The 57,124-nt window shown below is 65.3% G+C and carries 49 protein-coding genes (1 of these 49 cut by a window edge); 35 read left to right on the top strand and 14 right to left on the bottom strand.

What is annotated here, in order from left to right; translation table 11 throughout:
• Positions 1–216 precede the first annotated feature (216 nt).
• Positions 217–969, bottom strand: coding sequence for a methyltransferase domain-containing protein (locus AC3WL2_RS05160; protein WP_102682259.1), 753 nt, complete (start codon positions 967–969; stop codon positions 217–219).
• Positions 970–1,233: 264 nt separating this feature from the next.
• Here AC3WL2_RS05160 and AC3WL2_RS05165 point away from each other — a divergent pair, with 264 nt between their 5' ends.
• The 3 genes from AC3WL2_RS05165 (at position 1,234) to AC3WL2_RS05175 (ending at position 3,902) form a co-directional block, all read left to right on the top strand.
• On the top strand, positions 1,234–1,899 hold the full coding sequence (locus AC3WL2_RS05165; RefSeq protein WP_102682260.1) for a class I SAM-dependent methyltransferase: 666 nt from the start codon (positions 1,234–1,236) through the stop codon (positions 1,897–1,899).
• Positions 1,900–2,196: 297 nt separating this feature from the next.
• The gene (locus AC3WL2_RS05170; RefSeq protein WP_102682261.1) at positions 2,197–3,501 is read left to right on the top strand and encodes an MFS transporter; all 1,305 of its coding nucleotides are present in this window, start codon (positions 2,197–2,199) and stop codon (positions 3,499–3,501) included.
• A gap of 92 nt (positions 3,502–3,593) precedes the next feature.
• Positions 3,594–3,902 carry a hypothetical protein gene (locus AC3WL2_RS05175; protein WP_102682262.1) on the top strand — a complete coding sequence of 103 codons (309 nt, stop codon included), beginning with the start codon at positions 3,594–3,596 and terminating at the stop codon, positions 3,900–3,902.
• A 19-nt stretch (positions 3,903–3,921) separates the two neighbouring features.
• Here AC3WL2_RS05175 and AC3WL2_RS05180 read toward each other — a convergent pair whose 3' ends face one another.
• A complete protein-coding gene (locus AC3WL2_RS05180) occupies positions 3,922–4,854 on the bottom strand; it encodes a LysR family transcriptional regulator (RefSeq protein ID WP_102682263.1) in 933 nt (310 codons plus the stop codon).
• A 115-nt stretch (positions 4,855–4,969) separates the two neighbouring features.
• On the opposite strand from AC3WL2_RS05180, the gene AC3WL2_RS05185 reads away from it, so the two are divergent.
• Together AC3WL2_RS05185 and AC3WL2_RS05190 are read left to right on the top strand one after the other, a co-directional pair.
• On the top strand, positions 4,970–5,215 hold the full coding sequence (locus AC3WL2_RS05185) for a DUF2790 domain-containing protein (RefSeq protein ID WP_102682264.1): 246 nt from the start codon (positions 4,970–4,972) through the stop codon (positions 5,213–5,215).
• 100 nt (positions 5,216–5,315) lie between these two features.
• Complete coding sequence (locus tag AC3WL2_RS05190) at positions 5,316–6,611, top strand: MFS transporter (protein WP_102682265.1); 1,296 nt, start codon at positions 5,316–5,318, stop codon at positions 6,609–6,611.
• A 6-nt stretch (positions 6,612–6,617) separates the two neighbouring features.
• Here the strand turns inward: AC3WL2_RS05190 and AC3WL2_RS05195 are convergent, their stop codons facing one another.
• On the bottom strand, positions 6,618–7,313 hold the full coding sequence (locus AC3WL2_RS05195; RefSeq protein ID WP_305887719.1) for a tRNA (adenine(22)-N(1))-methyltransferase: 696 nt from the start codon (positions 7,311–7,313) through the stop codon (positions 6,618–6,620).
• A 168-nt stretch (positions 7,314–7,481) separates the two neighbouring features.
• Between AC3WL2_RS05195 and AC3WL2_RS05200 the strand changes: the two genes are divergently transcribed.
• Positions 7,482–7,862 (top strand): RidA family protein, encoded by a 381-nt coding sequence (locus AC3WL2_RS05200; protein ID WP_038706040.1) that lies wholly within the window; start codon positions 7,482–7,484, stop codon positions 7,860–7,862.
• A gap of 61 nt (positions 7,863–7,923) precedes the next feature.
• On the opposite strand, the gene AC3WL2_RS05205 is transcribed toward AC3WL2_RS05200, so the two are convergent.
• Positions 7,924–8,754, bottom strand: a complete 831-nt coding sequence (locus tag AC3WL2_RS05205) for an RHS repeat-associated core domain-containing protein (protein ID WP_102682267.1) — start codon at positions 8,752–8,754, stop codon at positions 7,924–7,926.
• Between the two features lie 182 nt (positions 8,755–8,936).
• Here AC3WL2_RS05205 and AC3WL2_RS05210 point away from each other — a divergent pair, with 182 nt between their 5' ends.
• Positions 8,937–10,937 carry a peptidase U32 family protein gene (locus AC3WL2_RS05210; protein ID WP_102682355.1) on the top strand — a complete coding sequence of 667 codons (2,001 nt, stop codon included), beginning with the start codon at positions 8,937–8,939 and terminating at the stop codon, positions 10,935–10,937.
• Positions 10,938–11,020: 83 nt separating this feature from the next.
• Positions 11,021–11,911, top strand: a complete 891-nt coding sequence (locus AC3WL2_RS05215) for a universal stress protein (protein ID WP_102682268.1) — start codon at positions 11,021–11,023, stop codon at positions 11,909–11,911.
• Positions 11,912–11,983: 72 nt separating this feature from the next.
• On the opposite strand, the gene AC3WL2_RS05220 is transcribed toward AC3WL2_RS05215, so the two are convergent.
• From AC3WL2_RS05220 to ptrR, 3 genes are all read right to left on the bottom strand, one after another.
• The gene (locus AC3WL2_RS05220) at positions 11,984–12,505 is read right to left on the bottom strand and encodes an acyloxyacyl hydrolase (protein ID WP_102682269.1); all 522 of its coding nucleotides are present in this window, start codon (positions 12,503–12,505) and stop codon (positions 11,984–11,986) included.
• 293 nt (positions 12,506–12,798) lie between these two features.
• Complete coding sequence (locus AC3WL2_RS05225) at positions 12,799–13,242, bottom strand: hypothetical protein (protein ID WP_102682270.1); 444 nt, start codon at positions 13,240–13,242, stop codon at positions 12,799–12,801.
• A 99-nt stretch (positions 13,243–13,341) separates the two neighbouring features.
• Entirely contained in the window at positions 13,342–14,217 is an 876-nt protein-coding gene (ptrR, locus tag AC3WL2_RS05230) for a putrescine utilization regulator PtrR (protein ID WP_102682356.1), read from the bottom strand.
• Positions 14,218–14,322: 105 nt separating this feature from the next.
• Between ptrR and AC3WL2_RS05235 the strand changes: the two genes are divergently transcribed.
• Complete coding sequence (locus AC3WL2_RS05235; RefSeq protein ID WP_102682271.1) at positions 14,323–15,708, top strand: aldehyde dehydrogenase family protein; 1,386 nt, start codon at positions 14,323–14,325, stop codon at positions 15,706–15,708.
• A gap of 87 nt (positions 15,709–15,795) precedes the next feature.
• Here the strand turns inward: AC3WL2_RS05235 and AC3WL2_RS05240 are convergent, their stop codons facing one another.
• Positions 15,796–16,692, bottom strand: a complete 897-nt coding sequence (locus AC3WL2_RS05240) for a helix-turn-helix domain-containing protein (protein WP_102682272.1) — start codon at positions 16,690–16,692, stop codon at positions 15,796–15,798.
• Between the two features lie 164 nt (positions 16,693–16,856).
• Between AC3WL2_RS05240 and AC3WL2_RS05245 the strand changes: the two genes are divergently transcribed.
• The 3 genes from AC3WL2_RS05245 to AC3WL2_RS05255 all read left to right on the top strand — a co-directional run bounded on the left by AC3WL2_RS05245 (position 16,857) and on the right by AC3WL2_RS05255 (position 20,741).
• Positions 16,857–18,215, top strand: coding sequence for a glutamine synthetase family protein (locus tag AC3WL2_RS05245; protein WP_028689491.1), 1,359 nt, complete (start codon positions 16,857–16,859; stop codon positions 18,213–18,215).
• A gap of 128 nt (positions 18,216–18,343) precedes the next feature.
• Positions 18,344–19,432 carry a polyamine ABC transporter substrate-binding protein gene (locus tag AC3WL2_RS05250; protein WP_102682273.1) on the top strand — a complete coding sequence of 363 codons (1,089 nt, stop codon included), beginning with the start codon at positions 18,344–18,346 and terminating at the stop codon, positions 19,430–19,432.
• A 13-nt stretch (positions 19,433–19,445) separates the two neighbouring features.
• Entirely contained in the window at positions 19,446–20,741 is a 1,296-nt protein-coding gene (locus AC3WL2_RS05255; RefSeq protein ID WP_102682274.1) for an NAD(P)/FAD-dependent oxidoreductase, read from the top strand.
• A 10-nt stretch (positions 20,742–20,751) separates the two neighbouring features.
• On the opposite strand, the gene AC3WL2_RS05260 is transcribed toward AC3WL2_RS05255, so the two are convergent.
• Complete coding sequence (locus tag AC3WL2_RS05260) at positions 20,752–21,057, bottom strand: helix-turn-helix domain-containing protein (protein ID WP_046855774.1); 306 nt, start codon at positions 21,055–21,057, stop codon at positions 20,752–20,754.
• A complete protein-coding gene (locus tag AC3WL2_RS05265; protein ID WP_173862420.1) occupies positions 21,038–21,421 on the bottom strand; it encodes a type II toxin-antitoxin system RelE/ParE family toxin in 384 nt (127 codons plus the stop codon). The genes AC3WL2_RS05260 and AC3WL2_RS05265 overlap by 20 nt, the downstream gene beginning before the upstream one ends.
• A 179-nt stretch (positions 21,422–21,600) precedes the next feature.
• Here AC3WL2_RS05265 and AC3WL2_RS05270 point away from each other — a divergent pair, with 179 nt between their 5' ends.
• From AC3WL2_RS05270 to AC3WL2_RS05280, 3 genes are all read left to right on the top strand, one after another.
• Positions 21,601–22,278, top strand: a complete 678-nt coding sequence (locus tag AC3WL2_RS05270) for a DUF3313 domain-containing protein (protein WP_046857799.1) — start codon at positions 21,601–21,603, stop codon at positions 22,276–22,278.
• A gap of 263 nt (positions 22,279–22,541) precedes the next feature.
• Positions 22,542–23,135: a DUF1842 domain-containing protein gene (locus AC3WL2_RS05275; RefSeq protein ID WP_102682275.1), complete on the top strand. Its 594-nt coding sequence runs from the start codon at positions 22,542–22,544 to the stop codon at positions 23,133–23,135.
• Positions 23,136–23,154: 19 nt separating this feature from the next.
• The gene (locus AC3WL2_RS05280) at positions 23,155–23,610 is read left to right on the top strand and encodes a DUF1842 domain-containing protein (protein ID WP_102682276.1); all 456 of its coding nucleotides are present in this window, start codon (positions 23,155–23,157) and stop codon (positions 23,608–23,610) included.
• A gap of 72 nt (positions 23,611–23,682) precedes the next feature.
• On the opposite strand, the gene AC3WL2_RS05285 is transcribed toward AC3WL2_RS05280, so the two are convergent.
• Both AC3WL2_RS05285 and AC3WL2_RS05290 read right to left on the bottom strand, forming a co-directional pair.
• Positions 23,683–24,990 carry a serine/threonine transporter gene (locus AC3WL2_RS05285; protein WP_102682277.1) on the bottom strand — a complete coding sequence of 436 codons (1,308 nt, stop codon included), beginning with the start codon at positions 24,988–24,990 and terminating at the stop codon, positions 23,683–23,685.
• Positions 24,991–25,080: 90 nt separating this feature from the next.
• Entirely contained in the window at positions 25,081–26,457 is a 1,377-nt protein-coding gene (locus tag AC3WL2_RS05290; RefSeq protein WP_102682278.1) for an L-serine ammonia-lyase, read from the bottom strand.
• A gap of 146 nt (positions 26,458–26,603) precedes the next feature.
• Between AC3WL2_RS05290 and AC3WL2_RS05295 the strand changes: the two genes are divergently transcribed.
• Both AC3WL2_RS05295 and AC3WL2_RS05300 read left to right on the top strand, forming a co-directional pair.
• Positions 26,604–27,551 carry a LysR substrate-binding domain-containing protein gene (locus tag AC3WL2_RS05295; protein WP_102682279.1) on the top strand — a complete coding sequence of 316 codons (948 nt, stop codon included), beginning with the start codon at positions 26,604–26,606 and terminating at the stop codon, positions 27,549–27,551.
• Between the two features lie 106 nt (positions 27,552–27,657).
• A complete protein-coding gene (locus tag AC3WL2_RS05300) occupies positions 27,658–29,904 on the top strand; it encodes a TonB-dependent receptor (protein WP_102682280.1) in 2,247 nt (748 codons plus the stop codon).
• Positions 29,905–29,906: 2 nt separating this feature from the next.
• Here AC3WL2_RS05300 and AC3WL2_RS05305 read toward each other — a convergent pair whose 3' ends face one another.
• Positions 29,907–31,616, bottom strand: a complete 1,710-nt coding sequence (locus AC3WL2_RS05305; RefSeq protein ID WP_102682281.1) for a sulfatase-like hydrolase/transferase — start codon at positions 31,614–31,616, stop codon at positions 29,907–29,909.
• A 384-nt stretch (positions 31,617–32,000) separates the two neighbouring features.
• On the opposite strand from AC3WL2_RS05305, the gene AC3WL2_RS05310 reads away from it, so the two are divergent.
• Genes AC3WL2_RS05310 through AC3WL2_RS05385 form a run of 16 tightly spaced genes read left to right on the top strand, consistent with a single transcriptional unit; the run spans position 32,001 to position 49,873 of the window.
• Complete coding sequence (locus tag AC3WL2_RS05310; protein WP_102682282.1) at positions 32,001–33,350, top strand: UDP-glucose dehydrogenase family protein; 1,350 nt, start codon at positions 32,001–32,003, stop codon at positions 33,348–33,350.
• A complete protein-coding gene (locus tag AC3WL2_RS05315) occupies positions 33,347–34,411 on the top strand; it encodes an NAD-dependent epimerase (protein WP_102682283.1) in 1,065 nt (354 codons plus the stop codon). Before AC3WL2_RS05310 ends, AC3WL2_RS05315 begins: the two co-directional genes overlap by 4 nt.
• Positions 34,408–35,154: a sugar transferase gene (locus AC3WL2_RS05320; protein WP_046855782.1), complete on the top strand. Its 747-nt coding sequence runs from the start codon at positions 34,408–34,410 to the stop codon at positions 35,152–35,154. The genes AC3WL2_RS05315 and AC3WL2_RS05320 overlap by 4 nt, the downstream gene beginning before the upstream one ends.
• Position 35,155: 1 nt before the next feature.
• Positions 35,156–35,803 carry a CpsD/CapB family tyrosine-protein kinase gene (locus tag AC3WL2_RS05325; protein WP_102682284.1) on the top strand — a complete coding sequence of 216 codons (648 nt, stop codon included), beginning with the start codon at positions 35,156–35,158 and terminating at the stop codon, positions 35,801–35,803.
• A 22-nt stretch (positions 35,804–35,825) separates the two neighbouring features.
• Positions 35,826–36,845, top strand: a complete 1,020-nt coding sequence (locus tag AC3WL2_RS05330; RefSeq protein WP_102682285.1) for a polysaccharide biosynthesis/export family protein — start codon at positions 35,826–35,828, stop codon at positions 36,843–36,845.
• A 14-nt stretch (positions 36,846–36,859) separates the two neighbouring features.
• Positions 36,860–38,434: a GumC family protein gene (locus AC3WL2_RS05335; protein ID WP_046855785.1), complete on the top strand. Its 1,575-nt coding sequence runs from the start codon at positions 36,860–36,862 to the stop codon at positions 38,432–38,434.
• The gene (locus AC3WL2_RS05340) at positions 38,431–39,537 is read left to right on the top strand and encodes a glycosyltransferase family 4 protein (RefSeq protein ID WP_232967994.1); all 1,107 of its coding nucleotides are present in this window, start codon (positions 38,431–38,433) and stop codon (positions 39,535–39,537) included. The genes AC3WL2_RS05335 and AC3WL2_RS05340 overlap by 4 nt, the downstream gene beginning before the upstream one ends.
• Positions 39,534–40,904, top strand: a complete 1,371-nt coding sequence (locus AC3WL2_RS05345) for an O-antigen ligase family protein (RefSeq protein ID WP_102682286.1) — start codon at positions 39,534–39,536, stop codon at positions 40,902–40,904. The genes AC3WL2_RS05340 and AC3WL2_RS05345 overlap by 4 nt, the downstream gene beginning before the upstream one ends.
• Positions 40,901–41,866, top strand: coding sequence for a glycosyltransferase family 2 protein (locus AC3WL2_RS05350; protein WP_102682287.1), 966 nt, complete (start codon positions 40,901–40,903; stop codon positions 41,864–41,866). The genes AC3WL2_RS05345 and AC3WL2_RS05350 overlap by 4 nt, the downstream gene beginning before the upstream one ends.
• The gene (locus AC3WL2_RS05355; RefSeq protein ID WP_102682288.1) at positions 41,859–42,995 is read left to right on the top strand and encodes a glycosyltransferase; all 1,137 of its coding nucleotides are present in this window, start codon (positions 41,859–41,861) and stop codon (positions 42,993–42,995) included. Before AC3WL2_RS05350 ends, AC3WL2_RS05355 begins: the two co-directional genes overlap by 8 nt.
• Before the next feature lie 9 nt (positions 42,996–43,004).
• On the top strand, positions 43,005–44,012 hold the full coding sequence (locus AC3WL2_RS05360; RefSeq protein WP_102682289.1) for a polysaccharide deacetylase family protein: 1,008 nt from the start codon (positions 43,005–43,007) through the stop codon (positions 44,010–44,012).
• The gene (locus AC3WL2_RS05365) at positions 44,012–45,316 is read left to right on the top strand and encodes an oligosaccharide flippase family protein (RefSeq protein WP_102682290.1); all 1,305 of its coding nucleotides are present in this window, start codon (positions 44,012–44,014) and stop codon (positions 45,314–45,316) included. Before AC3WL2_RS05360 ends, AC3WL2_RS05365 begins: the two co-directional genes overlap by 1 nt.
• Positions 45,313–47,223, top strand: coding sequence for a hypothetical protein (locus AC3WL2_RS05370; protein ID WP_102682291.1), 1,911 nt, complete (start codon positions 45,313–45,315; stop codon positions 47,221–47,223). The genes AC3WL2_RS05365 and AC3WL2_RS05370 overlap by 4 nt, the downstream gene beginning before the upstream one ends.
• 34 nt (positions 47,224–47,257) lie before the next feature.
• Positions 47,258–47,947, top strand: coding sequence for a GNAT family N-acetyltransferase (locus tag AC3WL2_RS05375; RefSeq protein ID WP_102682292.1), 690 nt, complete (start codon positions 47,258–47,260; stop codon positions 47,945–47,947).
• A 5-nt stretch (positions 47,948–47,952) separates the two neighbouring features.
• Positions 47,953–49,125, top strand: a complete 1,173-nt coding sequence (locus AC3WL2_RS05380) for a GNAT family N-acetyltransferase (RefSeq protein ID WP_102682293.1) — start codon at positions 47,953–47,955, stop codon at positions 49,123–49,125.
• Entirely contained in the window at positions 49,097–49,873 is a 777-nt protein-coding gene (locus AC3WL2_RS05385) for a ChbG/HpnK family deacetylase (RefSeq protein ID WP_102682359.1), read from the top strand. The genes AC3WL2_RS05380 and AC3WL2_RS05385 overlap by 29 nt, the downstream gene beginning before the upstream one ends.
• Before the next feature lie 11 nt (positions 49,874–49,884).
• Here AC3WL2_RS05385 and AC3WL2_RS05390 read toward each other — a convergent pair whose 3' ends face one another.
• Positions 49,885–52,128: a putative bifunctional diguanylate cyclase/phosphodiesterase gene (locus AC3WL2_RS05390; RefSeq protein ID WP_102682294.1), complete on the bottom strand. Its 2,244-nt coding sequence runs from the start codon at positions 52,126–52,128 to the stop codon at positions 49,885–49,887.
• Between the two features lie 148 nt (positions 52,129–52,276).
• Between AC3WL2_RS05390 and AC3WL2_RS05395 the strand changes: the two genes are divergently transcribed.
• Together AC3WL2_RS05395 and AC3WL2_RS05400 are read left to right on the top strand one after the other, a co-directional pair.
• A complete protein-coding gene (locus AC3WL2_RS05395) occupies positions 52,277–55,825 on the top strand; it encodes a dermonecrotic toxin domain-containing protein (RefSeq protein WP_102682295.1) in 3,549 nt (1,182 codons plus the stop codon).
• 97 nt (positions 55,826–55,922) lie between these two features.
• A protein-coding gene (locus tag AC3WL2_RS05400) for an NADP-dependent glyceraldehyde-3-phosphate dehydrogenase (protein WP_102682296.1) crosses the window boundary here: on the top strand, positions 55,923–57,124 show its 5' portion. Its footprint extends 418 nt past the window's final position; only the first 1,202 of its 1,620 coding nucleotides appear in the window; its start codon is at positions 55,923–55,925; its stop codon lies beyond the right edge, outside the window.

Raw genomic sequence — 57,124 nt, forward strand, 5'->3', positions numbered from 1 at the left:
CTCCCTGCGCAAGCCCTCCGTTCGGCCTCCTGAAGTCGCAATTTGTGTCGCCTGAACTATCGCGCGCTTAGAAGCAAAAGCAGAACAAGAGAAAGAGGAAGAGGAAGAGGAAGAGGAAGAAATACAAGTTTCTGCTTGGCGCTTTAATATTTAAAATGCTTCAGCCATCACACTAACTTAACACCACTGACACCTCACGCAACTTAACTACATGACTCACCGCTTGCGCGCACAAATACCGAAGGCGACATCACCGATATAGATATCCTGCGACCGTCGCCGCTCGGCATCCAACCGCGCCTGCAGGGTGTCGATCCCCACCTGCCGCGCCGTGGCCACGCCATGGGCAATGATCCGCGGCAGGCAAGCGCGGATGATCTCGCCCAGCGGGTAGGCGTTGCCGGGCGTCTGCACCAGGCATTCGGCACGCAAGTCCTCGACCATCAGGCCCGCTTCGCTGAACACACGGTGCAGGTTGAAGCCGATATGCAGGTCCGCCCCCTCATAGGCAAGCATGCGCCGCAACCATTGCTGGGCCTTGTGGTGCAAGGGGAATGATGCCTGGCTGGCCGGAGCCAGGCTGCCGTCGTGCTCCTGGAAGATCATCAACCCGCCAGGCAGCAGGGACCGGGTCATCGCCCGCAACGCCTTGGCCGGATCCGCCTGGTACATCAGTACCCGTCGCCCGACGATGGCGTCGAACAACCCAAGGGTTGCGGGTAACGCACACAGTTCGGCAGCCACGAACTCAGGTACCGCCGCCCCTTGGCGGCCTTCACGCTGGCGCGCAACCTCCAGGGCGCCAGCCGCCCGGTCGATACCCACCACCGCGCCGTCACCGCCTACCAGGCCGGCCAGCAGCCAGCTCACATCGCCACTGCCGCACCCGACATCGAGCACGCGCATGCCGGGACCGATGCCGGCATCGACCAGCAGGCGCGTGGTGAAATCCGCTTTCGCAAGTGCCATGCCATGCTCCTTCCCAGGGACGCCAGTGTGCAGAGCAAAGGGGCATGCGCACAAGACTGGCCTATCCTAGTGTGGTGTTTCACAAATAACGACCATACCTCGCGGTGCTTTTTGCGCTCATGCGGCGTTGTCACTCCTCGCCGTAGCTGGGCTACGACTCGTCGCGACGCCTTGCCTGAGCGCAAAAATCGCTCGCGATTTATTGGTCGTATTTGCAAAACACCACACTAGAGCCACCCGCCACCCTCGGACCCGAGCATCCCCATGGTTACCGACCCACTGCTGGACAGCTGGCAGCACAACGCCCAGGCCTGGATCGAAGCCGTACGCTCCAGCGCCATCGAGTCCCGCCAGCAGGTCACCGACCAGGCGATACTCCTGGCCGTGCTCGGCCAGCAGCCCGGTCGGGTGCTGGATCTGGGCTGCGGCGAGGGTTGGCTGCTCCGTGCCCTGGCCGCACGGGGGATCGATGCGGTCGGGGTGGATGGCGATGCGACTCTTGTCGCCGCCGCACGCGCAGCAGGTTCGCCGCAGGTCCACCTGGCCAGCTACGAACAAGTGATCACAGGCGTGCAGGGCATCGACCACGAGCATGACCTGATCTGCGCCAACTTCGCCCTGCTCCAGCAAGACATCATTCCCCTGCTCACGGCCATGCGGAATCTGCTGCGGCCCGACGGCACGCTGCTGATCCAGACCCTGCACCCCTGGACGGCAGCCGCCGGCAACTACCAGGATGGCTGGCGCGAGGAGTCATTCGTCGGGTTCGCCGGCGACTGGCGCCCGATGCCATGGTACTTCCGCACCCTCGGCAGCTGGCTGAAGGCACTGGAGCTGGCGGGCTTCAACCTGGTCGAACTGCAGGAGCCGCAACATCCGCAGAGCCAGGCGCCGCAATCGCTGCTGCTGATCGCGCGCAAGGCAGCCTGACCCCTGCGGCCTCTCGTCGCAGCCTTTTCCCTCTTGGCAAATCCTGTACAGGCCTTAAAATCCCGCCTCCTTTTCGCCCGTCGCCCCAACCGGTGGCAAGCCCCCGCAAAGACCGCGTCCGTGCCTCACACATCGCGCATGTGCCACAGGCTCAACCGCCCCGCCCGGCCTTCACCCAACAGGCCCCGCGGTTGACTCTTGCCAAGCTCGCATCCCGCCCAGGCCGCACTGTACGTCGCTGTTCGGCACGTGCAGCCGAAAAGGCGCATCTGAGCTCTTTCCAACCTTGAGGTAACTATGTCTGTGCGTTTGCTGGCGATGGCGCTGGCACCCCTGCTCGGCCTGTTCATCATTGCCCTGGGCAATGGCGTGCTGTCTTCCCTGACCACCCTGCGCCTTGGCGCCGCCGGCGAATCGGCGACCATGATCGGCGTGGTGTCCTCGGCCTACTTCATCGGCCTGACCCTCGGCGCAGTCTTCAACGACCGGTTGATCCTGCGCATCGGTCATATCCGCGCCTACAGCAGCTTCGCTGCCTTGATCGGCGCAACCATCCTGCTCCAGGGCTTGTTCTACGACACCACCTGGTGGTTCGTGCTGCGGCTGATCAACGGCTGGGCGGCGGTCGGCGTGTTCCTGGTGATCGAGAGCTGGTTGCTGCTGGCCGGTGACGCGAAGATCCGCGGGCGCCTGCTGGCGCTGTACATGATCGCCTTCTACGGCGCCGGGGTGATCGCCCAGGCCGCCCTGGGCGAGGTTACCGGGTGGGGCGAGACCGCGCCGTTCATGGTCGCCGGCATGCTCGCCACACTGTCGGTGCTGCCGATCGTGATCCTGCCACGGGTATCGCCGCTGCTGGATCAGGTCGAGCCGCTCAAGCCCCGGCAGCTGCTGGGCGTGGCGCCGACCGGGCTGGTCGGCTGTTTCGGCTCGGGGGTCGCCATCGCCGGGATCTACGCCTTGCTACCGCTGTACCTGCAACGCATCGGCCTGGATGTTGGCGAGATCGGCGACATGATGGCCTGGGTGATCCTCGGCGCCATGCTGTTGCAATACCCAGTCGGGCGTTGGTCCGACCGCAAGGACCGCCAGGACGTGCTGATCGCCCTGGCCGCCCTGTGCACCGTGCTGTCGCTGCTGTTCGTGCTGCTGCCAGCCGACACCGTGCTGCTGCCGGCGCTGCTGTTCCTGCTCGGCGGCGGCGTGTTCGCGCTGTACCCGGTGGCCGTCAGCAGCGCCGCCGACCGCGCCCCGGCCGACGCGCTGGTGCCGATGATCCAGGGGCTGCTGCTGATCAACTCGCTGGGCTCGGCCATGGCCCCACTGGCCATTTCGCCGATGATGACTGCCTACGGCGAAGTCGGCCTGTTCTGGGCCTTCGCCGTGATCAACCTGGCCATGGTCGGGTTCTTCCTGTGGCGTCGCGGCAAACGCCCGGCACCGGAGCACCCGGCGCCGTTCGCGCCGACCGCAACCTTCTCGCCAACCGGCGCGGAACTGCGGGTGACCGAAGACCTGATGCACGCGGCGCAGGAGCATCCGACGCTGGAGGCGATGGATGCCATGCCCGGCCAACAGACGCCTCGTCCTGACGCCCACTGACGGCTGACGCCAAGGACCGCCCGTCGCTTGACGGGCACCTTGGCGTCGCCGTGATAGCCCAACCATGACAGTCATCCGACAGGAGATTCATCATGGTCAATCCACGTCCCCTCGCCTTGCTGCTGGCCTTGATACTGGGCAGCAGCACCACCCTCGCCCTCGCCGCCACCGACACGAACGGGAGCGGCACGCACAAAGAGCACACTACCGAGCAAGGCAAGACCGCCGGTGAAGGCAGCAGCGTCAACAGCCCCGGTGGCAAGGATAACGACAGCAGTGACACTGGTACCGACTCTGACGCCGCCGACGGTGCCGCTGGCGGCTCCAACAGTACCGGAGAAGCCACCGGCAGCGGCGCTGGGGCTTCTGGTGGCAGCGCCGAGGATCAGGACAGCCGGTGACCCGCGAAGCGCACGGCCTTCAACGCCAGTATCGGGGCTCGTCCACCACGCGCTGGTGCTCGGCGAACAACAACGGCAGCTGCTCCTTGAGAAAGTCCAGCCAGGTACGCACCTTGGCATCCAGATAATGCCGTGACGGATAGATCGCATAGATCTCGCGCTGGCGCAGCCGATGCGGCGCCAGCAACCGGCACAGGCGCCCTTCCTGCATGGCCTGGCTCGCCGAGTAGTACGGCAGCAAGCCCACCCCCATGCCCAGTTCGGTGGCCTTGAGCATGGCGTCTGCGACGTTGGTGAGGAAGGTGTCCTGGGGCACGATCACGCAATTGTCGGGGTGGCCTTCGAACGACCAGTCCTCCTCGAACAGCGGGTCGACGGTGCGCAGGCAAATGTGCGCGTGCAGGTCCTCGGGGCGCTCGGGTACGCCGTGGCGGGCAAGGTAGTCCGGGGAGGCGCAAAGGATGCTGTGGATGCTGCCCAGCGGGATGGCAATCAGCTGCGAGTCCGGCAGCCCCTGGCCGATAGTGATCACCACGTCGTGCCCCTCGGCCAGCGGGTCGGGGTTGCGCTGCGACAGAGTCAGTTCCATCACCACTTCCGGGCAGGTCGCGTTGTAGCGCGCCACCAGCGGCATCATCAACAGCCCCAGGCCATGGGTGCAGTGAAAACGCAGGCGGCCACGGGGGGTGAGGTGAGCGCCGCGCGCCTCGTCCACCGCCTCCTCGGTGAGCAGCATGATCTGCCGGGTGCGCTCGAGAAAACGCTCGCCCGCCTCGCTCATGCGCAGGCGCCGGGTGGTGCGGTGCAGCAGGCGGGTCTGCAGCTGGTTCTCGAGCTCGGCGACGATCCGCGACACCTGCGCGGCGGAAATATCCAGGGCCTGGGCGGCCCCGGCGAAGCTGCCGCATTCCACTACCCGGGCGAAGGTTCGCATCGCATGCAGCATGTCCATGGGCAGGCACTCTCATTCATACATGAAAGGCAGGAATCTATCACGGGATAGCCCATTTATTGTGAAACACAAAAGAATGGATCATTAGTTATCCGTAAGAAATGAGGTACCTGTCATGAAACGTTCGATCGCCCTGCTCGCCCTCAGCGCCACCCTCGCCTCGTTCGGCGCCTTCGCCGACAACAGCTCCAGCACCTACGAATACGGCATGCCGCTGGACATCGCCAAGGTCATTTCGATCACTCCGGCCAGCAACGACGCCGATTGCCAGGTCGGTACCGCGCACATGGTCTACGTCGACCACCAGGGCCAGACCCGCGAAATCGACTACCGCCAGATGGGCAACTGCTCGCAGCTGTAACCCCATGGCAAAAATACCAGCCATCTTGCTGAAAGTGCATTTGCCCGCCTGACGCGGCGCCGCATGATCTGCCGGGACAACAACAAGAACGTCCCGGACCATGAATACGCTCGATACCCCCGCCGCCGCGCCGGCACATGCTACGTACGCCCGCATCACCTGGCGGCTGATGCCGCTGCTGCTGGTGTGCTACCTGTTCGCCCACCTGGACCGCATCAACATCGGCTTCGCCAAGATGCAGATGAGCGCCGACCTTGGCTTTTCCGATACCGTCTACGGCCTGGGCGCCGGCCTGTTCTTCATCGCCTACGCGCTGTTCGGCGTGCCCAGCAACCTGGCCCTGGAGCGGGTCGGCCCGCGACGCTGGATCGCCACCCTGATGGTGACCTGGGGGCTGTTGTCCAGCGCCATGATGTGGGTGCAGGACGCAGCCGGCTTCTATGCCTTGCGCTTTCTGCTGGGAGTGGCCGAGGCCGGTTTCTTCCCCGGCATCCTCGTAGTCCTCAATCGCTGGTATCCGGCCCGGCGCCGCGCCCAGGTCACGGCATTGTTCGCCATCGCCGTGCCCTTGGCCGGAGTGATCGGCGGGCCGTTGTCCGGCGGCATCCTGCAGGCGTTTCACGATCAGGGCGGCATGAGGGGCTGGCAGTGGATGTTCCTGATCGAGGGGCTGCCGGTGGTGCTGCTCGGGCTGGTGGTGCTCAAGGCCCTGCCGGACAACTTCGAGCAGGTGGCTTGGCTCACCGCCGATCAGAAGCGTGCAATGCGCGAGGAAATGGCCCGCGAGGAGCGGCGCAAGCCGATCGACTCGATGCGCGGGCTGCTGGGCGACGCCCATGTCTGGTTGCTGGTGGCGATCTATTTCGCGGTAATGCTGGCAGTCAATACCCTGGCCTTCTGGATGCCCAGCCTGATCCACGGCGCCGGCATCGGCAGCGATGGCCAGGTCGGCCTGCTCAGCGCCATCCCTTATCTGGCCGGTTGTCTGTTCATGCTCGGCTGCGGACGCTCGTCCGACCGTCACCGCGAACGCCGCTGGCACCTGGGCGGGCCGTTGCTGATGGCCGCCGCCGGCATCGCCCTGGCCGGATGGGCGCCGGACGACGCCTTGCTGGTGATGAGTGGGCTGGTGGTCGCGGGCATGGGCGCCAGCGCGGCGCTGCCGATGTTCTGGCAACTGCCGCCGGCCTTCCTGGCGGGCGGCGCCCAGGCCGCCGGTATCGCCATGATCAGCTCGTTCGGCAGTATCGCCTCGTTCGCCGCGCCTTACCTGATCGGCTGGATGCGCGACAGCACCGCCAGCCCTGGCCTGGCCTTGCAGGTACTGGCCGTGGCCATCGTGCTAGGTGCCGCGCTGGTGATGAAAGTGCCAGCCGGCGTGGTCAACCCAAAGTGAGGTGCTTCACCCCAGCAACTGGGTAATCCACTGCGCCTGACGGGTAATGTCGCGCACCTTGTCCTCGGGCACCGGCTGGCGCGCCCGGGCGAAGTTGGCCAGGGTCTGGTGTTTCTGGCGCAGCATGCGTTGCCACTTGAACAGGAACGCCGGGCTGCGTGCCTGCATCAGCAGCGGGCCGAAGTACAGCTGCTCGGCGCTGTAGCTGACCGACTCGGCACGTTCGGCGACGATGATTTCGTAGTCGAAACGGTTTTCCCGCAGCACTTCCTCGCAGACAATCCGATAGCCGTTGTCCATCAGCCACTGGCGCAGCGCCTGCTCACCGCCGTTGGGTTGCAGGACCAACCGCTCATGTCCGCCCAGGTGCTGCTTGCCAGCCTCGAGGATGTCGCGAATGGTCTCGCCACCCATGCCGCAGATACTGACTGCGGTGATGCCATCATTTGGCTCGATGGCTGCCAGGCCACTGGCATGGCGCACGGTGATGCGGTCTTCCAGGCCATTGTCGCGCACGGTGCGCTGCGCGGCCTGGTAAGGCGTCAGCGCCACTTCGCCGGCCACGGCCGCGACAATCGCGCCCCGACGCGCCAGCGCCACCGGCAGGTAGCCATGGTCCGAGCCGATATCGGCCAGTCGCGCACCCGCCGGCACATGGGCTGCCACGCGCTCCAGGCGCATGGACAATGTGTGTTCGTTCAACGCAAGCCTCTTTTCACGACCAGGGCCCGACGCCTGTGGCCGGGTGGGGCGCGATTCTGCCGGTCCCGGCCAGGTATTTCAAATGCCCTCGACCGACCGCCCTGCCTCGACCTGCCCTGTACGCTCGCGTAGGCTTGGCGGTTTCCTTCCGTTGCAAGGCGAAACCCCATGGCACACAGCGACATCATCTACACCCCCGACCCGGACGCCGACTCGATCTCCTCGGACGTTGCCGAATACAACGGCATCCTGGTCAGCACCCAGATCCCCGTGCAGGCCGACGGCAGCCTCGAGCTGGGCGATATCACCACCCAGTGCGAGTGCACCCTGCAGGCTTTGAAAGTTGCCCTGGAGCGTGCCGGCAGCTCGATGGACCGGGTGTTGCACCTGACCATCTACCTGACCGACATGGCCGATCGGGCGGCGTTCAACGAGGTGTACCAGCGGTTCTTCAGCAAGCCATGGCCGGTGCGTGCGGCGGTGGGCGTGGCTTCGCTGGCGTTCGAGGGGATGCGTGTGGAAGTGACGGCGATGGCGGCCAAGGGCTGAGATCTGCTCATGGGCCGCCTATGGGGCGGCCCTATGACGATTGTTGCTTCATCAAACGCTACTATACTTCCGACATGCGCAGCGTCGAACTAGCTTCCTGGACAACGTCAGCTGCCACTTGAGTCATAGCTGGCGATTGTGCTGGAACCCTATGCTCTTGGTACATATCGTTGATATCAACCTGCAACGCCTTTGCCTTGGCGCCAAAATTGACCTCTTGGCTGGATGAGAGCATGTCAGAAATCTTGGAAATCGAAGCGGCACCGACGACCGCGCCAAGCAGGCCCAACTCCGTAGCCCAATGACCACCGCCCTCCTCCGTGGCGCCTAGATATAGGCCTGCCCCCCATCCAACAACAGCCGAAGTTGTACTAGTCAGTGCTCCAACAACATGGGTAGCCCTCTGCATGGATGTCACAGGTTGCCCCGCCAGCCCCTCACGCTTGTTGTGTATCAGTATTTGCCGATTTTCCGAGTAGACGGACATATCCCATAACTGTTTGAAATGATGTGGTGCCTCGTTCGCACCAGCCGTACCTACTGCCGAGGCCGCAGTGGCCAGGAGTGATCTGACAAAAGACCTGTCAGTACCGTGGGAGTCATGGAAGTTGATCGGATCACCCTGGCAGTACGCAAAAGCATTGATCCCACCCGCCCCGAACGGACTCAACCGATCGGGCGAGTTGAACCGCATCAGCAATGGGTTGAAGGTCCGATGCCCGTTGCCCAAGTGATAATGGCCCGTCAGCGAATCGTGGGGATGGCCACAGTAGGCCAACCGAGCACCACGCTTATCGGAAACGGCCCCATACGGTGCGTAAGCCCTGGGCAGGCTGGAGCTCCCCAGCACTGATCGCTGCTGGTCGATCACGGACAAACGGCTGGAAGTCATCGCATAACCTTTTTGCAGAACGATTTTGGACCCGACGTTATCACTATCGCGCCGCACGCATAACTGACAAAAATGCCAGGCCCTCTACCACCGTTTGGGCAAGTTCATCGGTTATGGATGCCCCCGCCCCGATTCACCGCTACAATGCCCGCCTTACCGTGACAGCCCGAACCTATAACGACATGTCCCTTCCAAAGCACCACCTGGAACTGCTCAGCCCTGCCCGTGACGTGAGCATCGCCCGCGAGGCGATCCTGCACGGCGCCGACGCCATCTACATCGGCGGCCCGAGCTTCGGCGCACGCCACAACGCCTGCAACGAGGTCAGCGAAATCGCCGAGCTGGTCGAGTTCGCCCGGCGCTACCATGCCCGCGTGTTCACCACCATCAACACCATCCTCCACGACAACGAACTGGAGCCAGCACGCAAGCTGATCCACCAGCTGTACGATGCCGGTGTCGACGCGCTGATCGTGCAGGACCTGGGCGTGATGGAGCTGGATATCCCGCCGATCGAGCTGCATGCCAGCACCCAGACCGATATCCGCACCCTGGAGCGGGCCAAGTTCCTCGACCAGGCCGGCTTCTCCCAGCTGGTGCTGGCCCGCGAGCTCAACCTGCAACAGATTCGCAGCATCGCCGCCGAGACCGACGCGGCCATCGAGTTCTTCATCCATGGCGCGCTGTGCGTGGCCTTCTCCGGCCAGTGCAACATCTCCCACGCCCAGACCGGGCGCAGTGCGAATCGCGGCGACTGCTCCCAGGCCTGCCGCCTGCCGTACACCCTCAAGGACGACCAGGGCCGCGTTGTGGCCTTCGAGAAGCACCTGCTGTCAATGAAGGACAACAACCAGACCGCCAACCTGCGCGACCTGGTCGATGCCGGCGTGCGCTCGTTCAAGATCGAGGGCCGTTACAAGGACATGGGCTATGTGAAGAACATCACGGCCCACTACCGCAAAGAGCTCGACGCCATCCTCGAGGACCGCCCCGAACTGGCTCGCGCCTCCAGTGGCCGCACCGAGCACTTCTTCGTACCGGATCCGGACAAGACCTTCCACCGTGGCAGCACTGACTACTTCGTCAGCGACCGCAAGATCGACATCGGCGCCTTCGACTCACCAACCTTCACTGGCCTGCCGGTGGGCGTAGTCGAGAAAGTCGGCAAGCGCGACCTGCTGGTGACCACCGAGGTGCCGCTGACCAACGGCGACGGCCTCAATGTACTGGTCAAACGCGAGGTGGTGGGCTTCCGCGCCAACATCGCCGAGCTGAAAAGTGAATCCGATGAGGACGGCCAGAAGCGCTACCGCTACCGCGTCGAGCCCAACGAGATGCCCGAGGGCCTGTACAAGCTACGCCCCAACCATCCGCTTTCGCGCAACCTCGACCACAACTGGCAACAGGCGCTGCAACGCACGTCGTCCGAGCGCCGGGTGGGTGTCGAATGGCATGCCGTACTGCGTGAGCAGCGCCTGATGCTGACCCTCAGCAGCGAGGAAGGCGTCAGCGTGCAGGTCGCCCTGGACGGCCCGTTCGGCGCCGCCAACAAGCCGGAACAGGCGCTCGACCAGCTGCACGACCTGCTCGGCCAGTTGGGCACCACGATGTACCACGCCGATGCCATCGAGCTCGATGCGCCCCAGGCGTTCTTCATTCCCAACTCGCAGCTCAAGGCCCTGCGCCGTGAGGCCATCGAGGCGCTGACCGCAGCACGCGTCAAGGCCCACCCGCGTGGCGGGCGCAAGGCCGAGACCACGCCACCGCCGGTGTACCCCGAATCGCACCTGTCGTTCCTGGCCAACGTCTACAACCAGAAGGCCCGTGACTTCTACCACCGCCACGGGGTGCAATTGATCGACGCCGCTTACGAGGCCCATGAAGAGCACGGCGAGGTGCCGGTGATGATCACCAAGCACTGCCTGCGCTTCTCCTTCAACCTGTGCCCCAAGCAGGCCAAGGGCGTGACCGGCGTGCGCACCAAGGTCGCGCCGATGCAGCTGATCCAGGGCGATGAAGTGCTTACCCTGAAGTTCGACTGCAAGCCTTGCGAGATGCATGTGATCGGCAAGATGAAGAGCCATATCATCGACCTGCCGACACCAGGCAGCGCGGTGGCCCAGGTGGTCGGGCACATCAGCCCCGAAGACCTGCTCAAGACCATCCCGCGCGCGCCGCACTGAGGCATGACCCGTCGTCGCTCCAACAGACTTCACCGGCGGCGGGTCTAGACTGAACAGGGGGCTGCCACACGTGGAGGTGTGAGATGAGCCAGTTCAAGCGATTGTTGGTCATGCTCGGCCCGCAGATGCGCCATACGCCTGCCCTGCAGCGCGCAGCGGCATTGGCCGAGTCCAGCGGGGCACTGCTGGACCTCAACGTCTTCGTCGACGATGTCGACACCTTTGGCTTGATGAGCGACAGCCGCGAACGCGAGCGACTGCTCGACGACAATCGCCAGTGGTTGGCCGACGAGGCCGAGCAGCTGCGCAATGCCGGCCTGGATGTCTCTACCGAACTGCTGCTGACCCGTGATCCGCTGGGCAGCGTGCTGGCGCAGATCGAGCGGCTGGGCTGCGACCTGCTGGTCAAGGACGTGCAGCACGAACCCATCCTCAAGCGCCTGCTGGTCACCCCGCTGGACTGGCAACTGCTCAAGGACAGCCCGGTGGCGGTGCACCTGGTCAGCGACATCCGCCTGCCTTTGCCCCGACAGATCGCCGCAGCGGTCGACCTCAACTGCCATGGAGCCGGCGAGCACCTGGACGACGCGGTGATCCATAGCGCCCATGCCCTGGCTCTGCAATGCAACGCCGAACTGCACCTGTTGCATGTGTGCGATGCGGCCAGGACCCATATCGCCGACTTCGGTGCCGGCACCGTGACCATGCCTGGCTTCGACACCAGCGTGCGCACGGCCCAGCGCACGGCCTTCAACCGCCTGGGCGACCATTACCAGATCGACCTTGACCGCCGTCACTTCCTCGAAGGGCCGGCGGTCAAGGCGCTCACCCAGTACATTGCCGCCAACCGGGTCGATGTAATCGTCATGGGCAATCACCGTCACGATGCCCTGCAGGCATTTCTCGGCGGCACAACGGCGCATGTGATGGAGCATCCGCTGTGCAACGTGCTGGCGATCAAGGCGGTGCGCTGAAGCCATCGCGGGGCAAACCCGTTTCCAGCGCGTGGAAGCGGGGCTGCTCCGCGGTGGAGCGCAAGTACAGGATCAGAACGCTTTGCTGTAGAACAGCGAGTACGACTCGATCCCGTCGTTAGGCTGCTTCAGCCCGGCGTTGGAGTAGTGTATGGCGCGGATGCCGATCTTCTGCTCCGCCGGCAGCTTCAGGCCGAAACCGATCCGGTCCTCGAAGTTCACCGACGAGCCCAGGCGCTGGTCGCCCACGTCGGTCTTGGAGAACGCCGCCAGACCGATACCCGCCTCGATGAACGGGGTGTAGGTGAAGCCACTGAATTCATAGACAAATACCGGGCTGATCGACAGCGAGTGGGCCCCACTGGCCTCGCCGCCTTCCCAGTAGGTGTAGGCCGCATCCCAGTATCCGGTCAGATGACCGGTGCCGCTCTCAAGCCATTTCTTGTCCCAGTCGAAGGACAGGCCAATGCGGTAGGTCATGTCGCCTTGGCCAGTAGCACCCACGGCAGCGGACACCTGCGCGGCCTGGGCCAGGTTAACGCCGGCGAACGCCAGCACTGCAGCGGCCAACGTTGTGGCGAGACGGGTTTTCATTAATGACTTTCTCCTGATGGTCTTCACGGGCAGGGCCGCGAAATGCGCGTCCCTGCGTCAATGGAGGCTACAGCCCCTCGTTCATTCTGCATTGGCAACCCCAGACTATGTAAGGGTTACAAGCGGTAATACTTCTTTGATTATTGTCAGAGTGTACTGATTAGTGGGAAGTGATTTGCCACTATTGGCTAAAGGACATTGGGTGCTCGCCATTGGTTCAGTCGTATTCCGCTTCCTCGTGTTCACCCAGCAATCGGCGTTGCCTGGGCGTCGCTCGCCCCGCGACAGGAAACTTACCGCCAGTTGAGATCAACCCGCGCCGGCGCCTTGCCGTCCACCGTCACCTGGTGCTGCACCGTCTGGCCCTCGGCATTGCCGACCACGCGGTAGTGCCCAGGGGGCAACTGCACGAAGATCAACGGACCGACGTCCTGCAATGTCAGTACCGACTGGCCCTGAGCCGATTGGATATCCACCGCGGCACCACTCTGGAACTTGCCTTCGGCACCGGTCGAGAGGGTGATGTGCAGGTCGTAGCCGGGTGTGCGGCGCAGGGCATCGGCTTCATCCTGGCCGATACCGCCCTGCAGGTAACGGATGCCGTTCTGTTCCTGGGGCTGCAATTGCACGCCCTGCGGATCGATGGGGGTATTCAGGTCGGTGGCCGCTGCAAGGTTCCAAGGCATGGCCAATGCCAGCAACAGCGCGGCGCAAAGGCCGTAATGATGAGTGCGCATGGTGCATTCCTCCCTGGTGGGATGGTCTACACAATTTGGAGGGTTTTCCGGGGCTCGGGTTCGCCCGTTGACGCACCGTTAGTCCGCGAGGCGTTGCCCTCAAGACAAGGGCAGCTCACGACGCTCCTCCAGCAACTTGATGAACATGCTCAGGCTGCGCGACACCGTCCCCCGTCGCCACACCAGCCAGGTCTTCAAGTAGCGGAAATCCTCGGCCATCGGCCAGGCGCTGACCGTGCTGCACCCCGGCATGTTTTCGAGCATGCTGCGCGGCATCATCGCCAGGCCTGCGCCTGCGCTGACACAGGCGAGCATGCCATGGTACGACTCCATCTCGTGGATCTTGCCCGGCACCGCCTGGTCATGAATGAACCAGCTTTCGAAATGGTGGCGGTACGAGCAGTTGGCGCGAAAGGCGTAGATGCTCGAGCCGTTGACGTCCCGGGCACGGGTCACGGGCGGGTGGTTGAGCGGTGCGATGACCATCATCTCTTCCTCGAACACCGGCATGCCTTCCAGCGTCGGGTGCAGCACCGGCCCATCGACGAAAGCCGCCACCAGGCGCCCGGACAACACCCCTTCGAGCATGGTCCCCGACGGCCCGGTGGACAGGTCAAGGTCGACCTTCGGGTAGCGCTGGTTGTAGGCCGCCAGCAAGGCCGGGATGCGCACCGCGGCGGTGCTTTCCAGCGAACCCAGGGCAAAAGTGCCCTGGGGGTCCTCCCCCGCCACGGTCAGGCGTGCCTCGTGTACCAGATCGAGGATGCGCCGGGTGTACTCGAGGAAGTTCCAGCCGGCCGGCGACAGGCGCAGGCGGCTCTTCTCACGGATGAACAGCTCGACGCCCAGGTCCTCCTCCAGCTGCTTGATACGGGTGGTCAGGTTCGACGGCACCCGATGGATCTGCTGGGCGGCGGCGCTGATGCTGCCGTGCTCGGCCACGGCCTTGAACATCTCGAGTTGCACCAGGTCCACGGTCATTCTCCAAACGTGAATGTTTCGCTCATTATTATTCAGTTTTCATTAAAGCGCGCCACCACTAGTCTGCGCTCACCCCATCAGAACAATGAGAGTCCTGCCATGAGCGAGATCAGCAGCCTGACCCACGCCATCTCCGTCGACCCCTACAGCGGCGAACGGATCGGCCATTACGCCTTCGACACCGACGCCGCACTGGACGCGGCGCTGCAACGCGCCAAGGCCGGCTACAGCCAGTGGCGCAAAGTGTCGCTGGGTCAGCGCAGCGAGTACCTGGTCGCGCTCGGGCAGGCCCTGCAGGCCAACGCCGAGGCCTTCGCGCAGATGATCGCCCGCGAGATCGGCAAGCCGATCAGTCAGGCCCGCGGTGAAGTCAGCAAGTGTGTCGGCCTGTGCCAGTGGTACGCCGAACACGGCCCGGCCATGCTCGCGCCGGAGCCGACCCAGATCGAAAAGGCCCGTATCGAATACCGCCCGCTTGGCCCGATCCTCGCCGTGATGCCGTGGAACTTCCCGATCTGGCAGGTGCTGCGCGGCGCGGTGCCGGCGCTGCTGGCGGGCAACACCTACGTGCTCAAGCACGCGCCCAACGTGATGGGTAGCGCCTACCTGCTGGCCGACCTGTTCAAACGCGCCGGCCTGCCTGAGGGCGTGTTCGAAGTGCTCAATGTCACCCCAGAGGGCGTCACCCGCGCCATCAACGACCCGCGCATCGCCGCCATCACCCTGACCGGCAGCGTGCGCGCCGGCATGGCCATCGGCGCGCAAGCCGGTGCGGCGCTGAAGAAGTGCGTGCTGGAGCTGGGCGGCTCCGATCCGTTCATCGTACTGGCCGATGCCGACCTTGATGCCGCGGTGAAGGCCGCCGTGATCGGCCGCTACCAGAACACCGGCCAGGTCTGCGCCGCGGCCAAGCGCCTGATTGTCGAAGAAAGCATTGTCGAGGCGTTCACCCACAAGTTCGTCGAGGCCACCCGTGCGCTGACCGTCGGCAATCCGCTGGACGACGCCACCTACATCGGCCCGATGGCGCGCTACGACCTGCGCGATGAACTCGACGGCCAGGTCCAGGCGACCCTCGCCGAAGGCGCCACGCTGCTGCTGGGGGGCAAAAAGGTCGAGGGCGCGGCCAACTTCTACGAGCCGACTGTATTCGCCAACGTCACCCCGGACATGACCGCGTTCAAACAGGAGCTGTTCGGGCCGGTGGCGGCGATCATCAGCGCCCGCGACGCCGACCACGCCGTGGCGCTGGCCAACGACAGCGAATTCGGCTTGGCCGCAACCATCTACACCGCCGACTATGCCTTGGCCGAGCGCATGACCGCTGCGCTGGACACCGGCGGCGTGTTCATCAACGGCTACTGCGCATCCGACCCCCGCGTGGCGTTCGGTGGCGTGAAGAAAAGTGGCTTTGGCCGTGAGCTGTCACACTTCGGCGTGCGCGAGTTCACCAATGCCCAGACGGTGTGGCTGGATCGCAACTGATCTGCCAGCTTGCCCCTGCATCCCTGCAGGGGCAAGCAAGCTGAGGTAACGGGCGCAAATGCTTACCCGCAAAGGGCTTGGCTTCCATCAGCTCTTGCAGCGCCGAAGCGTCTCGCTCGGCAGTTCGCGAAACAGCTGCCGGTAACTTTCGGAAAACCGTCCCAGGTGCCAGAACGACCAGCGCATCGCCACTTCGGCCACGGTCGCGTCACCGGCCAGCAGATCGCGCCGCGCGCCGTTCAGGCGACGCAGGCGCAACCAATGCGCCGGTGGCAGGTTGGTGAAACCCTTGAAGGCTTGCTGCAATTGACGCACGGAAACCCCGGCGACCTTGGCCAGTTGCAGCAGGTTTAGGGTTTCGTCGGGGCAGTCGGCGGCCCACTCGCTGACCCGGCGCATGATCGCCCGCTCCTCGTCGCGCCGCCCCAGCGCCTCCCCCTGCAGGCGCTGGCCGGCGTTGTCGAGGATGAACAGGCAGTCCTCCAGCAACTGCTCGCCCAGCGCCCCGCCCTCCAGCGCGCAATCGGCCTGTCCCAGCTGCGTGAGCGTGGCGCTCAGCCAGTTGCCGAACAAAGCGTTCTGCTGGCAGGTCAGCGGCACCATGAACAGACCGCGCAGGCGTTCCAGGTCGAGGCCGTGGCTGGCCAAAAACGGCTGCTCGAACACCACCGCCACTTCCTGGTAGTTCTCCGGGGTGATCCAGATATTGCGGCTGTCTTCATTGAGCAAATAGAGGCTGTTTTCACTGCGGTCGAAGCAGAACGCCAGGGCGCCGCTGGGCGCGCGAAAGAACTGCTCGACCCGGGTGTTCAGGCGCTCCTCGTAGACCTCCACGCCATCGAGGCCCAGCCAGCGCAGCTGGCCGTTGAAATGCCCGGGCGACATCTGCCGGTATTGCTGCTGCCAGCCAGGGGTGACGCGGGTCTGTTCGGTCACATCGGTGGTGCGGTAATCCTGGACCTGCAAGGCGGTTGGCGTTGTCACGCGCTGTCCTAGTTGCACTCTTTTGGTGCATTAATTGCCGAAGAAAGTGGATAGATCACCCTGGGGGGCAGCGACCAAGATAGTCCTCAGCGTCACCTGTGGGAAGTGCCCCTCGGCGCTGAACGCCTTGCGTCCCACCACAACTACCCAACCAAGAGGTTTGTATGAACGCCCCCTTCGATCAGCTGTCCACCTGGCTGAAAGAACACCGGATCACCGAAGTCGAATGCGTGATCAGCGACCTGACCGGCATCGCCCGCGGCAAGATCGCCCCGACCGCCAAGTTCCTCCACGAGCGCGGCATGCGCCTGCCCGAGAGCGTGCTGCTGCAGACCGTCACCGGCGACTATGTCGACGACGACATCTACTACAGCCTGCTCGACGCCGCCGACATCGACATGGTCTGCCGCCCCGACCCCACGGCGGTGTACCAGATCCCCTGGGCCATCGAACCGACCGCGATCGTCATCCACGACACCTTCGACAAACAAGGCAACCCCATCGAACTGTCGCCGCGCAACGTACTGAAGAAGGTGCTCAAGCTGTACGCCGACAAGGGCTGGCAGCCGATCGTCGCGCCGGAGATGGAGTTCTACCTCACCCAGCGCTGCGAGGACCCGGACCTGCCGCTGCAGGTGCCGCTGGGCCGCTCGGGCCGCGCCGAAAGTGGCCGTCAGTCGTTTTCCATCGATGCCGCCAACGAATTCGACCCGCTGTTCGAGGACGTCTACGACTGGTGCGAAATCCAGGGCCTGGACCTCGACACGCTGATCCATGAAGACGGCCCGGCGCAGATGGAGATCAATTTCCGCCACGGCGACGCCCTGGACCTGGCCGACCAGATCACCGTATTCAAGCGCACGATGCGCGAGGCGGCGCTCAAGCACAACGTCACCGCCACCTTCATGGCCAAGCCAATCACCGATGAACCGGGCAGCGCCATGCACCTGCACCAGAGCGTGGTCGACATCGCCACTGGCAAGCCGATCTTCGCCAATGACGACGGCAGCATGAGCGAGCTGTTCCTGCACCATATCGGCGGCCTGCAGAAGTACATCCCCAAGCTGTTGCCGATGTTCGCGCCGAACGTCAACTCGTTCCGCCGCTTCCTGCCTGACACCTCGGCGCCGGTGAACGTCGAATGGGGTGAGGAAAACCGTACCGCCGGCCTGCGCGTGCCAACGTCGAGCCCCGAAGCGATGCGCGTGGAGAACCGCCTGCCGGGCGCCGACGCCAACCCCTACCTGGCCATCGCCGCGAGCCTGCTGTGCGGTTACATCGGCATGGTCGAGAAACTCGAACCCAGCGCCCCGGTACAGGGCCGCGCCTATGAGCGGCGCAACCTGCGCCTGCCGATCACCATCGAGGACGCGCTGCAGCACATGGAAGACTGCGAAAAGGTGCAGCAGTACCTCGGCCAGCAGTTCGTCCAGGGCTACGTCGCGGTCAAGCGTGCCGAGCATGAAAACTTCAAGCGCGTGATCAGTTCGTGGGAGCGCGAGTTCCTGCTGTTGAGCGTCTGATCCGCTTTCTGGCAGGCCAGATCCCACGGCAGAACCAAGATGCCTGGGGGAGCCGGCTTGCCGGCGATGGGCTGCAAAGCAGCCCCTACACCACCGAACTCGAAGAACAAGACCAACGAGGTGTCGACATGCGTCATCCGCAAGCTTTGATCCCCGCAACCTTCGCCCTGCTGTTCGGCGCGGCCGTCCAGGCCCAGCCGACGGTGAGCGTCTACAACTGGACCGACTACATCGGTGACACCACCCTGGCCGACTTCCAGGCCAGCAGCGGGATCAAGGTGGTCTATGACGTGTTCGACTCCAACGAAACCCTGGAGGGCAAGCTGCTGGCCGGGCGCACCGGCTACGACGTGGTCGTGCCCTCCAACCATTTCCTCGCGCGCCAGGCTCAGGCCGGCGCGTTCCTGCCGCTGGACCGCAGCAAGCTGCCGAACTGGCGGCACCTGGACCCGAAACTGCTCAAGCAACTGGAGCAGAACGACCCGGGCAACCAGTACGCCGTACCGTACCTCTGGGGCACCAACGGCATCGGCTACAACGTCGACAAGGTCAAGGCGGTGCTGGGCATCGACAGGATCGACTCCTGGGCCGTACTGTTCGAAGCCGAGAACCTGAAGAAGCTCAAGCAGTGCGGCGTGGCGTTCATGGACTCGCCCGACGAGCTCTACCCCGCCATGCTCAACTACCTGGGCATGAACCCGCGCAGCGAGAAGGCCGATGACTACAAGAAGGCCGAGGCACGCCTGCTGGAGCTGCGCCCGTACATCACCTACTTCCATTCCTCCAAGTACGTTTCGGACCTGGCCAATGGCGATGTCTGCATCGCCTTCGGCTACTCCGGCGACGTACTGCAGGCCGCGCACCGCGCCGAAGAGGCCGGCAACGGCGTCAAGGTCGCCTACAGCATTCCCAAGGAAGGCAGCAACCTGTGGTTCGACCTGCTGGCCATCCCCAAGGACGCCAAGAACCCCGAGCAGGCCCTGGCCTTCATCAACTACCTGCTCGACCCCAAGGTGATCGCCAAGGTCAGTGCCACGGTCGGCTATGCCAACGCCAACCCCGACGCCAAGACCGACATGGACCCGTCGCTGGTCGACAACCCCGAAATCTACCCGCCGCAGGAGGTGCTGGACAAACTGTATGTCTCGTCCATGCAGAGCCCGCCGATCCTGCGGCAGATGACCCGCTCCTGGAGCAAGATCAAGTCCAACCGCTGAGTCGAGCACACCCATGCCCCACATGACTGAACACACTGCCTCCTACTACGCCGCCTCGGCGCGCCAGGCGGCGACCTACCCCGCGCTCGACCAGGACCTGCAGGCCGATGTCTGCGTGGTCGGCGGTGGCCTGACCGGGGTCAATGCGGCCTTGGAGCTGGCCGAACGCGGCCTCTCGGTGGTCCTGCTGGAGGCTTGCCGTATTGGCTGGGGCGCCAGCGGGCGCAACGGCGGGCAACTGATCCGCGGCATCGGCCATGACGTATCGGGCTTTGCCTGCCATGTCGGCCAGGACGGCGTGCGCTACCTCAAGCAGGCCGGGATCGACTCGGTGGCCCTGGTCGCCCGCCGTATCGCGCAATACGGCATCGACTGCGACCTGCGCTGGGGGTTCTGCGAGCTGGCCAACACCCCTGCCCAGTTCGTCGCATTCGAGGACGAGCAACGCGATCTCGCCGAACTGGGCTACCCGCACGAGACCCGCCTGGTCGGCCCCGAGCGCATGCACGAGATCGTCGCCAGCGACCTGTACGCCGGCGGCCTGGTCGACATGGGCTCGGGCCATCTGCACCCGCTCGACCTGGTCCAGGGCGAAGCCCACGCCGCTCATGGCCTGGGGGTGCGCATCTTCGAGCAAAGCCCGGTACTGCGCATCGAACATGGCAGTACGGTGATCCTGCACACCGCACGCGGCAAGGTGCGCGCGCAGAGCCTGGTACTCGGCTGCAACGCCCACCTCGACGAGCTGGAGCCACGCTTGAGTGGCAAGGTGCTGCCGGCCGGCAGCTACGTGGTGGCGACTGAGCCACTGCCTGAAGGCCTGGCGCGTACGCTGATCCCGCAGAACATGGCGCTGTGCGACCAGAAAGTGGGCCTGGACTACTACCGCCTGACCGCCGACAACCGCCTGCTGTTTGGCGGTGCCTGCCACTATTCCGGGCGCGACCCCAAGGACATCGGCGCCTACATGCGGCCCAAGGTGCTCAAGGTGTTCCCGCAACTGGCCGAGGTGCGCCTGGACTACCAGTGGGGCGGCATGATCGGCATCACCGCCAACCGCTTCCCCCAGGTCGGCCGGCTCAGCCAGCACCCCAACGTGTTCTATGCCCAGGGCTACTCCGGGCATGGTTTGAACGTCACCCACTGGACAGCGAAACTGCTCGCCGAAGCCATTGCCACCGAGCAAAGCCGTGGCTTCGATGTGTTCCGCGCGGTGCCGCACCTGACCTTCCCCGGTGGCAAGGCACTGCGCTCGCCGCTGCTGGCACTGGGGATGCTGTGGTATCGCTTGCGCGAGGCGCTGGGCTGACGACCCACCGTCATAGAATGGCCTGCAGCCCCTTGTCGGCAATGATGTTCAGCAGCTTCAAGGCCGGCCCGGCCGGGCGTGTTTCGCCCTGCTCCCATTTGCGCACTGTCGATGCGCTGGTGTGCAGGTGCAGGGCGAACACCGGTTGGCTGAAGTTAAGGGCTTCACGCAGGTGGCGGATGTCCTGGGCAGTGAACGCTCGCACCGGAGCCGGGCAGATCGCCTCAAAGTCCCTCAGCGTAACCTTGCCGACAGCGCCTGCCTGCTCCAGAGCCGACAGGTCGGCACGCAATGACTCAATGAGTTTGCTGGTCACAATGGACCTCCATCAATACTCCGCAGCCCAATGCCTTGGCCAGAGCGCGGGGTGATAATTCCAGAAAAACCTTGCCGGTAAACTGCAGGGCCTTTTGCTCGGCCGGTGTGACATTGGCCAGGTCGCTTTTGGCGAATCCATGCAAGAACACATATCGATCGCCTATGCGAGCCGACAGTAGCGTGCGGTAACCACCCCGCTTGCCACTGCAAAGGCCAGCAATGCGCTTCTTGAACAATAAGCCGCCAAGACTCGCGTCAAACAACCCACTCTGCATTTCTGCAACTGCCCGGCAGAGCAGGTGGTCCGGCAAGCACTCCCTGGCTTGCCAGCGGGCAAACTCCCTACGCTTGTAGACATCCATGATCGGCACTCTAAACATACCCGTAAAGGGCATACCTTTCCACTTTCATTGATGAATGGATAGTAAGCCCAATCAGGTTGATCGGTGGGAAACGGCAACTGTCGACAGCCCGAACGCTGGCCTTCGGCCCACCACCTGCTAGCGTTGTTCTGGCCCCTTCCCTCATGGACCTTGTCATCATGAAGCACCTGCCTCGCACCACCCTGCTGTGCGCTGCTCTGCTGGCCCTGGTTGCCTGCTCCAGCAACCGTGTCGACCCCAAGGACTATTCCGGGTTTCTCAAGGACTACAGCCGCCTGAAGCCGGCCGAAAGCGTCTCCGGCGCGCCGGTGATGCGCTGGATCGACCCGGACGTGAAGGCCAGCCAGTACACCAAGGTGTTCATCGAACCGAGCCAGTTCTACCCCAAGCCGCAACCGACCAACGTGATCTCGGCGCAGACCCTGCAAGAGATCACCCGCTACTTCAACGAAGCGATGCGCCGCGAACTCGGCAGTGTGCTCACCCTGGTCAAGGAGCCCGGGCCGAATACCATCGTGGTGCGCCCGGCGATCACCGCGGTCTCCACCAGCACCGAAGGCCTCAAACCCTATGAAGTGATCCCCATCGCCCTGGTCGCCGCGGCGGTCAACACCGCCGCCGGTGGCCGCGACCAGGCCGTGGACATCGCCGTGGAGGCGGCCTTCCTCGATGGCGCCAGCCAGAACGTGCTGGCCCAGGTGGTGCGCAAGGGCAGTGGCAAGGACCTGGAGAACGACACCACGCAGCTGACCCTGAACGACGTCAAGCCGGTGCTCGACGGCTGGGCCAGCGACATGCGCCGCAGCTTCGTGGCCCTGCAGCAGAAAGCGAAGTAAGTGACCATTCGGTCAATGCGCGACCACTCGTCGGACGTACTGTAAAAAGGCCATCACTGCCTGGCCGGCCTGCTTAACTCAAGCGGGCTGCCAGGCAGGCGGCACCGCGTACCAGGGATGGCTGCACAAGCCGGCTGCCAACAGCCGCTCGCACCGGGCAAGCCTGTTCTCCCCGCCCGGTCTCCCACCTCCTCCGCCTCTTCGCCCGCCTGCGCCAGTCGTGGTTATCGGTATGTCATTCATCGAATGCAATGGAGGCAATCATGTCTGAATCGCTGCTCGCACCGTCGGAAGGTCTTTTCCCGGTGTCCTACCTCATTGGTACCAACGCGCCAGGTGCCCCGCGCCTGCAAGTCGACCTGCTGGTCTACACGCCAGACCGCAGCGTCAACGGCCACGCGCTGATCACCCAGACCACCAATCCACCGCTGGAGCTGGCGCTGGATGTCTGGGGCACCTACAGCTACCTCACCGTGCAGCCGCCAAGCGAAGGCAAGATCCTGCTGACGGTACGTGGCAACCATGGCGGACCACACGCCAACTCGCCGGAGCAGTTCGAGCTGCGTGCGCTGCTCGACCAGGACTGGCAGAAAGGTACGGCCAGCTATCGCTACTACAACGGCCAGCGCTGGATCGAGGTGGACAACGTACCCGTCGTGCTGGAGCTCAAGCGCATCCAGACACTGGCGAACGTCGACCTGACGACCGAACTGCACAACGCCACCCTGGAGGCAGTGATCGCCACCGGTGATGTCGCGCAACTCAAGCATCTGGCCAGCGGTGCCGTGGGCAAAGCCCTGGACCAAGCTCTTGCCTCGACCAAAAGCCCGGCCGCCAAGGCCGCCAAGAAAGCCTGAGCAGACAAGGAGAATCAGCATGTCCTTCGGACTTTTTCATACCCGCCTGAACGTCAGCAACGGGCTGCTCGGCGCACCGATCCTGACCCTCGACCTGCTGGTGAATACCGTGCAGAAGAAGGTCACCGGCAGGGCTTCCATCATCCAGACCACGCATCCGGTTCAGGTGTTCCACGCCAAGGTGTGGGGCGGCTACAGCGAGCTGCCGTTCGCGCCCGCGGGTAGCCCGTCGATCGTCCTGCACCTGGATGGCAGCCCTAGCGGCCCGCTCAGCCAGATTGCCCAGACCTTCCACCTGCAGGGTCTGCTCGACCAGGGCTGGAATGTCGGCACTGCCAGCTACCGCTACTTCATCAACGGCCATTGGGTCGACCAGCATGGCCGCGTGCGCAAGGCGCCGGACATCACCCACCAGGATCAACCGCGACCAGCGGAGCGCCTGAAGGCCGCGATCAGGCACCTGGAAAGCGTCTGACCTGAGCGGTCCACGGGGCAAGTCCTCCCCCCACGCATTCACGTGGGAGCGGGCTTGCCCTGCGTTCATTGGTCAGGCCATGAAGCTGTAGGCGATCGCCGACAGCGTGATCAAGCCGATCAGCACCACGAACACATTCGACAGCTTGCCCGAGTACTGGCGCAACGCCGGCACCTTCTGTACCGCGTACATCGGCATCAGGAACAACAGGCAGGCGATCACCGGCCCACCAAGGCTCTCGATCAGCCCGAGGATGCTTGGGTTGAGGGTGGCCACCGCCCAGCAGGTCACCAGCATGAACAACGCGGTGGCGCGCTCCAGGCGCTTGGCCGGCCATGTCTTGCCGCGCCCGCGCAGGCTCTTGACGATCATGCCCTGGAAGCCTTCGCTGGCTCCGATGTAGTGGCCGAGGAAAGACTTGGTGATAGCCACCAGCGCGATCAGTGGCGCGACGAAGGCGATCACCGGGGTCTGGAAGTGGTTGGCCAGGTACGACAGGATCGAGATGTTCTGCGCCTTGGCCGCGGCCAGGTCCGCCGGGCTCAGGGCCAGCACGCAGCTGAAGCAGAAGAACATCACCGTCAGCACCATCATCACATGGGCCGTGGCCAGGGTCCGGCCACTCTTGCGGTCGGCATCATTGCCATAGCGGTGCTTCTGGTCGACGGCGAAGGCCGAGATGATCGGAGAATGGTTGAACGAGAACACCATCACCGGAATCGCCAGCCATAAAGTCAGCAACAGCTTCGAGGCACCGATGCCCTCGTTGGCCTGGGCGAAGAAGGCGCCGTTCCAGTTGGGGATCAGGCTCAGCGCCAGCAGCAGCAACGAGGCGACGAAGGGATACACCAGCACGCTCATGGCCTTGACGATGATCTGCTGGCCGCAGCGCACCACGATCATCAACCCGCAGATCAGCAGCAACGCCAACAGTGCTCGGGGCGGCGCACCGATGTGTAGCTGGTGCTCGAAGAAGCTGGTCAGGGTATTGGTCAATGCCACGCTGTAGACCAGCAGGATCGGGAAGATAGCGAAGAAGTACAGCAAGGTGATGAGCTTGCCGGCGCCCACGCCGAAATGCTCCTCCACCACTTCGGTGATGTCCTCGTTGCCGCCTTTGCGCCCGGACAGCACGAAGCGCGTCAGGGCGCGGTGGGCAAAGAAGGTCATGGGGAAGGCCAGCAATGCCAGGATCAGCAACGGCCAGAAGCCCCCGACCCCGGCGTTGATCGGCAGGAACAGGGTGCCGGCGCCGATCGCCGTGCCATACAGGCCCAGGGCCCAGGTGGTGTCGTGGCGGTTCCAGGTGGTCGAGCCACTGGCCGAAGCCGGGGCAGCCGAATCCGCACGAACGCTCGTGGTGCTTTGTACATCAGTCATGGGTATCGCCTTGTAGTTGTTTTTGTCGCAGGTACAGCGGGTGTTGCAGGTTCAATCAGGCTTGCGGGGCACTTCGCGGGAGCCTGTTTCTCAGCACTCGACGAACGCGACGGCCAGGCCGCCGCGGGAGGTTTCCTTGTAGTTGGCGTGCATGTCCGCGCCGGTATCGCGCATGGTGCGGATCACCCGGTCGAGGGAGATGAAATGCTCGCCGTCGCCACGCAAGGCCATCTGCACGGCGTTGATGGCCTTCACCGCGGCAATCGCATTGCGCTCGATGCACGGGATCTGCACCAGGCCACCCACGGGGTCGCAGGTCAGCCCAAGGTTGTGCTCCAGCGCAATCTCTGCAGCGTTTTCCAACTGCGGTGGGGTCGCGCCAAGCACCTCGGCGAGCCCTGCGGCAGCCATCGAGCAGGCCGAGCCCACTTCACCCTGGCAACCGACTTCGGCGCCGGAAATCGAAGCGTTCTTCTTGCACAGAATGCCCACTGCGGCCGCCGCCAGGAGAAACGCCACCACATCGTCGTCACAGGCGCCGGGATTGAACTTCATGTAGTAGTGCAGCACCGCCGGAATGATGCCGGCGGCGCCGTTGGTGGGCGCGGTGACCATGCGCCCGCCGGCGGCGTTCTCTTCGTTCACCGCCAGGGCGAACAGGTTGACCCACTCCATGGCGCTGAGGGTCGAGCCGATCACGTTCGGCTTGCCGACCTCCTGCAGGCTGCGGTGCAGCCGCGCCGCCCGGCGCTTGACCTTGAGCCCACCCGGCAGGATGCCTTCGTTGCGCAGGCCGTTGTCGACGCACTCGCCCATCGCCGCCCAGATCTTCAACAGGCCTTCGCGGACCTCGCTTTCCGGGCGCCAGGCGCACTCGTTGGCCAGCATCAGCTGGCTGACGCTGAGATTGTGGGCCTTGCACAGGGCCAGCAGTTCGGCACCGCTGGAAAATTCGTAAGGCAGCTCGACCAGGCCTTCGTCGCTCGAAGGCGCATCGATTTCAGCTTGTTCGACGATGAAGCCTCCGCCCACTGAATAGTAGGTCTGGCTGAACTGGCTGCCCTGCCCGTCGAAGCTTTCCAGGGTCATCGCATTGGGATGGTAGGCCAGGCTCTCGTCCAGCAGGCGCATGTCGCGGCTGTACTGGAAGTCGATCGGATGACTGCCGTCGAGCATCAGGCAGTGCTCCTGCATCAGCTGGTCGATGCGTGGCTCGATGCTGTGCGGGTCGATCCGGTCCGGCCACTGGCCCATCAGCCCCAACAGGCAGGCACGGTCGGTGGCGTGCCCGACCCCCGTGGCCGACAGCGAGCCATAAAGGCGTACCTCGACCCGGCGAACCTGGGCCAGCAAGCCGCGCTCGCGCAGGGCCTGGGCAAAGGTCGCCGCGGCGCGCATGGGGCCGACGGTGTGGGAGCTGGATGGGCCGATGCCAATCTTGAAAAGGTCGAAAACACTGATAGCCATGCTAATGCCTGACCGTGACGGCAATCTGCGACACGCCACGGCTCTCCGGAAAATTTGAGCGGTATTGCCAAGTTGCGCGATACTGCCGCGCTCAGGCCAGCTTGACCAACGAAACTTCCTACACAAGCCTTTAGCAGGACTAAACAATGAAAGGCCCACTCAATGGCCAGGTGTTCGTCTGGCTGCACGTGTTCTCCTGTGCGGCGCGACATCTGTCGTTCACCCGCTGCGCCGAAGAGCTGCACATCACTCCCGGAGCAGTCAGCCAGCAGATGCGTCAGCTCGAGGAACGCCTGGGCTTTCGCCTGTTCCTGCGCCGTGCTCGCGGCGTCGAGTTGTCCGCCGAAGGCCAGCGCCTGGCGCAGACCGTGGCCGAAGCCTACGGCAGCATCGAGGCCGAGCTGCTGCGCCTGGACGCCGGCGAGATCCGCGGTACCTTGCGCCTGCGCTCGATCCCCTCGTTCCTGGCCAAGTGGCTGACCCCGCGCCTGCCGCGTTTCCAGCAACGCTATCCAGACATTGAGCTGCGCCTGGTGGCCGAGGACAGTAACCAGGCGCTGCATCCGGAAGACTTCGACCTGGCCATCGATCTCAACGATGGCAGCTATCCGGGCATGCTCTCCACGCCTCTGCTCGACGAGCAGATCTTCCCGGTGTGCTCGCCTGCCCTGCTGCGCGGCCGCCCGCCCCTGCACGGCCCGGCCGGGCTGGCCCACTACCCGCTGCTGCATGACATCACCGCCTGGCGCGGCAGCTCGGAATACGCCGAGTGGGAGTTCTACCTCGACGGCATCGGTGCCGGCGGGCTGGACGTACGCCGCGGACATACCTTCAACCGCAACCACCTGACCATCGAGGCCGCCATCGCCGGGGTCGGCGTGGCCATCGCCCGGCGCACCCTGCTCAACGACGAACTGGAACGCGGCGCGCTAATCGTGCCGTTCGGGGTGCCTATCGCCAACCACAAGCGTTATGTGCTGCTGTATCCACCGGGCGGATTGAGCCAACCTGGGGCGCGGGCGGTGCATGACTGGTTGGTGGAAGAAGCGCAGAGCTTTCGCGCCATGCACCCATTGGCACTGTCGGCGACTTAGATCAACACCACTTTAAATGCTAATGATTAGCATTGAGGTTTTGCCTTTCTGATTCGGAATCCCTAGTGAATGCCTTCACTTACTTGCGAATCGAAAGGAATCCAGTATGTCGCAACAACCTGTCAGCCCGGCACATCCGCCGGCTGTACCGCACTTCACCTGCAATCGCACCTTCGCCGCCGTGCACATGGCATTGCTCCTCGGGCTGGGCGGTGCCGCCATGAACCTGGCTGCGGCACACGCAGTGGAACCTGCGGAAGAAGTGGAGAAGGCGCGCCACGGCCAAGGCGCCGGCAGCCTGGAGCTGTCCGAAACCATGGTCGAAGGCAGCCGCGACGCCCCCAGTGCGTTGCCGCCGGTCTACGCCGGTGGCCAGGTGGCCTCGGGTGGCCGGGTCGGGCTGCTGGGCAACAAGGACTTCATGGAAACGCCATTCAGCACTATCAGCTACACCGAGAAATACATCGAGGACACCCAGGCCCAGACCATCACCGACGTGATCGCCGCGACCGACCCCGCAGTCTTCAGCAACGGGCTCAAGGGCACCTACAGCGAGAACTACTCCATCCGCGGCTTCAACTCCAACATCAGCGACGTGAGCATTGGCGGCCTGTATGGCATGGCGCCCTACTACCGGATCTCGCCGGAGATGTACGAGCGCATCGAGGTGCTCAAGGGCCCGTCCGCCCTGCTCAACGGCATGCCGCCAGGTGGATCGGTGGCCGGCAGCATCAACCTGGTGCCCAAGCGCGCGGGCGCCGAACCGCTGACGCGGATCACCGGCACCTACATGTCGGACGCGCAGTTCGGCGGGCACCTGGACGTTGGCCGTCGCTTCGGCGAGGAACAACAGTTCGGCGTGCGCTTCAACAGCGTCTACCGCGACGGTGATACCGCCACCGACCACCAGCGCATGAAGGCCGAGCTCAATGCCCTGGGCCTGGACTGGCGTGGCGAGCGCGCGCGCCTGTCGGCCGACCTGTACGAAAGCGAGGACCGGGTCAGGGGCCAGAACCGCGGCATCGGCCTGGCCGCAGGCGTGCCGGTGCCCAGGCCGCCGAAGTCCGAGACCTTGCTCAACCCGGACTGGGGTTTCGTACAGACCCGCGACAAGGGCGTGATCGTGCGCGGCGAATATGACCTCAACGACAACCTCATGGCCTATGCCTCAGCCGGCACCAGCAAGACCGACTACAAGTACAGCGGCACCATGCTCGCAGAAGTGCTCAACACCGCTGGCGACTTCGAGACGCGCATGGGCCAGTTGAAGATCGACCTGGAGAAGACCTCGGGCGAAGCCGGCCTGCGTGGCCATTTCGACACCTTCGGCGTCGGCCACCAGTGGTCGCTCAATGCCACGCACTACTCGGACAAGCAGCGCGACTATGGCCGGCGCAACGTTCCGGGTGCCGAGTGGATCACCAACATCTACCACCCGGTCTGGGGCCCGGAGGCCGCCAGGAGCTACCCCGCCATCGCCCACACCGAGTCACGCCTGAGCAGCTACGGCCTGGCCGACACCCTGTCGTTCTTCGACGAGCGTGTGCAGCTCACCCTGGGCGTGCGCCGCCAGCAGGTGCTGACCGACAGCTTCAACGTCGACACCGGCGCGCAAACCAGTCGCTACAACGAAAGCGCCACCACCCCGGCCGCAGCGGTGCTGATCAAGGTCACCGACGAAGTGTCGCTGTACGCCAACTACATCGAAGGCCTGAGCAAAGGCGCCGTCGCCCCGCTTACCGCGCCCAACGCCGGCCAGGTGTTCGCCCCGTACAAGTCCAAGCAGAAGGAGGTCGGTATCAAGCTCGACCTCGGCGACTTCGCCCACACCCTCAGCCTGTACCAGATAGAGCGCCCCAGCAGCTTCACCAACCCGGTAACCAAAGTGTTCTCCTTCGGTGGCGAGCAACGTAACCGCGGGCTCGAGTGGAGCTTCTTCGGCACACCGGTGGCCGATGTGCGCCTGATGGGCGGCGTGGCCCGTCTCGATCCCAAGGTGACCAAGGCCGAGAACCCCGCCGAGCAAGGCAAGACCGCCACCGGTCAGCCAAAACTGCAGGGCAAGCTGGGCGTGGAATGGGATACCCCGGTGCTCGAAGGCCTGACCCTGACCGCCAACGCCACGGCCGTCTCGAAGCAGTACATCAGCGACGACAACAGCCAGTCGATTCCCGGCTACACCCTCTACGACGTCGGTGCCCGCTACCGGCTGCAGGTGGCCGACCACCCGGTGACCTTGCGCGGCACGGTAGAGAACGTGACAAACAAGGCCTACTGGGGCATGCCGCTGCTCACCAGCCTGGGGCTGGGCGCGCCACGCACCGTGCAGCTGTCCGCCAGCATCGACTTCTGACGTCAGTCAGCCTTGCCTACCGGCATCGGTTGCCCCGCCAGGACACTGGCGGGGGTGACTACCTGGCCCAGGTCGATATGACGGAAATCCGGCTTGGCCCCCAGCCGCGCATTGAAACGCACGTTGAAGGTGAACGGGTCGTCGGTCGGCATGTCCAGCGACTGCCCGTAGAGCGCGCTGACCGCCTTGTCGTCGTAGCCCATCAGCTTGAGCATTGTGGGGAAAAGGTTGTAGTGGCTGGAGGCGTTACGGTTCATCGCCAGGTTGCCTTCCCAATCCAGTGTCCTGAGGCCCTGCCCCTGGATCACTACCAGCGGCACCAGGCCCTCCTCGGGCACCGGGTTGCTGTCGCAATGAGTGTTCAGCCCCGGGTTACCGCGCTCATGCAGGTCCTGGCCATGGTCGGAGGTGTACAGCACCACGGCCTGGCTGAGGTCGGCCTCGGCGAATAGCCGGCGGAAGAACTCACCGACGCTCCACAGCACGGTGTTCTGGTAGGCATTGCGGTACAGCACCCAGTCCTGCGGGCGGCCATCGAAACCGTCGCGGGTGCCAGTGTCGGCAATATCGACGTAGTGGCCCCGGGGCAACGCGGGCTGGTATTTGAGGAAGTCGTCTGGATATTTGTCGTGCACCGGGAAGTGGGCCCCGACCTTGTTCACCACGATCAGGTGCGGCTTGCCATCCTTGAGCAGCGCAATCAGCCGCTCCAGCGCCGCCATGTCGCGCTGCACCACGGGGGTGTCGTCGAACTGGATGAACTGGTCGATATCGCGCTTCTCGGTTTCGGTCATCAGGTTCTGCAGGTTGCCGCCGGTGCGCTGGCCGTCGATATAGACCGTCTCCAGGCCCGCGCGCTTGGCGTACTGCCAGATCGACGGCTGGGTCGAGTTGATGCGCAGGTAGTCGGCGCGGGTGCCGCCATAGCGCAGGGTGACATTGGTGTCGGCGCTGCAGTTGGCAATGGACGCGGCGTAACCGAAATTGACGATCTGCACGCCGGGTTGGGCCTGGGCCAGATGGCTGGTGACCCCGGCCGGGGTGTTCAGGTCCAGGTAGTTGCCCGAGATGCTCTCGTCGATCAGCAGCACGATGTCCCGCGCCATCGCCGGGCCTGATTGGGCAAGGGTCACGGGCTGACGTGGCCCGACATGGTCGTGCAAGGTCTCGTAGGTGAACAGGCTCAGGTAGGCCAGCGGCGTGTACATCACCGGCAGCCCGCGGGCGCCCTCGCCGGCCCGCACAAACAGGATGGCGACCAGCGCCAGCAACCCCAGCAGCGGTGCCAACGGTGGCAACAGGCGCGGCAACTTCGGCGTCGGCCCCGGACGCAGGCCAATGCCCAGCAGCAACAGCAGCGCCCGTGCCGCAGCGAGGGTTATGGCGTAATGATATTGCTGCAGCGCCTCCTGGACGAAACCGCCGGCGTAGACCATGGACACGAAGGCGCTATAGGTCAGGTACGAATCGGTGATGCGGTTATAAGCGTCGAGAAAGATCGCGCTGACGGTGAACATCAGGGCCAACGCCCAGCGCAACCACCCCGCACGCGTGAACGCCGTCAGCACAAGCGCCACTGCCAATACCGCAAACATACCCAGGTAAAGGACCAGCGGCACGCCAATACCCAAGGCTTCTATGCGCTCACGGTAATAGCCATGAAAACTGGCCAGGTAAACCAGCAGCAGCAAAAGCTTGACCCATCCGCGCATGTTTCGGCCACTCCGGTCATGGAATTCTTCTCAAACCGTAGCACCTGTGAAACAAACCACAACGCAAAAAAGTCAAATTTCCGACGACATACCGACACCGGAATCTGGCACAGGCCGCAAGCTGTTGTTGATTATCTCTATCGTCCGCAGCCCGCTTATTTCGCTGCATTGCACCGTTCATCGGCTCGCCGAACGGCCAATTGCCACTAGCTATGTTCGCTAACACACGGATTGGAAACGGGTTGGTGGCAGAAGGCCCGTTGCGTTGGACTCTGTAAATGCGACGAAACATGCCATTGCTTTGACGCAATTCCACCGGGCTGAGCTATACCCAATTCACATCACTGTTTCATCTCCCTTACTCATCCATTCGAGGCACCGCGCATGGACGTGAGCGTTTTTGGCACCGGTTATGTCGGACTGGTACAGGCAGCAGCACTGGCGGACGTAGGTCACCGGGTACTGTGCGTGGATGTCGATACCCACAAGATCAACCAGTTACGCCAGGGTGTGCCGCCGATCAGCGAGCCGGGCCTGTCGGACTTGCTCGAAGACAACATCAAGGAAGGTCGCCTGCTGTTCAGCACCCAGGCCAGCGACGCCGTCAGCCACGCAGAGCTGATCTTCATCGCCGTGGGCACCCCGCCCGACGAGGACGGTTCGGCCGACCTGACCCATGTGCTCAACGTCACCCGGCAGATCGCCACGCTGATGGAGACCGACCATACCCTGATCATCAAGTCCACCGTGCCGGTGGGCACCGCCGACCAGGTCATGGCCCTGGCCCGCGACGAGTTGCAGCGCCTGGGCAAGGGTCAGTTGCAAGTACGCGTGGTGTCCAACCCCGAGTTTCTCAAGGAAGGCAGTGCCCTGGCGGACTGCATGCGCCCCGACCGCATCATCGTCGGCACCCTCGACGAGGTCGCCCATGACCAGTTGGCCGAACTGTACGCGCCGTTCTGCCGCAACCACGAAAAACTGATGTTCATGGATAACCGCAGCGCCGAACTGACCAAGTACGCCGCCAACGCCATGCTCGCCACCCGCATCAGCTTCATGAACGAGCTGGCCAACCTCAGCGAACACCTGGGCGCCGATATCGAGGCGGTACGCCGCGGCATCGGTTCCGACCCGCGCATCGGCTACCACTTCATCTACCCCGGCTGCGGCTTTGGCGGTTCGTGCTTCCCCAAGGACATCAAGGCCCTGCTGCACACCGCCGCGCACAGCGGCATGCCGCTGCGCCTGCTGCAGAGTGTCAGCGAGGTCAACGATCAGCAGCGGCGCATCCTCTTCGCCAAGCTCAAGCAGCGCCTCGGCGGCCTGGCGGGCAAGTCCATCGCCCTGTGGGGGCTTGCCTTCAAACCCAACACCGACGACATGCGCGAAGCGCCCAGCCGCTACCTGATGGAAGCGCTGTGGGCCGAAGGCGCCACGGTGCGCGCCTATGACCCCGAAGCCATGGACGAATGCCGGCGCCTGTACGGCTACCGCGACGACCTGCAACTGTGCGCCACCCGCGACGACACCTTGCAGGACGCCGACGCCCTGGTGATCTGCACCGAGTGGAAAAACTTCCGAGTAGTGGACTTCTCGATGCTGGCCAGCAAGCTGCGCGCGCGGGTGATCGTCGATGGCCGCAACCTGTACAACCCTGAACAGGTGGCGGCCCACGGCCTGCACTACAGCGGCATCGGCCTGCGCCAGGTCAGCCCGCAGGCGGATGCGCCATGAAAGTGCTGGTCACCGGCGCGGCCGGTTTCATCGGCGCCCATACCTGCCGCCAGCTGTTGCTCGAGGGGCATCAGGTGGTGGGGCTGGACAACTTCAACGACTACTACGAGCCGTCGCTCAAGCATGCCCGCGTGCACTGGGTACGCCAGACAGCGGGCGATTTCCCGCTGCACTGCCTGGACCTGGGCGACCGCGACGGCATGGCCCGGCTGTTCGCCAGCGAACGCCCGGACGTGGTCGTGCACCTGGCCGCCCAGGCCGGTGTGCGCTACTCGCTGCAGAACCCGCAGGCTTACCTGGACAGCAACCTGGCCGGTTTCCTCAACGTGCTCGAAGGCTGCCGCCGGCACCCGGTCCAGCACCTGCTGTACGCCTCGTCCAGTTCGGTGTACGGCGCCAATCAGCAAACGCCGTATCGGGTCGAAGACGCCGTGGACCACCCGCTGTCGCTGTATGCCGCCACCAAGAAGGCCAACGAGGCCATGGCCCACAGTTACAGCCACCTGTACGGCATTCCCTGCAGCGGCCTGCGCTTCTTTACCGTGTATGGCCCCTGGGGCCGCCCGGACATGTCGCCGATGCAGTTCGCCCGGGCGATCAGCGAAGGCAGGCCAATCCAGCTGTTCAACCATGGCCGCCACCAGCGCGATTTCACCTATATCGACGACATCGTCGAGAGCCTGGTGCGGCTGATCCCCCTGCCCCCGGTCGCCGACCCGCAGTGGAATGCGCTGACCCCGGATCCGGCCAGCAGCCATGCGCCGTGGCGGCTGTACAACATCGGCGGGCAGCGTCCGGTGGAACTGCTCGACTACCTGGCGCTGCTGGAGAAACACCTGCAGCGCAACGCGGTGATCGAACTGCTGCCACTGCAACCAGGCGATGTCCTGGCCACCTGCGCCGATGCCAGCGCCCTGGCCAGGGTCACCGGATTCACCCCACAGATAGGCCTCGATGAGGGGCTCAGGCGCTTCGTCGCCTGGTTCAAGAGCTACTACTCGCCCGCCGCCAGCGAAGCGGCGGCCACGGGTGAGCAGCCAGATCAACGGAGGGCGGTATGACAGGACAACCCAAGAGCGCGCAACTGCAGGCGCTGTACCAGGACAAACGCATGGACCCGGCGCACCGACAGCGCATTGATGCCGCCATCCACATGCAGGGCCGCGGCTGGATCACCGGCCGCGTCGGTGGTCGCCCCTGGACCCTTTCGCGCACCAACCGCGTGCTGTCGTGCCTGGCCGCGCTGACCCTGCTGCTGCTGCTGTCGCCGCTGTTCCTGGTGCTGGCGCTGCTGATCAAGCAGTCCAGTCCAGGCCCGGTGTTCTTCGTGCAGAAGCGCACCGGCTACCGCGGCCGCGCCTTCGGCATGTTCAAGTTCCGCACGATGGTGGCGAACGCCGAGGCGTTGAAGGATTCGGTGCGCCACCTGAACAAGCACGGCGCCGATGCCATCGACTTCAAGATCGACAAGGATCCGCGCATCACCTCGGTCGGCGGCTGGTTGCGCAGAAGCAGCCTGGACGAGCTGCCCAACCTGATCAACGTGGTCACCGGCGATATGCGCCTGGTCGGCCCGCGCCCCACTTCATTCAACGCCTACCGCTACCACGACAACCACCTGGCGCGGCTGTCGATCTACCCGGGCATGACCGGCCTGTGGCAGATCTCCGGGCGCAGCAACATCGACTTCGACCAACGGGTGGAGCTGGACCTGAGTTACATCAACGAACAGAGCCTGATGCTGGACCTGAAGATCCTGCTCAAGACCCCGTTCAAAGTCTTCACTGGCCACGGAGCAAGCTGAGATGGACGGTTCATCCTCAAGAAGCCTGACGATCGCTACCCCAAGCGAGACCAACCTGACCGCCACCGTGCTCGACCTCGACCAGCGCACCCTGCTGCTGACCGCGGCCAACACCGGCAGCGGCACCAGCACCAGCGCCCTGGCCTTCGCCAGCCAGCTGGCCCTCATGAGTGCGGGCAACGTGCTGCTGATCGATGCCAGCCTCAGCCCCGGCGGCCTCAGCCAACAGCTCGGCCTGGCCAAGCTGCGCGGCTACAGTGACCTGCTGTTCAACCAGGACACCCCGCCGCTGGCCCAGGACTGCATCGTGCGCCTGTCCGACCAGCCGTTCGACGTGCTCCCGGTGGGCACCTGGAAGCGCGGCCGCGACCGCCTCGACCACGAGCAATTGCGCGTACTGCTGAACCAGCTGAGCAACCAGTACCGCTTCGTGGTGATCGACGGCGAAGCCATCTACGCCAGCGCCGACAGCCTGGTGATCGGTACCTTGGTCGACGGCGTGATCCTGGTCGTGTGCGCCGAGGAAACCCGCTGGGAAGTCGCCCAGGCCGCCAGCCAGCGCCTGACCCAGGCCGGCGCGCGATTGATCGGCAGCGTGTTCAACAAGCGCAAGTACTACATGCCCAAGTGGTTGTACGAAAATCTCTGAGAGGCCGCACAGGATGAACGCCATGAGATATCCCTCGATTGCCCTGTGCGTACTGGCCCTGGCCGGCTGCGCCAGCCAGGAAAACCGCGAGATGCCGGTGCAGATCCTCACCGCGCCTCCCGCCGAAAGCCAGGCCACTGAAGTCGCCCGCCGCGAACAGGTACTACGCCCGCAGGACGTGCTGGAAGTGATTTTCCATGTCAGCAACCGCTCGGCCGGGGCCTACCGGATCCAGTCCGGCGACACCCTGGACCTGAACTTCATGGCCGCCAGCGGCCTGAACGGCAACCAGCTGGTGCAGCCCGACGGCACCATCACCCTGCCCAGCACCAACGCCGCGGTGCGCGTCGAGGGCATGACCCCCGGCGAAGCCGAGAGCGCCATCCGCCAGGCCTACCAGGACAAGCGGGTGTTCAAGCCCAACCGTGACCAGGTCACCGTGCGGGTGGTGAGCCCGATGACCGACGAGGTCAACCTGAAGAACGCCCTCAGCCACCCCGGCACCGGCATGAGCCGCGACATCACCGTGGGCAACGACGGCCGCGCCACCTTCCCGGAAATCGGCTCGGTGCCGCTGCAGGGCATGACCGTCAACCAGCTGCGCGACTACCTCAACGAGCGCTACGCCACGTTGCCAGGGCGCATGAGCGTGGATGTGCTGCTCAAGTCCACCGCCGCCAACGAGATCTACGTGCTCGGCGAAGTCGGCCAGCCCGGCGCCTTCCAGATCCGCCGCCCGATCTCCGTGCTCGAGGCGCTGACCCTGGCCCGCGGCCCGACCCTCAAGGCCAAGCTCGGTTCGGTGGTGATCATGCGTCGCGAGGGCAACACCGTGCATGCGGTCAACTACGACGTCGACCAGGCGCTCTCCGGCGGCAGCCAGAAACTCGCCTACCTGCAGCCCGAAGACATGCTCTACGTGCCCAAGACCAAGCTGGCCAGCGCCGCCGAGCTGTCCCGGCAGTTGGCCGACGTGGTGCTGTTCCAGGGCTTCGGCTTCAGCTTCAGCTACCGCGTCGACAATAAAGAAAGCGACGACTGACCGGGGGACGGACCATGACCACGCAACCGAAAGAAAACTACGTACATGAGTTCTTCCGCATCTTCTTCGCCAACCGCCAGTTGGTGAAACGGGTGTTCCTGGTGTTCGCGGTGATCGCCGTGCTGTTGCCGCTGGTGCTCAAGCAGAGCTACGACATCACCGCCGAAGTCATCGTGCAGTCCAAGAAGCTCTCGCAGAGCGACACCACCTCGGCGCTCAGCCAGCAGGCCGACCAGTTCATCCCGCCGTCGCTGGCCGACATGGAGACCGAGAGCAACATCCTGCGCTCGCCAACCCTGATCCGCCAGACCATCGGCGAGCTGCGCAAGGAAGGCCACTATCCGGACGAGCCCGGCCTGCTGCGGCGCACCGTGCTCGACCCGCTGCGTCATGCAGTGATCGAGCCCCTGCACCGGCTGTTCGGCAATAGCGTGGCGGACGATCGCGACACCCAGCTCGACACCCTCACCGACCAGGCCGTCAAGGACCTCAAGGTCGAGACCCTGCCCGGCTCCAACGTGATTTCCATCACCTACAGCGCCAATGACGCGAAGCTGGGCACGCTGTTCGTCAGCCGCCTGCTGGAGAACTTCCTGGCCAACCGCCAGGACCTGCAGTCCAATGAACTGCCCGAAGCCTTCTACGAGCAGAAGAAGCTGCACTACCAGGCCCGCCTGGGCGACCTGGAAAGCCAGCGCCTGGGCCTGCTCACCGCCATCGGCTCGTCGGATCCGAAGGAGGAGATCACCTTCCGCCTCAACGCCATCAACACCGAAGAGCAGGCGCTCAACCTGCAACGTGACCGCCAGCTGCAGAACCAGAAGTGGCTGGACTACCTGCAAAGCAGCCTGGCCGCGGCCAACAAGGCGAAGATGGCCGACTACGCTTTCCCCTACACCTTCACCACCACGGTCGACAACGTCGCCTTCGAAGACCGCGAGATCAAGCAGCTCGGCGAGCAGCTGACCACCCAGCTGGCCCGCTACAACGGTGACGCCACGGTGTTCCAGCCAGGCTCCGACCAGATGGTCATGGCCCGCCAGCAGATTGCCCAGTTGCGCGCGCAGTTCCTCAAGATCGTCGAGAACCGCATCCGTGAACGCCAGCAGGACCTGGCCGTGACCCAGCAGGTGATCGAGCAGAAGACCCAGCGCATCGCCGACTACAGCAAGCGCATCCTCCAGTTGCGCGAGACCCAGAGCAAGACCCGGCAGCTGGACACCGAGATCGATGCCCTGCACAAGGCCTTCTCCACCTACGCCCAGCGCTACGAGGAAAGCCGTGGCCAGGGCCTGCTCGATGGCAGCCAGTCCAACGCGCGCATCCTCAGCGCCCCCTACGAACCCACCGCGGCGAGCTTCCCGAAACCTGGCCTGATCATTCCGTTCGGCCTGGTCACCGGCCTGCTGCTGGCAATTGCCGTGGTCTACGTCAGGGAGTTCTTCGACCACCGCTTCAAGCATCCGGCGCAGATCAGCCACGAGCTGGGCCTGCCAGTACTGCTGGTGATCAACGACCAGACCCCGGCGCTGCCCAACCCGCACAAGAGCTGGTCGCTGCCACGCCTGTGGCACTGGGTGCGCAATTGAACGCCGCGCTGCACGCCGGCCGGCCGATCCTGCACCTGCTGAGCAGCGGCGGGTTCTATGGCGCCGAGCGCATGCTCCTGGACCACTGCCAGGCCACCCCCGGCCGGCATCGGGTGCTGTTCCTCGATGCCCCGGCGGACCTGGTGGCGCGCTTTCGCGAGGCGGGTGTCGAGTGCGACACCTGCCACGGGCTGGGGGCGGTGCTCAAGGTACTCGGCGCGCAGCGCGGCGAACGTCCACTGGTCAACAGTCATAACTTCAAGGGCCAGCTGTTCGGCTGGATCGGCGCCACGCTGTGGCGCCTGCCGATGGTCAGCACCCAGCATGGCTTTACCCCGCGCAGCCGCAAACAGCGTTTCTACACCTGGCTGAGCCTGCAGTTGTGCCGCACGCCGACGGTGGACACGGTGGTGTGCGTGGCCGAGAGCATTGCCCGTATCCATCGCGATGCCGGGGTGCCAGCGGCCAAGCTGCAGGTGATTCCAAATGGGCTGCCCGAGATTTGTGAAACGCAGGCAAAGGATGGCCTGGGAGCAGCACAGCCAGGCGGCGCCCCCTGGCTAGCCGCCTACGTTGGCCGGCTGTCCAGCGAAAAAGGCCCCGACCTGTTCCTCGACACGTTGATCCCGGTGTGTCAACGCCAACCGCGGGTCCACGCCGTGATGCTTGGCGAAGGCCCTGAACGCGATGCCTTGCAACAGCGCATCGACGCTGCCGGTCTGGGCGAGCGCATCACCCTGCCGGGCTTCCAGCGCGACATGCGCGGCTGGATGAAACGGCTGGATGCCCTGGTCATCAGCTCGCGCACCGAAGGCACGCCGATGATCCTGCTGGAAGCCATGCAGGATGGCGTGCCGGTGGTGGCCTTCGGTGTGGGCGGCATCCCCGACGTCATCGAGCACGGCCACAACGGCCTGCTCGCCCGTCCCTTGGCCACGACAGAACTGGGCGAGCATCTCGAAGCGCTGCTGCAAGACCCCGAGCAGGCCGACGAACTGGTTGCCCGGGCTCGCCAGACTCAACGTCAACGCTACCACCTGCCAACCCTGGCACAACGCTGGGCCCAGGTGTATCGAGGCACGACCGAGGAGGTTGTCGCATGATCATTCCCCTGTCGCTGGTGGCCCTGGTGGCCTTGCTGAGCCTGGGTCTCTTGGCCAGCCCCTACCCGTTCCTGGCGCCCGGTGGCGTGATCGGCCTGGCCGGCGTGCTGGTGCTGTACCGCAAACCGGCCTGGGGCCTGCTGGCGATCGCCACCCTGGTGCCGCTGGAGGGGCTGCTCAAGGACGGCCTGGTGTCCGGCGCCAAGCTGGTGGGCATCGGCCTGGTACTGATCCTCAGCCTGCAACTGGCAGTGCGCCAACTTCCCGGCGAGCGCCTGCGCAGCAATCAATGGCGCCTGTTGCTGCCGTTCATGGCCCTGTACCTGCTGAGCCTGTGGGCCAGCGACGACGTGGCCCTGTCGGGCGGACACCTGCGTGAGTTGCTGGTGGGCCTGGTGGTGTTCGTCATTACCTTGCTGGTCGGTCGCGACCTCAACCTGCCGCTGCTGGCGCGGCTGATCACCGTCAGCGTGTGCGTAACCTGCCTGTTCGCGATCTTCTCCAGCAAATACCAGGAGCAGGGCCGCGCCTCGGCCATGCTCGACCCCAACGCCTTCGCCCTGCTGATCACCATCGCCATGCCCCTGGGGCTGTGGCTGGCGATCAAGGCGCGGCAGATCCCGGTCAAGTTGTTCTGGGCCGGTTGCTGCGTGTTGCTGCTGGTGGGCATGACCAAGACCGAGTCGCGCTCGGGGCTGGTGGTATTGCTGATCAGCCTGGGCATCGTGCTGCACAACTACCGCGAACAGCTGACGCGCATCCGCCCGCGCCACCTGGGCTTCGCCATGCTTGGCCTGGCCATTGTCCTACCCCTGGGCGTGGCCTTGATGCCCGCCGGCTACGCCGAGCGCATCCAGTCGCTGATGCTGCTCAAGTCCGGGGTCAACGCCCACCAGGACGAATCGCTGGGCCGGCGCGCCTCCTACCTGGTGGTGGGCAAGGAAATGATCAGCCACAGCCCGCTGCTCGGTACCGGCCCCGGCACCTTCCCGCTGCACTATGCCGACACTGGTTTCTCCAAGGCCTTCGCCCCGGTCAACAGCAAGACCACCGACCTCTACCGCCGCGCTCACAACACCTACCTGGAGCTGTTCAGCGAGGTCGGCCTGCCGGCGGGCCTGCTGTTCGTCGGCATGATTGCCCTGGCCCTGCGCAACTTCTGGCAGGCCCGCGCCGCCTTCCGCGCGGCCGGCGACCCGGACCGCGCCGACCTGATGACCCACCTGACCATGAGCATGCTCGCCATCGGCCTGTTCCTGATGTTCCTCAGCGCCCCGAGCCACAAGTACCTGTGGCTGATGCTGGCGCTGTCCAGCGTGCTGCTTGGCCAGGCGCGTGAGCAGCAGCCCGTGGAGGTGGCCCGATGAGCCGGGTGAGTATCGTCATCCCGATGTTCAACGAAGCCCGCCATATCGGCCGCACCCTCGATGCCGCCCGGCGCTCGGCCAGCGCAGCCGGGCTGGCCTGCGAGCTGATCGTGGTGGACAACGGCTCCAGTGACGACGGCCCGGCGATCGCCCGCGCCCACGGTGCCCAGGTGCTGAGCCTGCCGGGCGTGGCCATCGGCGCCCTGCGCAATGCCGGCGTGAACGCCAGTCAAGGCGACTGGCTGGCCTTCCTCGATGCCGACATCGAGGTCCCGGAACACTGGCTGGACCTGCTGCTGGACCTGCAACGCCGAGGCGAAGGCGATGTCTTCGCCCTGGACTGCGACACCCCGCGCCACGCGCCCTGGTTCGCCCAGGCCTGGCAACGGCGAACCCTGCGCACCGGGCAGACAGTGCAGGACTGCACCTGGCTGCCCACCCCCAACTTGTTGATGCGGCGCCACTGGTTCGAGCAGGTCGGCGGTTTCGATGAGCGCCTGCGCACCGGCGAGGACAAGGACCTCACCCTGCGCCTGCATGAAGCCGGCGCGCGCCTTCGCGTGCTGCGCGAACCTGCGGTGCTGCACTGGGGTTATGAAGCCAACTGGCGCGAGTGGCTGGGCAAGGAGATGTGGCGCCAGGGCAGCCACCTGCAATTGCTGCGCAGCCATGGCGTGAGCCTGCGCCTGCTGCGTTTTCCGATGCTCTCGGTGGGCGCCTGGGTGCTGGATGCCGTTGCCCTGTCGGCGCTGCTCGACGGCTTCCCTCATGTCGCGCTGTTCTTCCTGCTGGTCAGCGCCCTGCCCGCGCTGCTGCTGAGCCTGCGCCAGAGCCGCAGGCACCGCGACCCGCTGCTCACGCTGCAACTCTGGGGCCTGCACTGGCTGCGCCTGCACCTGGCCGGCGCCGCCTTCATCCTCAGCCTGTTCAACCGCACCGCAAGGAGGCCCGCCCGTGGCTGAGTTCATTTTCTGGCTATGCCTGCTGCTGCCGTTGTACGCCTGGGTCGGCTACCCGCTGCTGCTGACCCTGGCTGCGCCGTTCTTCGCCCGTCGCACCGCCATGCCGTTGCCCGCGCAACGGGTCAGTGTGGTGATCGCCGCGCACAACGAAGAGCGGCATATCGAAGCCAAGCTTGTCAGCGTGCTCGGCCAGGACTACGCAGCCGCGGAGCTGCAGGTGGTGGTGGCCAGCGACGGCTCCAGCGACCGCACCGTGGCCTTGGCCCGTGGTCTGGGCGACCTCCGGGTGCAGGTGCTGGACCTGCCACGCCTGGGCAAGGCCGGTGCGTTGAACAGTGCCGTGCAGGTGTGCACGGGCGACCTGCTGGTGTTCACCGACGCCGATAACCAGTGGTCGACCGACACCCTCGGCCTGCTGCTCGCACCCTTCGCCGACGCGCAGGTCGGCGGCACTGCAGGGCATATGATCATTCCCGACCCGGGCAAGGGCCTGAGCATCGGCGACAGCCTGTACCGCCACTACGAAGCCTGGGTGCGCAAGGTGGAGAACCGCACCGGCTGCATGGTCTCGGCCGACGGCGCCCTGCTGGCCCTGCGCCGGGGGCTGTACCAGCCAATCCCGAAACAGGTCAACGACGACTTCTTCATCAGCACCTGCGCGCCGGCCGCAGGCCTGCGCATCGTCTATGTGCCCGAGGCGGTGGTGCTCGATCAGGGCGTCGACGAGGCCGACAAGCAGTTCCGCCGCCGCCAGCGCGTCACCGTCGGTGGCCTGCTGAGCCTGGCCGCCCGCCGCGAGCTGCTCAATCCGGCGCGCCACGGCCTGTACGCCATCGCCCTGATCAGCCACAAGCTGATCCGCCGCCTGGCCCCGGTACTGCTGCTGCCGCTGTTGCTGGCCAACCTGTGGCTGGCCGCCGAGCCCGGTTTCTACCGCCTGACCCTGGCCCTGCAACTGCTCGGCTACACCGCCGCCATCGCCGGCCTGCTCGACGCCCGCCGGCGCTTGCCCCGCCCGTTCCGCCTGGCCGCCTTCGTGCTGGTCACCCTCGCCGGCATGAGCGTGGGCCTGTGGCAGTTCCTGCGCGGGCACAGCTACAGCCAATGGAACCCCGACCAGAATCGATGAGCGACGGACATGCCGATCAAGACCCACATCAAGCAGGCCAGCGGCTGGTTCTATTTCAACTCGCCACGCGGACGCGCCGAGCTGCGTGGCGCCGGGGTGATCCTCATGCTGCACCGGGTGCTGGCCGATGACGCCAGCGCCGCGCTGCCCCACCGCAACGAGCTTTGCGTCGGCCCGCGGGCCTTCGAGGGCTTGCTGCGCTGGCTGCCCCGGCATTTCGATTGCGTCAGCCTCATGGACCTGCTGCAGAGCCACGAGGAACCCCGCGCCGACTGCCGCCCCAAGGTAGCCCTGACCTTCGACGACGGCTGGCGCGACAACGCCGTCAACGCCTTCCCGCTGCTGCAGCGTCACCAGGTGCCGGCAAGCATCTTCCTGTCCACCGACTACATCGGCAGCCGCCAGCGCTTCTGGTGGGAAAGCGTCGGCGAGACACTGTGGGGCAGCCATGGCGAAGAGGCCCGGCGGCAACTGATCGAACGCCTGCGCAAACTCGGCCGACCGTTGCCGGCGGCCTACTTCATGCACGACCACAGCAAGGCCCGCAGCCTGGTGCTGGCGCGCTACCTGCAGACCCTCAAGAGCCTGAGCCCCCAGGCCCTGCACGTGCTGACCGACGCCTGCCCGACAGAGTCGCTGCCCCAAGCCATGGACTGGCAGCAGGTGCGCGCCCTGGAGGACTCAGGCCTGGTGCGTTTCGGCCCGCATGGCGCCAGCCATGCCCTGCTGCCCTACCTGGACGACCATCGCCTCAATGAAGAACTGACCCGCAGCCATGCGGCACTCAAAGAAGGCTGCCGCGCACCGCTGCCGGTGTACTGCTACCCCAACGGCGACCACGACGAGCGCGTGCGGGCCCAGGTCGCCGCGCATCGCTACCCCTACGCCCTGAGCACTCGCCCGGGCATCTGCCAGGGTCATGACGATCCGCTGGCCCTGCCGCGCATCGGCGTCAGCCAGCGCAATGCCAGCCGGCCCTCGCTGCTGGCCTGGCGCATCAGTCGTGGAGAACGCTGATGAACCGCAACAGCTACCTGCGCCACCTGGCGCTGAGCATGGGCACCAAGCTTGCGATGATCGCCCTGCGCCTGCTGCGCAACGTGCTGCTGGCGCGCATCCTCGGGCCGAGCGAGCGCGGCCTGTTCGCCCTGCTCAGTACCCTGCCCGACCTGATCAGCGCCGCCACCAGCGGCGGCCTGAACAGCGCGGTCGGCTACCAGGCGGCCAAGCAGCGCGACATGGGCCTGCTGCTGACCCAGGTGCTGGTCTACGGTTGCCTGCTGGCCGGCGTGCTGACCCTGGCCTGCGTGTTCCTGGTGCGCGAGTTCGGCGCCAACCTGGAAGTCACCATGCAACTGGGCCTGCTGGCCTGGCTGTTGCTGCTGGCGGTGCCGATGACCGTGCTCAAGAGCGGCCTGCTGACCCTGCACAACGCCAGCGGCGGCGTCGGCGCCTTCAACGCCCTGCGCCTGACCGAGTCGCTGGCGCCGCTGCTGCTGTTCCTCGGGCTGTTCTGGATGTGGCGAGACGAGGCGCTGGAAGCGGCGCTGATCAGCTGGCTGTGCGGCATCGCCCTGGTCCTGGCGCTGGGCCTGTGGTGGCTGCGCCGCCAGCACCCGCTGGCGCTGCGCTGGGACCGCAGTGGCCAGCGTGAGTTGCTCAGCTACAGCGCCAAGAGCCACCCCGACCTGTTGTTCCAGCAGTTGATCCTGCGCTCGGACTACCTGTTCATCGGCGCGCTGCTCGGCAGCACCGCCCTGGGCCACTACGCCATGGCCAGCGCCGCCGCCGAACTGCTGCTGATCGTCCCCGAGGCGGTGACCACACCGCTGATGAAGCGCCTGCTGCAGCAGGATGCCGGCATGGAGCGCATCACTCCCCTGGCCCTGCGCCTGACCGCCACGGTGATGCTCGGCGCCTGCCTGGGCATGGCGCTGATCGGCCACTGGCTGATCGTCACCTTGTTCGGCGCCGACTACGCCCCGGCCTACCCGGCCCTGCTGGCGTTGCTGCCGGGCCTGCTGGGACTGTGCTATGCCAGCATCCTGCGCCTGGACCTGCTAGGCAAGAACCGTCCCGGCACGGTGTCGTTGATGATGGGCGCTGGTGCCGCGCTGAACCTGGTGCTCAACATCTTCCTCATTCCGGCCTGGGGTATCGTCGGCGCGGCCGCGGCTTCGTCCATCGCCTACCTGACGGTCACCGTGACGATGCTGGTGCTGTACTGCCGCCTCAGCGGCGTGCCGCTGGGCCAGACCCTGATCATCCTGCCCGCCGACCTGACGCCGCTGCGCCAGATGCTGCAACGGAGGGCGGCATGAAGGCCGCCTTGCTGTGCGGCGCGCTCTTGGCGCAGGGCGTGTTCGCCGCGCCGGTGCAGTGGGCGGACATCCGCGACGGCAGCCTGTACCTGCTCCCCGACCGCGCCGACGAACTGCGTATCCAGTGGCAGCCCGCCTGGCAGGCCGATGCCAACGCCGAGCGTCTGTACCTGCTGGACGGCCAGGGCCGCCTGGCCGGCAACCGGCGGATCGAAGCCGCGCAGGTGCGCGGCGAGCAACGCTGGCCGTTGGCGGCGGGCGGCGGCGCTTATCGCCTGGAGGTGCCCGGCTACAGCTTCCGTGACTATCGCATCCAGCACGACAACAGCACCCGCGCGCTGTTCGCCCCGGCAAAGGTGCACTTCAGCGCTGAAGTCGGGCCAGGCGTTACCCTGTATTTCCGGGTCAAGGCCGGCGAGCAGGCGGTATTGGCCGGCAAGCACCACGGCGGCGTGCATGGCCTGTTCGCCGAACGCCTGAGCGATGGCCGGCGCATTCAGCTACCACTCAAGCCCTACCGTGCCTACTGGCGCTTCGATCAACAGGCGCTGCCCGCCAGCGGCCGTGACGAGATCTGGCGACTGGGCCTGCAGGGCAGCGGCAAGGCGGCGTTCTGGCTCGACGGCAGCGCCAACCTGTTCGCCCAGCGCGCCGCCGACCTGGGCGAGCTGCCACAACTGCCGGGCCAGGTAACCCTTGCCTTGGGTGACAAGGTCCTCGGCCCCACCCCACGGCTGGGCGTCGCCCTGCCCTACGTGCTGCCACCAGCCTCGAGCTTCGCCGCGCTGGATGCCCTGCGCCCCCAGGCCGCCGGCTTCTACAGTTTCGTCGACGTACTGCAACGCCAGCCGGACTTCGAAAACGCCTGGCGCAAGCTCTACCAGCAGCGCTTCGGCATTCTCCAGGACATCACCCTGCTGGCCGGCAGCGCCCGGGTCGCCGACCTGCGCAGCGACCGTACCAGCACGGACGGGCTGGACGCCTGGCTCGAGGCGACCAAGGCCCTGGGCGGCAAGGGCACTCACTACCTGGCCTTCGCCGACGAGCCGAATCTCAACTACCGCGACTACGCCAGCTACCGCGATTTCTTCCAGGCCATGGCCAAACGCGTGCGCGAGTATCCCGGTGCCCACGAGGCCGGCGTGCGCATCGCCATGCCGGCCTCCTCGCGCCTGCTCGGCGGGCCTTTTACCGACGACGGCAAGCAGCGCCGCGGCATCGACTGGGCGCGGCGCCTGCTGGCCGAGCAAGGCGCGCAGATCGACGCCCTGGCCTGGCACGAATGGATGGTCCGCGACCTGCTCGCCACCCGCAGCTACCGCGACAGCGTGCGCCAGGCTGCCGCGCTGGTGGGCCTGGATGGCCAAGGCCGGCCGCGCAAGGCGCTGCTGCTGGACCAGACCAACCTGTCCAGCGGCTCGAGCCTGAGCCCCTACGAGCAGAACACCCACTACGCCGGCTTGTGGTGGGCCTCGGTGGTGATCAACGCCGCCAGTGACGGCCTGCTCGACATGCTCAACTGGTTCCATGTCGCCGACGAGCCCGAATGGCCCAAGGGCATGCTGCGCGATGCCGGCGGTCAGCGCTACGAACTCAAGCCGGTAGGCCTGGCCCAGCAGTTCATCCAGCGCCACTGGCTGGACCAGGTGCTGGCCCTGGACAACGACGCCTTCGAGGTCGATGCCCTGGCCATGGCCCGCCAGCACCAGCGCAGCCTGCTGGGGGTGAACAAGGCCGAGCGCCTGCAGCAGGTGGCACTGACCCTCGGCGGCTGCCCCAGCGGCCAGCTCGAACTGTTCGGCCCCGACAACCAGAGCCGCCGCGCCAGCTTCAGCTGCACCGATGGCCAGATCCATTTTCAACTGCCAGGGCAGACCGTATTCGCCCTGACCTGGAGCGCGTCATGAGACGCACCTCGATCAGCCATGCCCAGGAGGCACGATGACTGCATTCACCAAGATCCAGGACCGCATCAAGCGCAAGGGACTGCGAGCCACCTGCCGTAGCGCCTTCCGGCATTACGTCTTCTATCATTGGGAACTGTTGTGGATGGAGCGCGACCTGGTCAGCCCGGTGCCGCCGCACCGGCTCAAGCCCTACGGCACCTTGCGGGTCGAGCACATCACCGTGCATAACGTGCGCGCCTTCGCCCGCCACTTCGGCGACCGCGTCGAGACCATGCGCGAGCTGGCCGCCGAGGGCCATACCGGGTTGATGTTCCTCGACGACGACAACGACGCCGTGGCATTCATCTGGGGCAGCAGCCGCCATTACCACGACCGTCACTACTACGGTTGCTGGTTCCCGGTCGGGCCGGGGGAGTTCTTCGAGTTCGGCGGCGAGCTGATCCGCAAATACTGGGGTACCGAGCTGTCGGTGGACCTGCAGCTGGAACTGTGGAAGGCCATGGCCGCCCAGGGCTGCACCAAGGTGGTGGACGTGTGCGAGCAGCACAATATTCCGGCGCTCAAGCTGCACCTGCGCATGGGTTATCAGGAACAAGGACGGATCATGAACGTGTACTGCCTGTTTGGCCGCTGGAAGTTCTTCCGCGAAAGCCGCTACACCGCCTCGCGACTCGAGCCGTTGCGCAAGCCGGAGGCTCCGGCCTCCTCGGCCACGGCGGGCTGACCCCCATGGGCCTGCAACTGAAATGGTGCGCCTCGCTGCGCGCCGGCGACTTTCCCGCCGCCGACTACGAGGCGCTGCGCAGGCGCCTGCCCGACAGCACGCCGTTCAACCACCTCGGCTGGCTGCGCGCCGCCGAGTCAGCCCTGCTGCCAGGCCAGCGGCTGCAGGTCCTGCTCGGCTACCAGGACGAACGCCTGTGCCTGTGCCTGCCGCTGATCCGTGCCCGCGAACCGTTCGGCCCGCTGTTCGCCCCGGTGGTGCGCCACCTGGGATACCCGCTGAGCGACCGCATCGCCCTGCTCATCGACCTGCCGGCGCTATATGCCGACCAGGTCCTGCAGGCCATACGCAAGCGGCTACCGCATGCCTTGCTGCAGTTGAGTGAAGTACCGGACAGCGCCGAGCACGATGGCTGGCTGCGCCAGTGGGCCGGCGCCAGCTCCACCTGGCAGCAGCGCCTGACCTGCCGGGTGCCGGTGCACCGCATCAACGAACAGGACCGCCAGGAGGTCAGCGGCGACCCACGCTACAAGCTGCGCCGCGCGCGCAAACGCATCAAGGCCTGCGGTGCCAGCGTGCGCCGGGTCGTGGCCACTCCCGAGAACATGGGTGAACTGCTCGACGCCATCAGCGCCGTCGAAGCGACCAGCTGGAAAGGCGACGACGAGGTCGGCATCTTCTCCGGCCCCCAGCGTCGCCCATGGATGTACCAGGCCTTCACCGCCCTGGCCGGAGAAGGCCTGGTGTGCCTGGTGCTGCTGGAACTGGACGGGCGCTGCATCAGTTACCGCCTGGGCCTGCTGGAGCGCGGCCGGGTGTACGACTACAACCTGGCCTTCGTTCCTGAGTACCGCGACCTGGGCAGTGGCCGCGTGCTGTTGGAGGAATGGATTCACTGGGGCCTGGAGGAAGACTGGAAGTGGGTCGACGCTTCGCGGGTCAGCCTGGACAACTCCAGCCACCAGTTGCACGAGCGCATGACCGGCCAGGTCGAACAGTGGCGCCTGAGCAGCTACAGCTGGCGCCCCGACGGCGTGCTGCTGGGTCTGGCGCTACGCTGCTGGCACTGGTTCAAGCCACGCCTGCGCAGACGCTCGCCGCGCCAGGAAGCCGATGTTGTCGCCCCCACCCCGCCACAGGAGCGCCCGGATGCCATCCCAGGTCATAGTCAACGCTGACGATTTCGGCCTCAGCGCCCACACCAACGCAGTCATCCTGCATGCCTTCCAGGCCGGGCTGATCAGCTCGGCCACGGCCATGGCCAACATGCCGGCCTTCGCCACCGCCTGCATGCTGGCCCAGCAGCCGGCGCTCAAGGGACGGGTGGGGTTGCACTTCAACCTCACCTACGGCCGCCCGCTGAGCCAGGCGATCCTCGCCGAGCCGCGCTTCTGCACGCCCCATGGCGAGTTCGACCTGCGCCTGAAGCAACGCACCCTGCACCTGTCGCGGCGCGAGCGGGCCGCCGTGGAAGCGGAACTGGAGGCCCAGTGGAAACACTGCCTGGATCACGGCCTGATGCCCAGCCACCTGGACTCGCACCAGCACGTGCACAACATCTGGCCGGTGGGCGTCATCGTCGCCCGCTTCGCCCGCGCCCAGGGGGTGCCGATTCGCCTGGCACGCAATGTGGGGCACAACATCGGGCCGGCCAAGCGCATGTTCAAGAGCCTGCTCAACCGGCGCCTGCGCCAGCTCGCCGGAAGCACCGCCGACTTCGTCTGCACCCCGGCCGACCTCAAGGCCGGGTTGGCCCCCGCACACGGCGTGCTGGAGGTAGTCGCCCATCCCAGCGCGCTGGGCGGGCACGATTTCGGCGATGCCTACCTGGCCAGCGGCGAATCGCTGCTGGCGTTGGTCGAGCAGCGCCTGGGGCAGGTGCCACGGGTGGGGTATGCGAGCCTGGGCATCCAGGAGATGGGCTGAAAGCCCACCCGCTAGCGCCCCGGCGGCCGATGCCGGCGCTCCTGGTTGTCGGCCAGCCAGCCGCGCAGTGCCTCGGCCGGCATCGGCCGCCCGAGCAAAAAACCCTGCCCCTGGTCGCAACCGGCGTGGCGCAGGAAATCGTACTGCTCCTGAGTCTCGATGCCTTCGGCGGTGATGCGAAACCCCAGGGCATGCCCGAGATCGATGATCGCCCTGGCGATGGCCACCGCGTCGTCGTCTGCGGGCAGGTCCTTGATGAAGGCCCGGTCAATCTTCAGGTGGTCGATCGGCAACGCGCGCAGATAGGCCAGTGACGAATAACCGGTACCGAAGTCGTCCACCGCCGTGGCCACGCCCATGGCCTGCAATTGCGCCAGCACCGCGCAGGCTTGCTGCTGGCTTTCCATCAGCAGGCTCTCGGTGATTTCCACCTCCAGCAGGTTGGCCGGCAGGCCGTGGCGCTCCAGCGCCGAGGCGAGGCTGGTCACATAGTCGCTGCGCTCGATCTGCAGGGCCGCTACGTTGATCGCCAGCGGCCCGGGCAGGCCATCACTGGCGCGCCATTCGGCCAACTGGGCGCAGGCAAGTTCCAGCACCCGCTCGCCGAGCGGGATGATCAACCCGGTGCGCTCGGCCAAGGGGATGAACTCACCGGGCGAGATCAGGCCATGCTCCGGGTCGCGCCAGCGCAACAGCGCCTCGACGCCCTCCAACTGCCCGCTGAACAGGTCAACCTTGGGCTGGTACCACAGCTCGAACTCGTTGTGCTCCAGCGCCCGGCGCAGATTGCGCTCCAATTCCAGGCGCTGCTGCAGGCGCTCGGTCATGTCCGGGTGATAAGGCCGCCAGGCATCGCGGCCGGCCTCCTTGGCGGCGTACATGGCGGTGTCGGCATGGCGCAACAGGCTGTCGGCGTCCTCGCCATGCTGCGGGCACCAGGCCAGGCCAATGCTGCCAGTTACCAGGGCGGCGTTGCCATTGAGGTCGAATGGCCGCTGCAGGCAGCGCAGCAAGGCGCGGACCTGCTGGTTCACCTGCCCCTGGGCGCCTTGCAGCATGAACACGAACTCGTCGCCGCCCAGGCGGCAGAGCCGGTCCTGGCTGTCGAGTTCCTGCAGGAAGCGTGCGGTCGCCTGCTGCAGCAGCAGGTCGCCCATCGGGTGCCCCAGGCTGTCATTGACCTGCTTGAAACCGTCGATGTCGAGCATCAGCACCGCCAGGCCATGGCCCTGCAAGATGGCAGTGCTCAGTTGCTGCTGGAACAGGATGCGGTTGGGCAACCCGGTGATGGTGTCGTAGTGGGCCAGGCGTTCGAGCTGGGCCTGGTAGCGCTGCAGCTCGCGATTGCGTTGTTCGAGCAGACGCTGCTTGCGATTGAGCTGCGCGACAAACAGGCTGAACACACCCGTGCAGCTCAACGCGAACAGGAACAGCGGCGAGCCGAACAAGTCCAGCCCCGACCAGCCACCCCTTGGCGCGGCGACCAGTTGCCAGAGGCCGCCCGGCACCTCCACCGTCATCTTCACCTGCGGCTCGTCGAACAGCCGTGGGTCGCCCCAGATCAGCGCGCCTTCGGTGCCCTTGCCATCGCCCCCGCGCACGGCCAGCTCGAACTCGGTGTCCGGGCGCACCCCGGCGGTGAGCAGCAAACGGTCGATATCGGCAACGATTGACACATTGCCCCAATAGAACCGCACACCCCGCTTGCCGGTGACGAACACCGGTCGCCGGTAGATCAGCGCCCGCCCGCCCTGATACAGCTGCAGCGGGCCGGCCAGCACCGGATGGCCGTGGTCGCGGGCCGAGCGCAACAGGGGAAACTGCTCCGGCAGCTGCCGGTAGTCCAACCCGATCAGCCGCTCGTTGCCGGGCAAAGGGTAGACATCACTGATCACATCACCCGGCGCCAGCGCGATATGGCGCATGTACGGCACCGACTGCAAGGCATCGCGGGCCATGCCATGGAAGTGCGCGGGGCTGATGCCGCCGTCGGCACTGATCAGCTGTGCGATGCCTTCGGCCTCGCCGAACGCCGCGCCCAACTGCGCCTCCAGCGCGCCCCGCATCCCCGCCAGGTGGGCCGCCAGGTTGCCCAGTTGCTCACTGCGCTCGCGCTGCGCGTCGAGGTGACCCAGGGCGACCGAAAGGCCGATGCCCACCAGGGCAAGACCGACCGGCAACAGGCGGTTGAGCGTGTGCCGCAAGGTGCCGGATGGCAGATGCGTAGGTTCAGGAGAATGCTGGGGAATGGTCATAGGCAGGCGATGGCAGTCGATTTAGCAGTTATCGGCGTTGCGCGGCCAATGTTGAGGCCTTTTTCCCCAGCCCGCGGGCCGGGATGCATATGCACCACCGTCGGTGCCATCGCGACTGCTCTGATGCGGGCTTTGCGAGGAGCCAGACATGACATCGAATACCCCCAACCCGCACCAACATATCCTTGAGCGCCGCCTGCCGGCCTGGGCGCGGGAAGCCACGCCCGAACACTGGCAGCGGCTCCACGAAGGCATCATGCCGTCCCAGGGTCTGCCCGACAGCGAGGCGGCCTGGTTCGCCAATGCCGCGCCACACCTGCGCGAAGCAGTCAAGGCCAGCCAGGCTCGCCTGATGCGCAGCCAACGCACGCTGGCCAGGCACCTGCGCGGCCTGAAGAACATCACCGAATTCGCCGAACCCCTGCTCGCCGAGCGCCTGCACAAGCGACACGGCTTGAGCACGCCGCTTCGCAGCACGTCACTGATTGTGGTCAAGCGGGTCTATACCTTCCAGGTCTACACCACCCATCACGAACCCCGTAGCCTGCTGCAGGCCGCCCTGCAGAATTTCGCTGAAAACATCACCTTCGATCGCGACAGCGCGCTCGCTCTGGAGGACGACTGGCAGGTGAACGAGGGCCTGGTCACCGGCAAGACCACGCTCGGCGACAGCGAAACCGAAGTCGATATCGAGCTGCCCAGCGAGCAGATCCGGATCAAGCCACTGGCCCTGTCACCAGCAGCCTTTGCCACCACCTGCCGTGAACTGGATATTGGCCAGCGTTACCAGGCCCATCTCGATGCCCTGTTCACGCTTCCGCTCGTTCGCCCTGCGGCGGTTCGCGTTCATAAGGCCGGCCTGCGCCTGGCGGCAGATCTGGCACGGGTGCGCAACCAGCTGGATGGTAAAGGCCGGGACGCGGTACAGACGTTGCTCGACGATGGGAAGGCGCTGGCCTGCAGTCAGCTGAACCTGTTCGGCATCACCCTGCACGAGGCGATCCTGATCGATACTGGTACAACCGGCGTGCTGCTCTATCTACCGGGTCAGGCCGACAGCCTGCGCGCCTTTGACGACCTCGATGCCCTGCACCGGCAACTACGCGCAGATCTGCAACAGGCAGCGTTTCGTCAAGCCTTCATGGACTACGTGCCGCGCGAGCAGCAAGGCCAATTTGCCAGCCGGCTTCGCCAAAACGCGTATGGCGACCTGCATGCGTGCGCCGTGCCGATCGACGGCAGCCTGTACGATTTCCTCCACGCCGACCATGTGGCGCGTCTGAGGCACGAAGCCCTGCAACTGGCAGTACCCAGCGCACAGGCCGACGAACGTGCACTCAAAGCACGCAAGGCGCTCTGGGAAAAAGCAGGCCTCGACATGCTGATGATCGCCGGGATGTTCGTCCCGGCGCTGGGCACGATCATGACGGCAGTGATTGCGTATCAACTGCTGGATGAAGCCTACGAGGGCTATGAAGCCTGGCAGGTCGGCGACCGCGCAGAGGCCTTTGGCCACTTCAAGTCAGTGGCGCTCAACCTGGCCGCTCTCGGTGGCCTGCACCTGGCGGGCAAGGCGATGAGGCATCTGGCGGGCAACACCTTGCTCGAAGGCCTCGACCCGGTCACCCTCGATGACGGCAGCCAACGCCTGTGGCGACCCGACCTGACCGACTACCGCAGTGCGGTGGCGCTGCCGGAGGAGCTCGAGACCAATGCACAGGGGCAGTTCCTGCACCAGGGCCGCCACTTCATCCGCATGGATGGACACCTCTACGAGCAGCGCCTGGATACGCGCCAGGCGCAATGGCGCATCGTCCACCCCGATGACGGCGCCGCTTTCCAGCCGTCCCTTGAACATAACGGCGCAGGCGCCTGGCGCGGCAGCCATGAGCAACCCCGCGACTGGTCGCTGGCGACCTTGGTCCGGCGCCTGGACGGCCGCCTGCAACACATGCCGGATGTTGCGCTCGAAGGCGCGGCCAGGGCCAATGGCCTGGGTACCTCCGCCCTGCGCCAGCTGCACCTGGCAAACAACCCTCCACCCGCCGCGCTGCGCGCGACACTCGAGCGCCTGCGCCTGGCCAAGGTCAGTGAAGGCGTCGAGCAAGCCGCACTGGAAGGACTGCACATGCCCCAGCTGGCCAACGGGCACAGCGAACGGTTGATCATCAATGCCATGGCCGATCTGCCGGGCTGGCCGAGTGAACTGCGTCTCGAGCTGCGCGCCGCATCCCCCCAGGGGCCGGTGCTGCTTGCCGCCGGAGCGGAAAATGCCGGTCGTACCTGCACCGTGTTCAAGTCGGCTGACGGTTACGAAGCCTACCTGGGCGAGCGACCGGTCGCGCTGCGCCAGGACAACGATCTGTGTCGGGCGATCTTGCAAGCGTTGTCCTCGGTTGATCGTCAAGCCCTTTGCCTGACTACCAAAGGCGCCGATGAACTGCGCCAACGGATTCACGACCTGATCATGGCCGACCGCGCCATGGCCAGACGCCTGCTGGGCAGTCATTTGCCTGGATGGGTCAAGCGCGGCCGGTTACGCGGCGGCATGGAGGCGCCGGTGCCTGAGGCCCCCCGCATCGAAGTCGGGGCGCTCTTTCGCCGCTACCGACAGCTGTACCCTGAGACCGCGGACCATCAGGTCAACGAACAGTTGAGCCAGTGGCTCGAGGCCGGCCTGGATCCGGCACGGCAACTTGAGGATCTGGAACAGCAGCTGCTGGAGTTCCGCAGCCAGATGCGCGCCTGGGCTGGCAATGCCCCATCGCGGCATGCCGCCGCCCGACGATTGGTCAGCAACTGGCAGCGGATCTCGGAGTACTCGGAGGAGGAAGGGCTTGCCATTCACCAGATCAGCCTGACCGACCTGGCACTGACCAACGAAGACCTGGCGACCCTGGCGCTGCCAGACCGCTTCCCCCATATCGAGCGAGTCGACCTGGGCGCAAATCCCGGTTTGAACCAATTGCCTGCCGAGTTTCTCGAACGGTTTCCAAGATTGCAACGTCTGCATCTGGTCGGTTGCGGCTTCGAGCAGTTGCCAGCTATTGCCGCTGCGCGAACGTTGGAATGGCTTGATATGCAAGGTAACAATCTGGTCTGGAACGACGCGAATCAAGCCGCCCTGGATCGTCTCGAGGCGCTTCGAATGCTGGACCTGTCGCACAACCCGCTGGCCCGCAGCCCCGACCTCAACCGCTTGGGCGAGCTGGATGTGCTCAACCTCAACAGTTGCGAACTTGTCGATTGGCCCGGCGGTATTCGCAGCGATGAAGACTGGCGACCCGCCGTCTTCGACCTGCGTGACAACCGCTTCGCCAGCTTGCCGCAGGACCTGCATCTATCGCGGGTGGCGGCCCAGAACCTGTGGCTGGAAAGCGCGGACCTCAGCGAGCGGGTCAGCCAGCAGATCAAGGCCTACTACGATCAGCACGGCGTCGACTTGCTGGTTGCCGACGGCGACTACGAGGAAATGCTGGAGGACACCGATGCCGACGACTGGGCCATCTGGAACGCGCTGCCGCTGCAGTATCGTCGCGAGCTGCGTGGACTGCAGGATCTGCCAGACTACGATCAAGCACGGCTGTGGCAACGGCTGCGCACCTTTGCAGATCCGCGAGCCATGGATTATGGCCTGGTGATCGGCGCAATGAGGCTGCTGGAGGCCGAGGCGTTCCCGCCGCCATTCGAGGAGTGATCGGCAACGACGGCGCCGGACTGGTAATTTCCCGAGGGTCGGCGCATGCTCGCAAGCTGAAGCGTTTCATCATCCGGATTTGAGAGGTGCAGTACCCATGGACCGTCTGCTCGACTCGCTGTTTCCCGCCCTCGAGGACATCCCCGAAGCCTGGCGCCTCGGCGCCCCCCTGGAACAACGCGACTATCTGGTCAACGGTGAACTGCGGCACTGGGCCGGCCCCCTCGCCACCGTGCGCAGCCCGGTCTGGCTCAAGGAAGGCGACAGTGAGCGCCAGGTCATCCTCGGCAGTGCCCCCCTGCTTGACGCCGACACGGCGCTCACCGCGCTTGACGCGGCCGTGGCCGCCTACGACAAGGGCCGCGGCGCCTGGCCGAACATGCGCGTGGCCGAGCGTATCGGGCATGTCGAAACTTTCCTGGCGCGCATGCGCGAGCAGCGCACGGCGGTGGTCAAGCTGCTGATGTGGGAGATCGGCAAGAACCTCAAGGATTCGGAGAAGGAGTTCGACCGCACCTGCGACTACATCGTCGACACCATCGAGGCGCTCAAGGACCTCGACCGTCGCTCCAGCCGCTTCGAGCTCGAGCAGGGCACCCTTGGCCAGATCCGCCGCGCACCGCTGGGCGTTGCGCTGTGCATGGGCCCATACAACTACCCGCTCAACGAAACCTTCACCACGCTGATCCCGGCGCTGATCATGGGCAACACCGTGGTGTTCAAGCCCGCCAAATTCGGCGTGCTGCTGATCCGCCCATTGCTCGAAGCCTTCCGCGACAGCTTCCCGCCTGGGGTGATCAACGTCATCTACGGGCGCGGCCGCGAGACCGTCAGCGCGCTGATGGCCAGCGGCAAGGTCGACGTGTTCGCCTTCATCGGCACCCACAAGGCCGCCAGCGACCTGAAGAAGCTCCACCCACGCCCGCACCGCCTGCGCGCGGCGCTGGGCCTGGACGCCAAGAACCCCGGCATCGTCCTGCCCCAGGTCGACCTCGACAACGCCGTCGAAGAGGCCGTCACCGGCGCCCTGTCGTTCAACGGCCAGCGTTGCACCGCGTTGAAGATCCTGTTCGTGCACGAGGACGTGGTCGAGGCATTCCTCGACAAGTTCCAGCGCAAGCTCGCCGCGCTCAAGCCCGGCATGCCCTGGGAGCCCGGCGTGGCGCTGACGCCGCTGCCGGAACCCGGCAAGCTCGACTACCTCGACGGCCTGGTGGCCGACGCCACCGCCAAAGGCGCACGGGTGCTCAACGAGGGCGGTGGGCAGAGCCGCGGCTCGTTCTTCTACCCTGCGCTGCT

This window comes from Pseudomonas sp. FW305-96 (assembly GCF_058783825.1).

Bases quoted from the DNA above. Each gene is read 5' to 3' on its own strand.
- AC3WL2_RS05250 (WP_102682273.1), top strand. From the start codon at position 18,344: ATGCGTCATCCGCAAGCTTTGATCCCCGCAACCTTCGCCCTGCTGTTC.
- AC3WL2_RS05255 (WP_102682274.1), top strand. From the start codon at position 19,446: ATGCCCCACATGACTGAACACACTGCCTCCTACTACGCCGCCTCGGCG.
- AC3WL2_RS05330 (WP_102682285.1), top strand. From the start codon at position 35,826: ATGAGATATCCCTCGATTGCCCTGTGCGTACTGGCCCTGGCCGGCTGC.
- AC3WL2_RS05290 (WP_102682278.1), bottom strand. From the start codon at position 26,457: ATGGCTATCAGTGTTTTCGACCTTTTCAAGATTGGCATCGGCCCATCC.
- AC3WL2_RS05370 (WP_102682291.1), top strand. From the start codon at position 45,313: ATGAAGGCCGCCTTGCTGTGCGGCGCGCTCTTGGCGCAGGGCGTGTTC.
- AC3WL2_RS05160 (WP_102682259.1), bottom strand. From the start codon at position 969: ATGGCACTTGCGAAAGCGGATTTCACCACGCGCCTGCTGGTCGATGCC.
- AC3WL2_RS05320 (WP_046855782.1), top strand. From the start codon at position 34,408: ATGACAGGACAACCCAAGAGCGCGCAACTGCAGGCGCTGTACCAGGAC.
- AC3WL2_RS05300 (WP_102682280.1), top strand. From the start codon at position 27,658: ATGTCGCAACAACCTGTCAGCCCGGCACATCCGCCGGCTGTACCGCAC.
- AC3WL2_RS05205 (WP_102682267.1), bottom strand. From the start codon at position 8,754: ATGACTTCCAGCCGTTTGTCCGTGATCGACCAGCAGCGATCAGTGCTG.
- AC3WL2_RS05215 (WP_102682268.1), top strand. From the start codon at position 11,021: ATGAGCCAGTTCAAGCGATTGTTGGTCATGCTCGGCCCGCAGATGCGC.
- AC3WL2_RS05380 (WP_102682293.1), top strand. From the start codon at position 47,953: ATGGGCCTGCAACTGAAATGGTGCGCCTCGCTGCGCGCCGGCGACTTT.
- AC3WL2_RS05390 (WP_102682294.1), bottom strand. From the start codon at position 52,128: ATGACCATTCCCCAGCATTCTCCTGAACCTACGCATCTGCCATCCGGC.
- AC3WL2_RS05265 (WP_173862420.1), bottom strand. From the start codon at position 21,421: ATGGATGTCTACAAGCGTAGGGAGTTTGCCCGCTGGCAAGCCAGGGAG.
- AC3WL2_RS05275 (WP_102682275.1), top strand. From the start codon at position 22,542: ATGTCTGAATCGCTGCTCGCACCGTCGGAAGGTCTTTTCCCGGTGTCC.
- AC3WL2_RS05310 (WP_102682282.1), top strand. From the start codon at position 32,001: ATGGACGTGAGCGTTTTTGGCACCGGTTATGTCGGACTGGTACAGGCA.
- AC3WL2_RS05365 (WP_102682290.1), top strand. From the start codon at position 44,012: ATGAACCGCAACAGCTACCTGCGCCACCTGGCGCTGAGCATGGGCACC.
- AC3WL2_RS05335 (WP_046855785.1), top strand. From the start codon at position 36,860: ATGACCACGCAACCGAAAGAAAACTACGTACATGAGTTCTTCCGCATC.
- AC3WL2_RS05305 (WP_102682281.1), bottom strand. From the start codon at position 31,616: ATGCGCGGATGGGTCAAGCTTTTGCTGCTGCTGGTTTACCTGGCCAGT.
- AC3WL2_RS05200 (WP_038706040.1), top strand. From the start codon at position 7,482: ATGGCACACAGCGACATCATCTACACCCCCGACCCGGACGCCGACTCG.
- AC3WL2_RS05165 (WP_102682260.1), top strand. From the start codon at position 1,234: ATGGTTACCGACCCACTGCTGGACAGCTGGCAGCACAACGCCCAGGCC.
- AC3WL2_RS05295 (WP_102682279.1), top strand. From the start codon at position 26,604: ATGAAAGGCCCACTCAATGGCCAGGTGTTCGTCTGGCTGCACGTGTTC.
- AC3WL2_RS05360 (WP_102682289.1), top strand. From the start codon at position 43,005: ATGCCGATCAAGACCCACATCAAGCAGGCCAGCGGCTGGTTCTATTTC.
- AC3WL2_RS05375 (WP_102682292.1), top strand. From the start codon at position 47,258: ATGACTGCATTCACCAAGATCCAGGACCGCATCAAGCGCAAGGGACTG.
- AC3WL2_RS05220 (WP_102682269.1), bottom strand. From the start codon at position 12,505: ATGAAAACCCGTCTCGCCACAACGTTGGCCGCTGCAGTGCTGGCGTTC.
- AC3WL2_RS05315 (WP_102682283.1), top strand. From the start codon at position 33,347: ATGAAAGTGCTGGTCACCGGCGCGGCCGGTTTCATCGGCGCCCATACC.
- AC3WL2_RS05235 (WP_102682271.1), top strand. From the start codon at position 14,323: ATGAGCGAGATCAGCAGCCTGACCCACGCCATCTCCGTCGACCCCTAC.
- AC3WL2_RS05175 (WP_102682262.1), top strand. From the start codon at position 3,594: ATGGTCAATCCACGTCCCCTCGCCTTGCTGCTGGCCTTGATACTGGGC.
- AC3WL2_RS05345 (WP_102682286.1), top strand. From the start codon at position 39,534: ATGATCATTCCCCTGTCGCTGGTGGCCCTGGTGGCCTTGCTGAGCCTG.
- AC3WL2_RS05190 (WP_102682265.1), top strand. From the start codon at position 5,316: ATGAATACGCTCGATACCCCCGCCGCCGCGCCGGCACATGCTACGTAC.
- AC3WL2_RS05180 (WP_102682263.1), bottom strand. From the start codon at position 4,854: ATGGACATGCTGCATGCGATGCGAACCTTCGCCCGGGTAGTGGAATGC.
- AC3WL2_RS05270 (WP_046857799.1), top strand. From the start codon at position 21,601: ATGAAGCACCTGCCTCGCACCACCCTGCTGTGCGCTGCTCTGCTGGCC.
- AC3WL2_RS05185 (WP_102682264.1), top strand. From the start codon at position 4,970: ATGAAACGTTCGATCGCCCTGCTCGCCCTCAGCGCCACCCTCGCCTCG.
- AC3WL2_RS05170 (WP_102682261.1), top strand. From the start codon at position 2,197: ATGTCTGTGCGTTTGCTGGCGATGGCGCTGGCACCCCTGCTCGGCCTG.
- AC3WL2_RS05325 (WP_102682284.1), top strand. From the start codon at position 35,156: ATGGACGGTTCATCCTCAAGAAGCCTGACGATCGCTACCCCAAGCGAG.
- AC3WL2_RS05350 (WP_102682287.1), top strand. From the start codon at position 40,901: ATGAGCCGGGTGAGTATCGTCATCCCGATGTTCAACGAAGCCCGCCAT.
- AC3WL2_RS05245 (WP_028689491.1), top strand. From the start codon at position 16,857: ATGAACGCCCCCTTCGATCAGCTGTCCACCTGGCTGAAAGAACACCGG.
- AC3WL2_RS05210 (WP_102682355.1), top strand. From the start codon at position 8,937: ATGTCCCTTCCAAAGCACCACCTGGAACTGCTCAGCCCTGCCCGTGAC.
- AC3WL2_RS05385 (WP_102682359.1), top strand. From the start codon at position 49,097: ATGCCATCCCAGGTCATAGTCAACGCTGACGATTTCGGCCTCAGCGCC.
- AC3WL2_RS05280 (WP_102682276.1), top strand. From the start codon at position 23,155: ATGTCCTTCGGACTTTTTCATACCCGCCTGAACGTCAGCAACGGGCTG.
- AC3WL2_RS05225 (WP_102682270.1), bottom strand. From the start codon at position 13,242: ATGCGCACTCATCATTACGGCCTTTGCGCCGCGCTGTTGCTGGCATTG.
- AC3WL2_RS05395 (WP_102682295.1), top strand. From the start codon at position 52,277: ATGACATCGAATACCCCCAACCCGCACCAACATATCCTTGAGCGCCGC.
- AC3WL2_RS05285 (WP_102682277.1), bottom strand. From the start codon at position 24,990: ATGACTGATGTACAAAGCACCACGAGCGTTCGTGCGGATTCGGCTGCC.